This is a genomic window from Fictibacillus barbaricus, assembly GCF_031457135.1.
Classification (GTDB): domain Bacteria; phylum Bacillota; class Bacilli; order Bacillales; family Fictibacillaceae; genus Fictibacillus; species Fictibacillus barbaricus_A.
Window position 1 is genome coordinate 1 of record NZ_JAVDWA010000007.1, and the last position, 57,671, is coordinate 57,671.

The 57,671-nt window shown below is 41.9% G+C and carries 53 protein-coding genes, 1 rRNA gene and 1 riboswitch (1 of these 55 running past the window's edge); of the genes, 40 read left to right on the forward strand and 14 right to left on the reverse strand.

What is annotated here, in order from left to right:
• The first annotated feature begins 132 nt into the window (after positions 1–132).
• The 15 genes from rrf to purD all read left to right on the forward strand — a co-directional run bounded on the left by rrf (position 133) and on the right by purD (position 14,972).
• Positions 133–248 (forward strand): 5S ribosomal RNA (gene rrf, locus J2X07_RS16100).
• Between the two features lie 526 nt (positions 249–774).
• Positions 775–1,302: a DUF2179 domain-containing protein gene (locus tag J2X07_RS16105; RefSeq protein WP_310260986.1), complete on the forward strand. Its 528-nt coding sequence runs from the start codon at positions 775–777 to the stop codon at positions 1,300–1,302.
• A 3-nt stretch (positions 1,303–1,305) separates the two neighbouring features.
• Positions 1,306–1,515 carry an NETI motif-containing protein gene (locus tag J2X07_RS16110; RefSeq protein WP_310260989.1) on the forward strand — a complete coding sequence of 70 codons (210 nt, stop codon included), beginning with the start codon at positions 1,306–1,308 and terminating at the stop codon, positions 1,513–1,515.
• A 75-nt stretch (positions 1,516–1,590) separates the two neighbouring features.
• Positions 1,591–1,694, forward strand: a riboswitch (purine riboswitch).
• A gap of 105 nt (positions 1,695–1,799) precedes the next feature.
• Positions 1,800–2,285, forward strand: a complete 486-nt coding sequence (purE, locus tag J2X07_RS16115) for a 5-(carboxyamino)imidazole ribonucleotide mutase (protein WP_310260991.1) — start codon at positions 1,800–1,802, stop codon at positions 2,283–2,285.
• Positions 2,269–3,432: a 5-(carboxyamino)imidazole ribonucleotide synthase gene (purK, locus tag J2X07_RS16120; protein ID WP_310260994.1), complete on the forward strand. Its 1,164-nt coding sequence runs from the start codon at positions 2,269–2,271 to the stop codon at positions 3,430–3,432. Before purE ends, purK begins: the two co-directional genes overlap by 17 nt.
• Entirely contained in the window at positions 3,429–4,721 is a 1,293-nt protein-coding gene (gene purB, locus J2X07_RS16125) for an adenylosuccinate lyase (protein ID WP_310260997.1), read from the forward strand. Before purK ends, purB begins: the two co-directional genes overlap by 4 nt.
• A gap of 328 nt (positions 4,722–5,049) precedes the next feature.
• Positions 5,050–5,772, forward strand: a complete 723-nt coding sequence (gene purC / locus J2X07_RS16130) for a phosphoribosylaminoimidazolesuccinocarboxamide synthase (protein ID WP_310260999.1) — start codon at positions 5,050–5,052, stop codon at positions 5,770–5,772.
• Positions 5,760–6,014 (forward strand): phosphoribosylformylglycinamidine synthase subunit PurS, encoded by a 255-nt coding sequence (gene purS / locus J2X07_RS16135; RefSeq protein WP_310261002.1) that lies wholly within the window; start codon positions 5,760–5,762, stop codon positions 6,012–6,014. The genes purC and purS overlap by 13 nt, the downstream gene beginning before the upstream one ends.
• Positions 6,011–6,694, forward strand: coding sequence for a phosphoribosylformylglycinamidine synthase subunit PurQ (gene purQ / locus J2X07_RS16140; protein ID WP_310261004.1), 684 nt, complete (start codon positions 6,011–6,013; stop codon positions 6,692–6,694). Before purS ends, purQ begins: the two co-directional genes overlap by 4 nt.
• A complete protein-coding gene (gene purL, locus J2X07_RS16145; RefSeq protein WP_310261007.1) occupies positions 6,678–8,909 on the forward strand; it encodes a phosphoribosylformylglycinamidine synthase subunit PurL in 2,232 nt (743 codons plus the stop codon). Before purQ ends, purL begins: the two co-directional genes overlap by 17 nt.
• Positions 8,885–10,303, forward strand: a complete 1,419-nt coding sequence (gene purF / locus J2X07_RS16150) for an amidophosphoribosyltransferase (RefSeq protein ID WP_310261009.1) — start codon at positions 8,885–8,887, stop codon at positions 10,301–10,303. Before purL ends, purF begins: the two co-directional genes overlap by 25 nt.
• Before the next feature lie 13 nt (positions 10,304–10,316).
• Entirely contained in the window at positions 10,317–11,357 is a 1,041-nt protein-coding gene (purM, locus tag J2X07_RS16155) for a phosphoribosylformylglycinamidine cyclo-ligase (RefSeq protein WP_310261012.1), read from the forward strand.
• Positions 11,354–11,944 carry a phosphoribosylglycinamide formyltransferase gene (gene purN, locus J2X07_RS16160; RefSeq protein WP_310261016.1) on the forward strand — a complete coding sequence of 197 codons (591 nt, stop codon included), beginning with the start codon at positions 11,354–11,356 and terminating at the stop codon, positions 11,942–11,944. Before purM ends, purN begins: the two co-directional genes overlap by 4 nt.
• Positions 11,941–13,479 carry a bifunctional phosphoribosylaminoimidazolecarboxamide formyltransferase/IMP cyclohydrolase gene (gene purH, locus J2X07_RS16165; RefSeq protein ID WP_310261020.1) on the forward strand — a complete coding sequence of 513 codons (1,539 nt, stop codon included), beginning with the start codon at positions 11,941–11,943 and terminating at the stop codon, positions 13,477–13,479. The genes purN and purH overlap by 4 nt, the downstream gene beginning before the upstream one ends.
• Positions 13,480–13,703: 224 nt before the next feature.
• Positions 13,704–14,972 carry a phosphoribosylamine--glycine ligase gene (gene purD / locus J2X07_RS16170; protein ID WP_310261023.1) on the forward strand — a complete coding sequence of 423 codons (1,269 nt, stop codon included), beginning with the start codon at positions 13,704–13,706 and terminating at the stop codon, positions 14,970–14,972.
• A gap of 259 nt (positions 14,973–15,231) precedes the next feature.
• Here purD and J2X07_RS16175 read toward each other — a convergent pair whose 3' ends face one another.
• Both J2X07_RS16175 and J2X07_RS16180 read right to left on the reverse strand, forming a co-directional pair.
• Entirely contained in the window at positions 15,232–16,506 is a 1,275-nt protein-coding gene (locus J2X07_RS16175) for an MFS transporter (RefSeq protein WP_310261026.1), read from the reverse strand.
• A 15-nt stretch (positions 16,507–16,521) separates the two neighbouring features.
• On the reverse strand, positions 16,522–16,782 hold the full coding sequence (locus J2X07_RS16180; RefSeq protein ID WP_310261029.1) for a YgaP family membrane protein: 261 nt from the start codon (positions 16,780–16,782) through the stop codon (positions 16,522–16,524).
• Between the two features lie 90 nt (positions 16,783–16,872).
• Between J2X07_RS16180 and J2X07_RS16185 the strand changes: the two genes are divergently transcribed.
• From J2X07_RS16185 to J2X07_RS16195, 3 genes are read left to right on the forward strand one after another with little or no spacing between them, the layout of a single operon-like run.
• Entirely contained in the window at positions 16,873–18,621 is a 1,749-nt protein-coding gene (locus J2X07_RS16185; RefSeq protein ID WP_310261032.1) for an adenine deaminase C-terminal domain-containing protein, read from the forward strand.
• Between the two features lie 48 nt (positions 18,622–18,669).
• Positions 18,670–19,689, forward strand: a complete 1,020-nt coding sequence (locus J2X07_RS16190; RefSeq protein ID WP_310261036.1) for a DUF3048 domain-containing protein — start codon at positions 18,670–18,672, stop codon at positions 19,687–19,689.
• A 20-nt stretch (positions 19,690–19,709) separates the two neighbouring features.
• Positions 19,710–20,015, forward strand: coding sequence for a YerC/YecD family TrpR-related protein (locus J2X07_RS16195; RefSeq protein ID WP_310261038.1), 306 nt, complete (start codon positions 19,710–19,712; stop codon positions 20,013–20,015).
• Positions 20,016–20,214: 199 nt separating this feature from the next.
• On the opposite strand, the gene J2X07_RS16200 is transcribed toward J2X07_RS16195, so the two are convergent.
• On the reverse strand, positions 20,215–20,769 hold the full coding sequence (locus tag J2X07_RS16200; RefSeq protein WP_310261406.1) for a GNAT family N-acetyltransferase: 555 nt from the start codon (positions 20,767–20,769) through the stop codon (positions 20,215–20,217).
• A gap of 639 nt (positions 20,770–21,408) precedes the next feature.
• On the opposite strand from J2X07_RS16200, the gene J2X07_RS16205 reads away from it, so the two are divergent.
• From J2X07_RS16205 to J2X07_RS16235, 7 genes are all read left to right on the forward strand, one after another.
• Positions 21,409–22,095: a heptaprenylglyceryl phosphate synthase gene (locus J2X07_RS16205; protein WP_310261041.1), complete on the forward strand. Its 687-nt coding sequence runs from the start codon at positions 21,409–21,411 to the stop codon at positions 22,093–22,095.
• 332 nt (positions 22,096–22,427) lie between these two features.
• Positions 22,428–24,668, forward strand: a complete 2,241-nt coding sequence (gene pcrA / locus J2X07_RS16210; RefSeq protein WP_310261408.1) for a DNA helicase PcrA — start codon at positions 22,428–22,430, stop codon at positions 24,666–24,668.
• A gap of 18 nt (positions 24,669–24,686) precedes the next feature.
• Positions 24,687–26,693 (forward strand): NAD-dependent DNA ligase LigA, encoded by a 2,007-nt coding sequence (ligA, locus tag J2X07_RS16215; RefSeq protein WP_310261043.1) that lies wholly within the window; start codon positions 24,687–24,689, stop codon positions 26,691–26,693.
• A 39-nt stretch (positions 26,694–26,732) separates the two neighbouring features.
• A complete protein-coding gene (locus tag J2X07_RS16220; RefSeq protein ID WP_310261046.1) occupies positions 26,733–27,938 on the forward strand; it encodes a CamS family sex pheromone protein in 1,206 nt (401 codons plus the stop codon).
• A gap of 407 nt (positions 27,939–28,345) precedes the next feature.
• Positions 28,346–29,893, forward strand: coding sequence for an L-glutamate gamma-semialdehyde dehydrogenase (gene pruA, locus J2X07_RS16225; protein WP_310261050.1), 1,548 nt, complete (start codon positions 28,346–28,348; stop codon positions 29,891–29,893).
• A gap of 337 nt (positions 29,894–30,230) precedes the next feature.
• Complete coding sequence (locus J2X07_RS16230; protein ID WP_310261052.1) at positions 30,231–30,587, forward strand: DUF3905 domain-containing protein; 357 nt, start codon at positions 30,231–30,233, stop codon at positions 30,585–30,587.
• A gap of 90 nt (positions 30,588–30,677) precedes the next feature.
• Positions 30,678–30,932: a YciI family protein gene (locus J2X07_RS16235; RefSeq protein ID WP_310261054.1), complete on the forward strand. Its 255-nt coding sequence runs from the start codon at positions 30,678–30,680 to the stop codon at positions 30,930–30,932.
• 94 nt (positions 30,933–31,026) lie between these two features.
• On the opposite strand, the gene J2X07_RS16240 is transcribed toward J2X07_RS16235, so the two are convergent.
• Entirely contained in the window at positions 31,027–31,272 is a 246-nt protein-coding gene (locus tag J2X07_RS16240) for a hypothetical protein (protein WP_310261056.1), read from the reverse strand.
• Positions 31,273–31,430: 158 nt separating this feature from the next.
• On the opposite strand from J2X07_RS16240, the gene gatC reads away from it, so the two are divergent.
• From gatC to J2X07_RS16260, 4 genes are all read left to right on the forward strand, one after another.
• Positions 31,431–31,721, forward strand: coding sequence for an Asp-tRNA(Asn)/Glu-tRNA(Gln) amidotransferase subunit GatC (gene gatC, locus J2X07_RS16245; protein ID WP_310261059.1), 291 nt, complete (start codon positions 31,431–31,433; stop codon positions 31,719–31,721).
• Positions 31,722–31,736: 15 nt separating this feature from the next.
• Positions 31,737–33,194, forward strand: a complete 1,458-nt coding sequence (gene gatA, locus J2X07_RS16250) for an Asp-tRNA(Asn)/Glu-tRNA(Gln) amidotransferase subunit GatA (RefSeq protein ID WP_310261062.1) — start codon at positions 31,737–31,739, stop codon at positions 33,192–33,194.
• Positions 33,195–33,206: 12 nt separating this feature from the next.
• On the forward strand, positions 33,207–34,637 hold the full coding sequence (gatB, locus tag J2X07_RS16255; RefSeq protein ID WP_310261065.1) for an Asp-tRNA(Asn)/Glu-tRNA(Gln) amidotransferase subunit GatB: 1,431 nt from the start codon (positions 33,207–33,209) through the stop codon (positions 34,635–34,637).
• A gap of 97 nt (positions 34,638–34,734) precedes the next feature.
• Positions 34,735–35,232 (forward strand): hypothetical protein, encoded by a 498-nt coding sequence (locus J2X07_RS16260; protein ID WP_310261068.1) that lies wholly within the window; start codon positions 34,735–34,737, stop codon positions 35,230–35,232.
• 70 nt (positions 35,233–35,302) lie between these two features.
• On the opposite strand, the gene J2X07_RS16265 is transcribed toward J2X07_RS16260, so the two are convergent.
• The 9 genes from J2X07_RS16265 to J2X07_RS16305 form a co-directional block, all read right to left on the reverse strand.
• Positions 35,303–36,238, reverse strand: coding sequence for an ABC transporter ATP-binding protein (locus J2X07_RS16265; protein ID WP_310261071.1), 936 nt, complete (start codon positions 36,236–36,238; stop codon positions 35,303–35,305).
• Positions 36,231–37,211 (reverse strand): ABC transporter ATP-binding protein, encoded by a 981-nt coding sequence (locus J2X07_RS16270; protein ID WP_310261074.1) that lies wholly within the window; start codon positions 37,209–37,211, stop codon positions 36,231–36,233. The genes J2X07_RS16265 and J2X07_RS16270 overlap by 8 nt, the downstream gene beginning before the upstream one ends.
• Positions 37,212–37,226: 15 nt before the next feature.
• Complete coding sequence (locus tag J2X07_RS16275) at positions 37,227–38,162, reverse strand: hypothetical protein (protein WP_310261076.1); 936 nt, start codon at positions 38,160–38,162, stop codon at positions 37,227–37,229.
• Positions 38,159–39,112, reverse strand: a complete 954-nt coding sequence (locus J2X07_RS16280) for a hypothetical protein (protein ID WP_310261079.1) — start codon at positions 39,110–39,112, stop codon at positions 38,159–38,161. The genes J2X07_RS16275 and J2X07_RS16280 overlap by 4 nt, the downstream gene beginning before the upstream one ends.
• The gene (locus J2X07_RS16285; protein ID WP_310261082.1) at positions 39,109–39,930 is read right to left on the reverse strand and encodes an ABC transporter permease subunit; all 822 of its coding nucleotides are present in this window, start codon (positions 39,928–39,930) and stop codon (positions 39,109–39,111) included. Before J2X07_RS16285 ends, J2X07_RS16280 begins: the two co-directional genes overlap by 4 nt.
• Before the next feature lie 266 nt (positions 39,931–40,196).
• Entirely contained in the window at positions 40,197–40,994 is a 798-nt protein-coding gene (locus tag J2X07_RS16290; protein ID WP_310261084.1) for a CPBP family glutamic-type intramembrane protease, read from the reverse strand.
• Positions 40,995–41,024: 30 nt separating this feature from the next.
• Positions 41,025–41,849: a sugar phosphate isomerase/epimerase family protein gene (locus J2X07_RS16295; protein WP_310261088.1), complete on the reverse strand. Its 825-nt coding sequence runs from the start codon at positions 41,847–41,849 to the stop codon at positions 41,025–41,027.
• Between the two features lie 58 nt (positions 41,850–41,907).
• Positions 41,908–42,114 (reverse strand): hypothetical protein, encoded by a 207-nt coding sequence (locus tag J2X07_RS16300; protein ID WP_310261090.1) that lies wholly within the window; start codon positions 42,112–42,114, stop codon positions 41,908–41,910.
• Positions 42,115–42,168: 54 nt separating this feature from the next.
• A complete protein-coding gene (locus J2X07_RS16305; RefSeq protein WP_310261093.1) occupies positions 42,169–42,663 on the reverse strand; it encodes a GNAT family N-acetyltransferase in 495 nt (164 codons plus the stop codon).
• Between the two features lie 302 nt (positions 42,664–42,965).
• On the opposite strand from J2X07_RS16305, the gene J2X07_RS16310 reads away from it, so the two are divergent.
• The 4 genes from J2X07_RS16310 to J2X07_RS16325 all read left to right on the forward strand — a co-directional run bounded on the left by J2X07_RS16310 (position 42,966) and on the right by J2X07_RS16325 (position 48,460).
• Positions 42,966–43,871, forward strand: a complete 906-nt coding sequence (locus J2X07_RS16310) for a diacylglycerol kinase (protein ID WP_310261096.1) — start codon at positions 42,966–42,968, stop codon at positions 43,869–43,871.
• 401 nt (positions 43,872–44,272) lie between these two features.
• Positions 44,273–45,601, forward strand: a complete 1,329-nt coding sequence (locus tag J2X07_RS16315; RefSeq protein WP_310261099.1) for a S8 family serine peptidase — start codon at positions 44,273–44,275, stop codon at positions 45,599–45,601.
• Between the two features lie 324 nt (positions 45,602–45,925).
• Positions 45,926–47,302, forward strand: a complete 1,377-nt coding sequence (gene rlmD, locus J2X07_RS16320) for a 23S rRNA (uracil(1939)-C(5))-methyltransferase RlmD (protein ID WP_396194507.1) — start codon at positions 45,926–45,928, stop codon at positions 47,300–47,302.
• 201 nt (positions 47,303–47,503) lie between these two features.
• Positions 47,504–48,460 carry a tRNA dihydrouridine synthase gene (locus J2X07_RS16325; protein ID WP_310261110.1) on the forward strand — a complete coding sequence of 319 codons (957 nt, stop codon included), beginning with the start codon at positions 47,504–47,506 and terminating at the stop codon, positions 48,458–48,460.
• 166 nt (positions 48,461–48,626) lie between these two features.
• On the opposite strand, the gene J2X07_RS16330 is transcribed toward J2X07_RS16325, so the two are convergent.
• On the reverse strand, positions 48,627–49,577 hold the full coding sequence (locus J2X07_RS16330) for a helix-turn-helix transcriptional regulator (protein WP_310261113.1): 951 nt from the start codon (positions 49,575–49,577) through the stop codon (positions 48,627–48,629).
• A gap of 105 nt (positions 49,578–49,682) precedes the next feature.
• Between J2X07_RS16330 and J2X07_RS16335 the strand changes: the two genes are divergently transcribed.
• The 7 genes from J2X07_RS16335 to J2X07_RS16365 form a co-directional block, all read left to right on the forward strand.
• On the forward strand, positions 49,683–50,162 hold the full coding sequence (locus tag J2X07_RS16335) for a GyrI-like domain-containing protein (protein ID WP_310261116.1): 480 nt from the start codon (positions 49,683–49,685) through the stop codon (positions 50,160–50,162).
• Between the two features lie 22 nt (positions 50,163–50,184).
• Positions 50,185–50,646, forward strand: a complete 462-nt coding sequence (locus J2X07_RS16340) for a phage tail protein (protein ID WP_310261119.1) — start codon at positions 50,185–50,187, stop codon at positions 50,644–50,646.
• Between the two features lie 204 nt (positions 50,647–50,850).
• Positions 50,851–54,054 (forward strand): DEAD/DEAH box helicase, encoded by a 3,204-nt coding sequence (locus tag J2X07_RS16345; protein WP_310261123.1) that lies wholly within the window; start codon positions 50,851–50,853, stop codon positions 54,052–54,054.
• Between the two features lie 255 nt (positions 54,055–54,309).
• Positions 54,310–54,705, forward strand: coding sequence for a VOC family protein (locus tag J2X07_RS16350; protein ID WP_310261124.1), 396 nt, complete (start codon positions 54,310–54,312; stop codon positions 54,703–54,705).
• 24 nt (positions 54,706–54,729) lie between these two features.
• Entirely contained in the window at positions 54,730–55,101 is a 372-nt protein-coding gene (locus J2X07_RS16355) for an MmcQ/YjbR family DNA-binding protein (RefSeq protein WP_310261126.1), read from the forward strand.
• Positions 55,102–55,236: 135 nt separating this feature from the next.
• Positions 55,237–56,319 carry a PQQ-dependent sugar dehydrogenase gene (locus J2X07_RS16360; protein WP_310261129.1) on the forward strand — a complete coding sequence of 361 codons (1,083 nt, stop codon included), beginning with the start codon at positions 55,237–55,239 and terminating at the stop codon, positions 56,317–56,319.
• Between the two features lie 277 nt (positions 56,320–56,596).
• Positions 56,597–57,671, forward strand: partial view of an esterase-like activity of phytase family protein gene (locus J2X07_RS16365; protein WP_310261133.1) — the 5' portion only. Its footprint extends 236 nt past the window's final position; only the first 1,075 of its 1,311 coding nucleotides appear in the window; its start codon is at positions 56,597–56,599; its stop codon lies beyond the right edge, outside the window.

A 57,671-nucleotide genomic window follows, 5' to 3' on the forward strand; every position in this document is an offset into this window, starting at 1 on the left:
GACACGTGGAGCTGACAGATACTAATCGGTCGAGGGCTTATCCTTAAATCAGCATAACGTTTGGAAACGTCGTATCTAGTTTTGAGAGAACATACTCTCAATTTAATAAATCATGGTTTACGTCATGATAGGTTCAGTGATGATGGCGAAGAGGTCACACCCGTTCCCATACCGAACACGGAAGTTAAGCTCTTCAGCGCCGATGGTAGTTGGGGGTCTCCCCCTGTTAGAGTAGGACGTCGCTGAGCAAAGAAGGTGGAACGAACATTATGTTCGTTCCATCTTTTTTTATATCTAAATTTATATTCTATTAACAACAATGTAGAAGATGGCCGTAGCCATCTTCTTTTCATTTTTAAAAGTAGCTAATTTTATTAAAAAATTGGCTTTTATCTAAGGCTGTTTTCTAAAAGATTGTTGCTTCTCGGGTATTTTTTTAATTGACTCCAATGATAGGTTGATTGGAGTGGAAGGTGTGAGACTCCTGCGGGACAGGCGGGCAGGTGAGACACTTATACGTGAAACGTACGAATGTGGCTCGCCGCCTGCCCCGCGGAAAGCGAGCTCCTAGAACAGAGATCAACTACTTTTAAAAACATCCCAGAGTAGCAGATTGTCTGTCCGTTTTACGTGCACATATTCCCGATATGTCCACGCATGGGGTCAGACCCCATGCGGGTCGGTTCCAACATTTTTACATCATTTCTCCAGTTTCCAACTTGTCCAAATAGTGTTATTCTTAACGGAGTATTTTTCACCTAGGAGGCCTTCAGCATGTTGGATAATGCATTCGTTATGGTTGGTATTATTCTATTGATTAATGTAGTGTACGTTTCGTTTTTTACGATCCGAATGATTTTAACGCTTAAAGGACAGCGGTACCTGGCAGCTTTTATTAGTGTGTTCGAAGTGATTATCTATGTTGTAGGACTTGGTCTTGTACTGGATAACTTAAACCAGATTCAGAACTTGCTTGCTTATGCGATTGGATATGGCGTCGGTGTTATTGTCGGTATGAAAATTGAAGAAAAGCTGGCACTTGGTTATACTACCGTTAACGTGATTACGACAGATTTGCAAGGCGGACTGCCGAACGAACTGCGTAATAAAGGATATGGGGTTACAAATTGGCTGGCAGAAGGTCGTGAAGGTCAGCGTCTTATGATGGAAATTTTAACATCCCGAAAATCGGAAATGAACCTATATAATACAGTTAAAGATTTAGATCCAAAAGCGTTTATTATTTCGCATGAACCAAAGGCGTTCCATGGCGGATTTTGGGTCAAGGGTATCAGGAGGTAACAGATGGAGAAGAAACCATCTAAGAAAAAGTTTACGGTTGAAGCCGGTGAATCGATCTCTAATTGTTTAGACCGGATGGCGGCAGAAGGTTATACACCCGTCAGAAGAATGGAAGAGCCTGTTTTCCATGAAGTGAAGCGGAACGGCAGAATGGAACCGGAAGTGAAAGAACAGCGTATCGTTTTTGAAGGAAAACAAATCGATAAACAGTAAAACACGAACATTAAAACTTTATAAGAACTTAATGTTCGATTTTCGTTGACAAACGATACTATACATTTTACAATGAAGTCAGAAGAATAAAGCCCTCATATAATTTCGGGGATATGGCCCGTAAGTCTCTACCTGATGACCGTGTATTTCATCAGACTATGAGGGAAAGCATCTTTCTGTTATTTTTTATTGGATACGTATGTCCAGTTGGTTGCTTTCTCTCATAGATGGGAGAAGCATACAAACTGGACTTTTTTATTTTTTCTGACAATAAGGAGGCTGCCATGGCTAAAGTAGGCGTGATCATGGGAAGTGTTTCAGATTGGGAAACAATGAAAGAAGCGTGCGATATTTTAGAAGAACTAGATGTAGCATATGAGAAAAAAGTCGTTTCAGCACACCGTACACCAGATCTTATGTTTCAGTATGCGGAAGAGGCGGAACAAAAAGGTATAGAGGTTATTATTGCTGGAGCTGGCGGTGCTGCGCATCTGCCGGGAATGGTTGCAGCGAAGACACTTGTTCCTGTAATCGGCGTACCTGTACAATCAAAAGCACTTAATGGCATGGATTCTCTTTTATCCATCGTACAGATGCCAAAAGGGGTGCCGGTAGCGACAGTTGCCATCGGAAAAGCAGGTGCCGCAAACGCAGGACTCTTAGCGGCTCAAATGGTAGCCGTTCATGATGAAGGAGTTAAACTGCGATTAAAAAAACGCCGGGCAAACGCTCAAAAAATGGCGATTGAAAGTAGTGATCAGCTTGTATAAAACAATCCAACCACAACAGACAATCGGGATATTAGGCGGAGGGCAGCTTGGCCGCATGATGGCATTGAGTGCAAGAGAGATGGGACTCAGAGTAGTCGTATTGGAACCTGGTGAAGACTCACCATGCGGGCAGGTAGCAGATCAGCAAATCATCGCGGGTTATGAAGATAAAGAAGGAATCAGGAAGCTGGCTGAATTAAGTGATGTTGTCACGTATGAGTTTGAGAACATAGATGCAGAAAGCGCCGAGTGGCTGCAAGAGAAAGCAAACTTGCCGCAGGGAAGCCGCTTGCTTGCCGTCACACAGCATCGTCTTCGGGAAAAAGAAACACTCGTTAAAGCTGGCGTTCCGGTAGCACCTTTTCAGCCGGTTTCAGATATTGATTCATTAAATGATGCGATAACACAGCTTGGCTATCCTTCAGTACTGAAAACGTGCCGAGGAGGATATGACGGCAAAGGTCAGTTCGTCATCAGACAGGAAAGTGACCTGAAAATAGCTGCTGAGCTTTTAAATAAAGAGACAGATTGTGTATTAGAAGCATGGCTGGAGTTCGATAAAGAGATATCGGTCATTTTAACAAGAAGTGTGAGCGGAGAGGTTAAATCGTTCCCGATAGCAGAGAATATTCATAAAGACAACATTCTGCATCAGACAATCGCGCCAGCACGTATTTCTAATGAGACTGCCGAACAATCGAAGAAATTAGCGGGGTCAATCGCAACGGAACTGAAGCTTGTCGGTACGCTTGCTGTAGAGATGTTCGTCGCAAAAAACGGCGAGATTTTTGTAAACGAGTTGGCACCAAGACCGCATAACTCAGGTCATTATACGATTGAGGCGTGTGAAACATCTCAGTTCGATCAGCATGTACGCGCGGTATGCAACTGGCCGCTCGGCAATACAGAACTAATAAAACCGGCCGTGATGATCAACATTTTAGGTGAACATCATGAGACCGTGTTAAATGAGATAGGGAAATTAGGAGAAGCGAAACTGCACCTGTACGGAAAAAAGGAAGCAAAAGCGAAACGTAAAATGGGGCACATTACGGTTTTAGCTGAAACAGTGGAAGAAGCATTAATTAAAGCGGAGAAAGTGTCCAGCGTGTTTTTAAAGAAGAAACAGACGGAGGTACAACGATGATTGAACGGTATACACGCCCGGAGATGGGTGCGATTTGGACGGATGAAAACAAATACCAAGCATGGCTTGAAGTAGAGATTTTAGCTTGTGAAGCATGGGCTGAATTAGGTGATATTCCGAAAGAAGACGTGAAGAAGCTTCGCGAAAATGCATCGTTTGATATTAACCGGATTTTAGAGATCGAAGAAGAAACACGCCATGATGTGGTTGCTTTTACAAGAGCGGTTTCTGAAACACTTGGCGAAGAACGCAAGTGGGTGCACTACGGCCTGACTTCAACAGATGTAGTTGATACTGCACTTTCTTATCTTTTAAAACAAGCGAACGACATTTTGGCAAAAGACTTGGATCGTTTTGTTGCGATCTTGGGCGAGAAAGCGAAAGAACATAAATATACAGTTATGATGGGACGTACGCACGGTGTGCATGCTGAACCGACGACGTTTGGATTGAAGCTTGCTCTTTGGTACGAAGAGATGAAGCGCAACGTGGAACGCTTTAAAGCAGCGTCTGATACGGTTCGTTTCGGTAAGATTTCAGGAGCTGTTGGAACGTATGCCAACATCGATCCTTTCGTTGAAAAGTATGTGTGTGAAAAGTTAGGACTGGAAGCAGCACCTGTTTCTACACAAACTCTGCAGCGTGACCGTCACGCTCACTACATGTCAACACTGGCATTAATCGCAACAAGCATCGAAAAGTTTGCAACTGAAGTTCGCGGACTTCAAAAGAGTGAGACACGTGAAGTAGAAGAATTCTTTGCTAAAGGTCAAAAAGGGTCATCAGCAATGCCGCATAAACGCAACCCGATCGGATCTGAAAATATGACGGGTCTTGCACGGGTGATCCGCGGATACATGATGACAGCTTATGAGAACGTATCGCTTTGGCATGAACGCGATATATCGCATTCTTCTGCCGAGCGTGTGATCCTCCCGGATGCAACGATCGCATTGAACTACATGCTGAATCGTTTTGGCAACATTATTAAGTACTTAACCGTGTTCCCTGAGAACATGAAGCGCAACATGGAACGCACATATGGCTTGATCTATTCACAGCGTGTTCTTTTGAAACTCATCGACAAAGGCATGGCGCGTGAAGAAGCGTACGACACAGTACAGCCAAAAGCGATGCAGGCGTGGGAAGAAGCCGTTCAGTTCCGAACATTAGTAGAAGCTGAACCGAAAATTACAGACAAATTAACACCTGAAGAAATCTCTGAGTGCTTTGATTATAGTTACCACCTGTCACACGTGGATACCATTTTTGACAGACTAGGGCTTTAAAAGATTTTATAAGAAAGATCTTTAAAGATTGTTGTTTTTGGAACGCTTCATTGGCAAGTTGATTGGAGTGCAAGGTGCGAGACTCCTACGGGATCAGCGGGTCAGGCGAGACACTGGACGTGCAAAGCACGAGGTGGCTCACCGCACGCCCCGAGGAAAGCGAGCATCCTGGAACGGAAATCAACCTTTTGCAATAGCAGCAGTAATTGCGAAAAAAGCTTATTAGCAGGACTTCAACTAAAAAGAGAGTGATATTTTGAGCTCTCTTTCTCTTTGCCTTTTTTAGAAGATTGAATATTGGGAATGTTCATAAAATGGAGGGGTCAAAATGGAGAAATTAGAACAGCTGTATGAAGGAAAAGCGAAGAAAATCTACCGCACGACAGACGAGCAAGTCGTTTGGATCAGCTATAAAGATTCAGCAACAGCTTTTAATGGGGAAAAGAAAGCCGAGATTCAAGGCAAAGGACGACTGAACAACGAGATCTCGACCATTTTGTTTGAACTTTTAAAAGAAAAAGGCATTTCATCTCACTTTGTAAAACGCATTTCTGAAACAGAACAGCTTGTTAAAAAAGTGAAGATCTTACCCATAGAAGTCGTGATCCGCAATATTGCAGCCGGAACACTTGCGAAGCGATTAGGGATTCCAGAAGGACAGATCTTGCCGAGAACCATTTTAGAATACTACTACAAAAATGACGACCTTGGTGATCCGCTCATCAACGAAGATCATATCGATATTCTTGAGCTGGCAACGAAAGAACAGCTACAGCAGATATCAGAACAGGCATTTAAAATCAATGAACTGCTAACAAGTTATTTTGCAGACAAGCAAGTGAAGCTCGTTGATTTCAAACTCGAGTTTGGAGTGGATGAGAACGGACAGCTATTGCTTGCTGATGAAATCTCACCGGATACATGCAGACTTTGGGATGCAGAGACGAACGAGAAGCTGGATAAAGATGTGTTCCGCCGTGAGCTTGGAAGTTTAACAGATGCATACGAAAAAATTCTAAAACGTCTAGGAGGCCTATCATGTACAAAGTAAAAGTTTATGTAACGTTAAGAGAGAGTGTATTGGACCCGCAAGGAAAGGCAGTTATGGGATCTCTTCACAAAATGGGGCAGTCAGAAGTTGAAGATGTTCGTATCGGAAAGTATCTAGAGCTTACTTTGCAAAAAGGCGACTATGATTTAGATGCGAAAATTACAGCAATGTGTTCAAAGCTTTTATCCAATCCGGTCATTGAAGACTACCGGTATGAGGTGGAGGAGGTCGTTGCACAGTGAATTTCGCAGTGATTGTATTTCCGGGATCAAACTGTGATACGGACATGTATCATGCAATCAAAGACGAACTCGGAATGGATGTTGAGTATGTTTGGCATGACGAAACAGATTTAAGTCGATTTGATGGTATTTTATTGCCTGGCGGCTTTTCATATGGAGATTACCTTCGCACAGGTGCCATTGCAAACTTTTCTAACGTAATGAGCGAAGTCGTGAAGGCAGCAAATGCAGGCAAGCCAGTCCTTGGTGTTTGCAACGGATTTCAGATTTTACTTGAAGCAGGTTTATTGCCTGGTGCGATGCGCCGCAACGAATCTTTGAAATTCATATGCAAGCAGGAAGATCTTATTGTAGAGAACGATACAACGATGTTTTCGGGTCTTTATGAAAAAGGCGAACGAATTACAGTTCCTGTCGCACATGGTGAAGGAAACTATTACTGTGATCAAGAGACGCTTGAAGAATTGAAAGCAAACAACCAGATCGTGTTCACATATGCGAGCAACCCGAACGGATCCGTTGAAGATATTGCGGGGATCACGAATAAGAGCGGGAATGTCCTTGGGATGATGCCACACCCGGAACGTGCTGTTGATGAGCTGTTAGGAAGCAATGATGGTCTGAAACTATTTCAATCAATCGTGAAGAGCTGGAGGGAACGCTATGTCGCTGCAACATGAACCAACAAGTTCTCAAATTAAAGAGGAAAAATTGTACCGTGAAATGGGCTTAAATGATTCAGAGTTTGAACTGATCGAAAAAATTATCGGCCGATCGCCGAACTGGACGGAAACAGGCTTGTTCTCTGTTATGTGGAGCGAACATTGTTCTTATAAAAATTCAAAACCTGTGCTAAGCAAGTTCCCAACTAAGGGAGAGCGTGTGCTGCAAGGACCTGGAGAAGGGGCTGGAATCGTAGATATCGGTGACGGCCAGGCGGTTGTGTTTAAGATCGAATCGCATAACCATCCATCAGCCATTGAACCTTATCAAGGGGCGGCAACAGGTGTCGGCGGCATTATCCGTGACGTATTCTCGATGGGAGCACGTCCGATCGCGATGCTGAACTCTCTTCGTTTCGGCGAACTTGAATCACCGCGTGTGAAGTATTTGTTCGAGCAAGTGGTAGCAGGAATTGCAGGTTACGGTAACTGTATCGGAATCCCGACGGTCGGCGGTGAAGTTCAGTTTGATCCGTCATACGAAGGAAATCCGCTCGTTAACGCCATGTGCGTAGGTTTAATCGACCATAAAGATATTAAAAAAGGTCAAGCAAAAGGCGCAGGCAACTCTGTCATGTACGTTGGCGCGAAAACAGGCCGAGACGGCATCCATGGTGCAACCTTTGCATCTGAAGAGCTTTCTGAAGCATCCGAAGAAAAAAGACCAGCAGTTCAAGTCGGCGATCCATTCATGGAAAAACTTGTGATGGAAGCGTGCCTCGAACTCATCCAAAACTGTGATGCTCTTGTCGGGATCCAGGACATGGGAGCGGCTGGCTTAACAAGTTCGTCTGCAGAAATGGCGAGTAAAGCAGGAATGGGAATAGAGATGAATCTGAATTTGATTCCGCAGCGTGAAACGGGCATGACGGCATATGAGATGATGCTTTCTGAGTCACAGGAACGAATGCTTTTAGTTGTTGAAAAAGGCCGTGAGCATGAAGTGGAAGCGATTTTTGCAAAATGGGATCTCGACTGTGTAACGGTTGGAACTGTAATTGAAGAGCAAGTATTGAGACTTACTCATAACGAGGAAATCGTTGCGGAGCTGCCTGTTGATGCTCTTGCTGAAGATGCACCTGTTTATCATAAACCATCAAATGAGCCAGCTTATTATGGTGAGTTCCAATCGCAAGAAAACTACGTTCCTGAAATTCTTAGCTTTAAATCTACCTTGTTATCATTGCTGGCACAGCCGACGATCGCAAGCAAGGAATGGGTTTATAACCAATACGACTATATGGTGCGCACGAACACGGTTGTTGCGCCAGGATCTGATGCGGCAGTCGTCAGAATCAGAGGAACGAAAAAGGCACTTGCGATGACGACAGATTGTAATTCTCGCTATTTGTACTTGGATCCAGAAGTCGGCGGAAAAATTGCGGTAGCTGAGGCTGCTCGTAACCTTGTCTGTTCGGGAGCGAAGCCGCTGGCATTGACGGACTGCTTAAACTACGGAAACCCTGAGAAACCGGAAATCTTCTGGCAGCTGGAGAAATCAGCTGACGGCATCAGTGCAGCATGTACGAAATTGGCTACTCCGGTTATCGGTGGAAACGTATCACTATATAACGAAACGAACGGTGTTGCCGTTTATCCGACACCTGTTATCGGAATGGTAGGACTGATAGAGGACACGAAGCATATCGTGACGCAAAGCTTTAAGGAAGCAGGAGACATCATCTATTTAATTGGTGAGTCTAAAGAGGAATTTGGCGGAAGCGAATTGCAGAAGATGAAAGAAGGACGCATTTTCGGTAAAGCCCCTCACATTGATTTAGAAGTAGAAGAAGCAAGACAAAATGATCTTTTAGCAGCGATTCAAAAAGGTTTGATTGCATCTGCGCACGATGTGGCAGAAGGCGGATTATCTGTAGCCCTTGCCGAGTCTGTCATGGACGGTAAAGTCGGTGCGAGTGTAACGCTGACAGACGAACCGATCGGAAGTCTTTTCGGTGAATCACAATCACGATTCTTAGTAACCGTAAAACCTGAGCATCAAGACGAATTTGAACAGCTTGTTAATGATACGAAAATCATCGGGTTTGTGCGTTCTGAGAGCGGCCTTGCCATCGATAATGAGCAAGGAGAAGAACTTTTATCCTGTACGCTTGAGGAGCTGCACGAGGCCTGGAAGGGAGCTATTCCATGCTTGCTGACATCAAAGGTTTAAACGAAGAATGCGGTGTGTTTGGTATTTGGGGACATCCAGATGCCGCACAGCTTACGTATTATGGACTCCATAGTCTGCAGCATCGCGGACAAGAAGGTGCTGGAATCGTTGTAACAAATGGAGAACGATTAAGAACTCACAAAGGTAGCGGACTTGTTAACGAAGTTTTCGGAAAAGGCGAGCTAGAGAATTTGATTGGGCATGGTGCAATCGGCCATGTCCGCTATTCAACAGCAGGAGGAAACGAGCTTGCGAATGTGCAGCCTCTTTTATTCCGTTCCCAAACGAGTTCTTTAGCGCTTGCTCATAATGGCAACTTAGTCAATGCAAATGCGCTGAAGCATCAATTAGAATCACAAGGCAGTATTTTTCAAACGACTTCTGATACAGAAGTGCTGGCACATTTAATCAAACGCAGCAGCTACACAACACTCAAAGAAAAAGTGCAAAACGCCCTCACGATGCTTAAAGGGGCTTACGCGTTCCTTGTCATGACAGAGAAAGAGATGATGGTTGCGCTCGATCCGAACGGTTTACGTCCATTATCGCTTGGTATTTTAGGCGATGCGTATGTTGTCGCTTCAGAAACGTGTGCATTTGATGTTGTTGGAGCAACATACGTGCGTGACGTGCAGCCTGGTGAGCTTTTAATTATCAATGAAGACGGATTAAAGGTTGATAGTTTTTCAACTTCTGTTCAGCGATCGATGTGTTCGATGGAATACATTTATTTTTCAAGACCGGACAGCAACATTGAAGGTATTAACGTACATGCTGCGAGAAAAAGCCTCGGGAAAAAGATGTTTGAGGAAGCACCGGTTGAAGCAGATGTTGTAACAGGTGTACCTGATTCCAGTATTTCAGCGGCGATCGGGTATGCAGAAGCATCCGGCATCCCGTATGAGATCGGTCTGATTAAAAACCGCTACGTGGGCAGAACGTTCATCCAGCCATCACAGGAACTTCGTGAACTCGGTGTGAAAATGAAGCTTTCTCCTGTCCGCGGAATCGTGGAAGGAAAGCGTGTTGTGATGGTCGATGACTCGATTGTTCGCGGAACGACGAGCCGACGTATCGTGAAAATGCTGCGTGCCGCAGGTGCTACTGAAGTGCATGTGAGAATTACAGCACCACCGATCGCACATCCTTGTTATTACGGAATTGATACGTCTGAACGTGCTGAACTGATCGCTTCTAAGTATTCTGTTGAAGAGATCCGTGAAATCATCGGCGCAGACTCGTTATCTTTTATATCTGTAGAAGGATTAATGGAAGGCATCGGCCGATCAAATGCTGAGCCGAACTGCGGCCAATGCTTGGCTTGTTTTACAGGCCGTTATCCGACTGAGATTTATCCAGATACAGTTTTACCATACGAAAAAGAGCTAGTTTAAGGGGGAGAAAACGATGGCAGAAGCATATAAGCAAGCAGGAGTGAACATCGAGGCAGGGTATGAAGCGGTAGATCGCATAAAGAAACATGCTATGCGGACGAAAAGACCTGAAGTGTTAGCGGGCCTTGGAAGTTTTGGAGCGATGTTTGACCTGTCTGGTTTTTCACATAAAGAACCGGTTCTCGTTTCAGGTACGGACGGTGTTGGAACGAAGCTGATGCTCGCTTTTATGATGGATAAGCATGACACGATTGGTGTGGATGCGGTTGCCATGTGTGTGAACGACATTGTTGCTCAAGGAGCTGAACCGCTTTATTTTCTAGATTACATTGCTTGCGGCACGCTTCACCCAGAAAAGGTAGAACAGATTGTTAAAGGGATTGCTGACGGCTGTGAACAAGCAGGCTGTGCACTCATTGGCGGGGAAACGGCTGAAATGCCAGGCATGTACAATGGTGAAGAGTATGATCTTGCCGGATTTACGGTAGGAATCGCGGAAAAATCAAAGCTGATCAATGGAGTAAACGTGAGCGAGAACGATGTGCTGATCGGCATCGCTTCAAACGGTTTGCATTCAAATGGTTTCTCTCTTGTTCGTAAAGTATTACTTGAAGATGCAGGACTTGATTTAAAAGAACAATATGAAGGTCTTTCAAAACCGCTTGGCGAGGAGCTCTTAACTCCGACGCGCATTTATGTGAAGCCGTTATTGGAAGTACTTGATAAGTTTACTGTTAATGGTGTCGCACACATCACAGGCGGCGGTTTCATCGAAAATATACCCCGCATGCTGCCTGAAGGATTAGCGGCAGAGATCGACTATGGCTCATGGCCGGTACCAGCTATCTTTGATTTGGTCGAGGAAAAGGGAAATCTTACGCGTAAAGAAATGTTTACGACGTTTAATATGGGAATCGGAATGGTGCTTGCGGTTTCAGAAGAAAACATGCTGCCAATCATCCGTTCATTAGAAGAAACAGGCGAGAAACCTTATATTATCGGACGTGTTAAAAAAGGGGAAGGCGTTATCTTTGGCGGAGGTTCTATTGAATGAGAAAGATAGCAGTATTTGCATCAGGCAGCGGAAGCAACTTTCAAGCACTTGCAGACGCGGTAAGTAATGGGACGCTAGAAGCTGATATTGAGCTGTTAGTATGTGATAAACCAGGGGCACAAGTCATCGACCGTGCCCGAAAACTTAACATACCGATTTATACCTTTGTCCCGAACACCTTCCCATCAAAAGCTGCTTTTGAACAAGATATCGTGAATGAGCTGAAAAGCCATGGTGTGGAGTATATCGCTTTAGCTGGCTACATGAGGCTGATCGGAAAAGTGCTATTAAACGCATATGAAGGAAGAATCATTAACATACACCCTTCCTATCTTCCTGCTTTTCCGGGAAAGGATGCGGTTGGGCAGGCGCTTTCAGCAGGCGTTTCAGAAACAGGTGTAACCATTCATTTCGTGGATAGCGGGATGGATACAGGTCCGGTAATCGAGCAAGAGAAGATCCCCGTATTGCCAGGCGATACGCGCGATACGCTGCAGCAGAGAATTCAGCAAGCTGAACATAAATTGTACCCGGCTATATTGCACAAACTTTTGCAAAAAGACACCATAGGAGGCATCGTACAATGACCATCAAACGAGCATTGATTTCAGTATCAGACAAAAACGGATTAATTCCATTTGCAGAAAAGTTAGTGAACCTTGGTGTTGAGATCATTTCAACGGGCGGAACAAAGAAAGCACTGCAAGACGCAGGTATTTCTGTAATAGGAATTTCAGAAGTAACAGGTTTTCCTGAAATTATGGATGGACGCGTAAAGACCCTTCATCCAAAAATTCACGGAGGCCTTCTTGCAGTCCGTGATAACGAAACACATCAGCAAGCAATGCAAGAGAACGAAATCGCACCAATCGATCTCGTTGTCGTTAATCTGTATCCATTTAAAGAAACGGTTGCGAAGGAAGATACAACGTTTGCTGATGCAATCGAAAACATTGATATCGGTGGTCCGAGCATGCTTCGATCAGCAGCGAAAAACCACGCTTATGTAACAGTAGTCGTTGATCCAAAAGACTATGAAACAGTAGAGACTGAACTTGAAAAAGCGGGATCAGTAAGCGAAGAGACGCGCCGCAGACTTGCAGCGAAAACTTTCCGCCACACGGCAGCTTATGATGCATTGATCGCAGAATACTTAACAGCAGCTGTAGAAGAAGTGCTCCCAGAATCTTATACGGTTACGTTCGAGAAAAAACAAGATCTTCGTTATGGCGAAAATCCTCATCAAAAAGCAGCATTTTATTCAAAACCATTGAGCGGAACACTATCTCTAACAGATGCTGAACAGCTTCATGGAAAAGAGCTTTCATACAACAACATTAATGACGCGGATGCAGCTCTTGCAATCGTAAAGGAATTTACAGACCCAGCTGTTGTTGCGGTTAAACATATGAATCCATGTGGTGTAGGAACAGGGAAATCAATTACTGAAGCTTACACACGTGCATTTGAAGCAGATCCCGTATCTATTTTCGGAGGTATCGTTGCTTCAAACACAGAGGTCGATGCAGAGACAGCAGAGAAAATGGCTGAAATTTTCTTAGAAATCATTATTGCACCTTCTTTTTCAGAGGATGCTTTAGCGATTTTAACAAAAAAGAAAAACATCCGTTTATTGAAGCTCGATTTTACAGCAGGAAAAGGAATCGCGAAGAAAATTACTACAGTATCTGGCGGCATGCTTGTACAGGATGAAGACGTTTATGGGCTTGATGACGCAAACGTAACGATACCGACAAAACGCCAGCCGACTGAACAAGAATGGAAAGATATCCATCTTGCGTGGAAAGTCGTAAAGCATGTGAAATCAAACGCGATCGTTCTTGCGAAGGATGAAATGACTGTCGGAGTGGGTGCTGGACAAATGAACCGTGTTGGCGCAGCTAAGATTGCGATTGAGCAAGCAGGTGAACGCGCAAATGGTTCTGCATTAGGATCAGATGCTTTCTTCCCGATGGATGATACGGTTGAAGCAGCGGCACGCGCAGGTGTTACGGCTATTATTCAGCCAGGCGGATCGATTCGTGATGAAGACTCGATCAAGAAAGCAGATGAACATGGCATTACGATGGTATTCACAGGCGTAAGACACTTTAAGCATTAAATTTTTTCTATAGTGAAAGTTGCAAACGGGGAATTTTTTTGAAATTGCATCATCGACATGTTGATTGGAGCGGAAGTGGCGAGACTCCTGCAGGATGAGTGGGACAGGTGAGACCCTTAAAGGCGCGCAGCGACAAGGGGCTCACCGCACACCCTGCGGAAAGCGAGCCATTGCAGCGGAAATCAACCTCTTTCAAAAGTTTTTTACTTAAGGAGGCAAGATCAATGAACGTTCTTGTTATCGGAAAAGGGGGACGTGAACATGCGCTCGTCTGGAAGTTTGCGAACAGTCCGAGCGTGTCCCAAGTTTATGCTGCACCCGGCAATCCTGGAATTGCAGAAATCGCAACATGTGTACCGGTCAAAGAAAACGACATTGATGAGCTTGTTCAATTTGCACAATCAAAAGAAGTGGCTTTAACGTTTGTCGGACCTGAAGTGCCTTTGCTTGAAGGAATCGTTGATCAGTTTCAGAAGGCAGGACTCGCTATTTTCGGTCCAACGCAAGCAGCAGCACAAATCGAAGGCAGCAAGTCGTTTGCGAAAAACCTGATGAGCAAGTACGGCATACCTACTGCAGCCTCTGAAACGTTTACGGATTATGAAACAGCACTGGCTTATGTTAGAGAAAAAGGTGCACCGATCGTTTTAAAAGCGGATGGACTCGCTGCTGGCAAAGGCGTTATCGTCGCCATGACTTTAAAAGAAGCAGAAGATGGCCTTTATGAATTGATGGTTGATAAACGGTTTGGTGAAGCAAGCGAAAAAGTGGTTGTCGAGGAATTTTTAGAAGGTGAAGAGTTTTCACTTATGTCCTTCGTTCATGACGAAAACGTGTTGCCGATGGAAATCGCGCAAGATCATAAACGTGCTTATGATGGTGACGAAGGACCAAATACGGGTGGAATGGGTGCGTATTCTCCGGTGCCGCAAATCAGCAGTGCCGCTGTTCAGCGTGCTATTGAAGAGATTGTTCTTCCAACCGTTTCGGCTATGAAAAAAGAAGGCACTCCTTTTACAGGGATTTTGTATGCAGGATTGATTTTAACGAGTGAAGGGCCAAAAGTGATCGAATTCAATGCACGATTTGGAGATCCTGAAACGCAAGTCATCCTGCCGAGATTAAAAAATGATCTCGCTGAATTGCTTCTTTCTTTATTAAAGGGAGAAAAAGCAGAGCTGAACTGGTCGAACGAATCGGTCATAGGTGTCGTTCTGGCCTCAGAAGGCTATCCGGTTTCTTCTTCTGAACCTGTTGATATAAAGGGTCTAGAGAATATTTCTGAGAACGCTAATGTGTTTCATGCGGGGACGAAGATTTCAGAAGATGAGCTGCAAACGAATGGCGGAAGAGTGCTGTTAGTAGCATCATCTGGCGCAACGCTAAGTGAAGCACAGGAAAACGTATACGAAGAAATGAAGAACATTTCATGCGAAGGATCTTTTTACCGCAAAGATATTGGGCATAAAGCGATAACACATGTAACTTTCTAATAAGATGTTTTCAAAGTTTTGGTCTTTATGAAGGTACTGTGAAAACGCTTGTTGATAAAAAAAGGATGATTGGAGCGGAAGATGTGAGACTCCTGCGGGATCAGCGGGACAGGAGAGACCACTCAATGTCGCAAGGCGACGAGTGGGCTCACCGCACGCCCCGCGGAAAGCGAGCATCCTGAAGAGGAGATTATCCATTCCTTTGTCATAGAAACACTAAAAACAAGGCTGACTGATTTGGTGAACTTCACCTTATCGGTCAGCCTTCTTCTATTGGATTCGGATGTGACGCTGCGGAATCAGTTTTTGGAGATGAAGTATTTTGTGTAAGCTTAAGCGGCTGTATGATATTTAGCGGCTGCCACCTTTTTAAAAATTGCATCCCGATAAAAATAGCAAAACCAGCGGCAGCATAAATAATATATGGCGTTGCGGTTGTTCCGCCAGAAGTCAGCGAATACAGTCTGCCGCCTAAAAAGTTTCCTGTCGCTTCTCCGATCCCATTAAATACACTTGCTAAGCCAAAAAACATACCAAGAAAACGAGCGGCAGCGAGCTGAGAGATTGCTGTATCGAGTGTTGGCATCAGCAGCATCTCACCGAAAATAAAAACAAGCCCTGTAAACACAAAGAAAAATAAAGTGCTGGCAAAATATAAACTGCCCAGCGATAGCCCGATGCAGATTGTTCCTAATCCAACAGCAGTTAGTGGATGGAGATTGCGGATAATATTTTTCGTAATCAATGTCTGAACAAATATGACGGTAATACTATTGATCGTCCATATGATGCTTATGTCTTTTCCGTTTTTGAGCACGTCATCTGCACGCAGCGGCAGCACGAGTGCAAATTGAACATACAGAGCCCAAACAAATATAGTCGCGATCACAAATACAAGAAAAGGCACGTTTTTTAAAGCCTCTTTATACTCACCCCATTTTATTGGCTCACAATTCTCACCGCTGCATCCAGCAGGCAAGAAAAACCAGCTGATCAAGCTTGCGATTCCATAAATGACAGCAGCAGTAATAAAAATCATTCTCGAATTGTCTGTGAACAAAGCGAATACGGTTAATCCTGCAATTGCCATTCCGATGTTGGCGAATACGCCTCTTAAAGAAAAGGCAGTCGATCTCATTTCTTCTTTTACAAGCGAAGAGATAAACGCTTTCGTTGAGGGTGCGTTAAGACCAAGCCCAAAACCGCTGAAAACAGCGGTCAGCAAGATAAAGGGATACGTTGAAAAATAAGCAAAGCCAAGCAAGCCGAGAGCACGTATGATGGCTCCAAGCGCAATGATAAAACGTCTGCCTGTCCGGTCAGCGAGGATGCCGCCAGCTATACCGCCAGCCTGCATAAATACAGAAATGACAGCTAAGGTGAAGCCGATCTGTGCAGCGCTTAGACCAGTTTCTTTTTTTAGTAAAATAGGCAGTACGGGCAGAACAAGATAAGACCCGAGATGGGTTATAAATACAACCATCAATAAACCCAGAAGCGGTTTATTTCCTTTTAATAGGGAATGCGCGGGCATAATGGACCCCCTTCATCAAGAAGGATTGAATGGTGAACCTTCTTTTGTAATCGTTCCGAGATCCATGTCGTTCATCTCTTTCGTTTTATGAAAAAGATCAGTCATTGGACAATAGCGGACGATTCCTTCTGCTACTTTCATAGCTGCCATCATAATCATGAGGATATAAGACTCTTTATAAGGCTTTCGTGTAAGTTTTGCCGTGTAAACAGATAGCAAAGTTAAGCCTGCGATAATACGGATCATGCTGTTTAAAAGGCCGATATTTTGTTTCATGGTGAACTCCTTTCAAAATGTAAGTATTTTTTAGCTGAATATGGTATTCTTTAAAAAACGAAATTTTCAGAGAAGACAGGTGAATCCAACATGAACCAACACATCGCGTTTTGGACAAAAGCACAAATGCGCCAGCAAGTGGCCGTCATTCAAGGAGAAATGGCACCGTCACTTGTCTTGAAAAATGCTAACTATCTAAATACTGCACTTAAAAAATGGGTAACAGCTAACATCTGGATTTTAAATGACCGCATTGTATATGTCGGAGAAAAGCTTCCTTCAGCAAACGATGAAACAGAAGTCGTTGATGTTGAAGGTCAATTTGTTGTGCCGGGTTACATTGAACCACATTGTCATCCATTTCAACTTTATAATCCCCAGACGCTCTCCCGATATGCATTACAGCGTGGAACGTCTGTCTTTTTATGTGATAACTTCATGCTTCTTTTTGAAATGAAAGTTACGAAAGCGCTTTCTTTTATGGAGGACATGAATCATCTGCCTGCAAATTTCTTCTGGTGGTGTCGTTATGATGCTCAAACAGAGCTTGCGGAAGAAGAGAATTATTTTTCGGAAACATCAATCAAACAGCTGCTCGATAGTCCGTATGTTTTACAAGGCGGTGAACTGACGAGCTGGCCGCGTGTTCTGCATGGAGATGATACTCTTTTGCATTGGATGCTTCAGACGAAAAAAGCTGGCAAGAAAATCGAAGGCCACTTACCCGGCGCTTCGGAAAAAACGCTGACGGCAATGAGTTTGTTAGGAGTGGATTGTGATCATGAGGCGATGACTGGAACAGAAGTGCTGGACCGTTTGAATGCTGGTCTTCAAGTTTCACTCCGTTATTCTTCAATCCGTCCAGATCTGCCTAAGCTTTTGCGGCAAATGAAAGAAGAAGGCATTTCGAATTTTGAACGTATTTTCTTTACGACAGATGGCTCAACACCTGCTTTTTATGAAGAAGGAGTTACCGATAAAATGCTGTCGATCGCACTTGAAGCAGGAATCGATCCCGTTGATGCTTACATGATGGTTTCTTATAATGTGGCACGTTATTACGGACTGGATCATCTGTTTGGTATGGTCGCTCCTGGCCGTGTTGCGCATTTAAATATTTTAGAAACTCCAGAAAACCCTCTTCCGGTTTCTGTTCTCGCAAAAGGAAAATGGATGAAGCGGGACGGAGTCGATGTCAGCCAGGATGCTGATTTTGACTTTGATTGGGAAGGGCATGGAATCAAGAAACGCTCGATTAATTGGGATTTAAATGATGAAGATTTTCAGTTTTCCGGTCTTCTTGGAATAGAAATGTACAATAGTGTGATCACTCGGCCATATAATGTATCAGTCAATCCTTTTACAGAAGTCATTAACGAAGAGTCGGATGAGTGTTTTCTTATGCTGATCGACAAAGAAGGGAAATGGAGAACCAATACAGTCGTAAAGGGCTTTGCAAAAAATCTGTACGGATTCGCAAGTTCGTATTCAAACACGGGAGATTTCTTGATCATCGGAAAAAGCAAAAAAGATATGCATCTGGCATTTCAGCGGCTGAAAGAAATCGGCGGCGGGATCGTTCTTGCTGAAAAAGGAGAAATCATCCGTGAGATAAAACTCCCATTAGCGGGAGGAATGTCGAATATTGCTATCGAACAACTTATAGAGGAAGAAAAAGCCCTTACAAGTGCTTTGCGTGAACGAGGCTATGCGTATGAAGATCCGATCTATTCCTTGTTGTTCTTTTCTTCCACACACTTGCCGTATATCCGCATTACGCAAAGAGGCATTTACGATGTTAAAAAGAAAGGGTTACTCTTTCCTTCGATTATGCGTTAATATAGAAAAGGATTGGGCAAAATAATACGATACAAAGGTAGTGAGCCCATGAAAATGATGTACATGACTTTGATGTCTATCATCCTTTTATTAACGATGTCTGCCTGTAAGGACGGTAAGGATAAAGAAGCGGATATTGGGAAAGCGGTAAAAACAGAAACGCCTCATAAAAACGATGAAGAAACGTTTTCGTCTGTATTTCCGCTGACCGGCATTGCGACGAATGAAGAAACCGATAAACGTGCTGTTGCCGTTATGGTGAACAACCATTGGAAGGCACGCCCGCAATCAGGTCTTCATAAAGCCGATATCGTGTACGAAGTATTAGCTGAAGGGGAACTTACTCGTTTACTCGCTATTTTCCAAAGTGAGATGCCTGAGAAAATCGGTCCTGTGCGAAGTGCGAGAGATTACTATATTGAACTAAGCCAAGGATACAACGCTATGTTTGTGGCTCATGGCTATAGCCCGGAAGCGAAACAAATTTTGAAAAGCGGTACGGTCGACAACATCAATGGTATGGATTATGATGGAACACTGTTTAAACGGGCTGATTTTAGAAAGCCTCCTCACAATTCCTACATCACCTTTGAAAATATTAAAAAGGGGATGGAGAAGGTTGGAGCAAAGCAAACCGATAAACTGGATATGCTGCCTTTTTTAACAAAAAGCAGTACAGCCAATATTGTCGGAAAAGATGCCAGTGAAGTGACAATCACATACCCAGGCGGAGAAACTGTAGGCTATACGTATAACGAGAATAAGAAAACGTACGCTCGTTCGAGTGATAATGAACCAACTATAGATAGGGAGACCGAAACTCCTATCACGCTAAGCAATGTATTTATTGTAGAGGCTGTACACCGTGTTATCGATGATGCCGGAAGACGTGAGATTAATTTAACGTCTGGCGGAGATGCTATTCTGCTGCAGAACGGTGTCGCTCAAGAGATTAAGTGGAAAAACGAGAATGGAAGAATCGTTCCTGATGGAGGGGCCTTCATTCCGGGGAAAACATGGATTAACATTGTGCCGAGTGGTATGGCAAATTCGGTAAAGATGCAATAGAAAAAAGGAGTGCATGTTTCATGCAAATTGATAAACTACGTGGAAAAGCGCTGGATCAGCTTTTTGAATCTGTTCTTTCGCTGAAGGATATGGAAGAATGCTATCGATTCTTTGACGACCTTTGTACGATGAACGAGATTCAATCACTGGCACAAAGATTAGAAGTAGCCCGCATGCTTCGTGAAGGAAAGACGTATCACAAGATCGAAACAGAAACGGGAGCGAGCACAGCGACGATCTCTAGAGTGAAGCGCTGCCTGAACTTCGGCAATGACGCTTACGCGATGGTACTCGACCGCGTGCATACCGAAGAAGAAGCGAAATAATTGAAATGGGAAAAACCTGCCTGGGGGCAGGTTTTTTTTGAGTTGACTCCCGATTCAGAATGCACGCATTCTACTGGGCGTTTAGGACGATTGGCTGTGTCGGAAGGTGTCGTCTCGTCGATATTTGAGTAAAAAGTGGCGATATATGATTAATTTTTTTCGATATATTGATCAAAAGTCTCGATATATTGATGTATATTCACCATGAATAATTTAATCTCTGCTCAAATTCGTCCTTCATCATACTCATTTGCACTTGATCGCGGCATTGTCCGCGTATCCACTCAGCTTGACGGACAATCCCTTCTTGTACAAATCCGAGTCGCTGTGCAAGATTTACACTTCTTTCGTTGTTCACAGCGGCTCTAAGTTCAATCCGGTTTAATCCGAGCGTGTAAAAAGCGTACATAAGCATACTCCGAACAGATCGGTGTGCGATTCCCCGGCCTTCAAATCCAGCGCCTACCCAATAGCCAAGCATCCCTGACTGATTGTGCCATTTCAGATCATACAAAGCTACGGATCCTGCGACTTGTCCTCTGCACCAAATAAAAAGAACAACGTCGGTTTGTTCTTTCATTTTTTTGTTAACGGTTTTGATGAACTGCTTCATTTCATTATTCGTCTGTGTATAGTCCACCCAGCCGATCCATGGACCAAGGTGATGACGCGACTGATCCAACAACATTAAAATAGATTCAGATTCTTTCACATCTGGCTGTTTTAACATGACTTCTTCGTCAATTTGCCACATTAGCACGGCTGAACCTCCCCATTTCGAGTATGAACTTCACAATCTTTCCACATGATGAATCATAGAGTGAGAACTTTATTTTTGTTATAATGCAGAAGTACAGAAAAAGGTCTGATAAAAGGCAGCGAGAGCAGTATGACAAATAGCTCTAGCACCTAAAAATAAATTGAAGAATTTTTGTCCAGGCACTCTTGGTAAATGATTGGTGTTTTTCATTTATTTTCGAAAAGAGTCTCCATTGACAAGTTGATTGGAGTGCAAGGTGCGAGACTCCTCGAAAATGAAAATCACATTTTCTTCGTGCGATATAGTGCTGCCGAAGCCTTCCTTGTCCTGCGGGATTAGTGTGACAGTCCGAAATGCGGAAGTGGATTGTTCAGCCACGACCAGCAAAAGGGAGATGGGCTAGGAAGGCGCTTTTTGCCTTCTGGGCTATTTCACTTTTGACCTCGAGGGGCTATCCGCTGCAGCTAGACAGGTGAGACCACTCAATGTACGCAGTACGAAGGGGGCTCACCGCACACCCCGCGGAAAGCAAGCAACCTGAAACGGAAATCAACTACTTCTGAAAGTCTGACTATGGCTGAACAGGATACATCTGCATAAGCTAAGTCTTCTTAATATGAAAGGAAGAACACGATGTTTGATTATAGAAAATGGAAGCATGTGTTTAAGCTTGACCCAGATAAAGAGATTAGTGACAGTGACCTTGAGATCGTTTGCGAGAGTGGAACGGACGCTGTCATTGTGGGCGGTTCTGAAGGGGTTACGCTTGATAACACGCTCGATCTTTTATCACGGATCCGCAGGTTTGCTGTTCCTTGTGTGCTCGAAGTTTCAAACATAGAATCACTCACACCAGGGTTTGATTTTTACTATATTCCTACCGTTCTAAACGCGAAGGATGCAAATTTCATAACAGGTCTTCATCACCAAGCGTTAAAAGAGTTTGGCGACATCATGAACTGGGATGAAATTATCACAGAAGGGTATTGCATCGTTAACCCTGACTGCAAAGCAGCCGAACGTTCAAGAGCAGACGCAGATCTAACAGCAGATGATGTTGTAGCATATGCCCGCATGGCTGAAAAAATGTTTCAGCTTCCTATCTTTTATTTGGAATACAGCGGCATGTACGGAGACCCTGATATTGCAAAAAAAGTGAGAAACGTGCTCGAGAAAGCCATTTTTTATTATGGCGGGGGGATCACAACACCTGAACAGGCGGCAGAAATGGCCGAGTATGCGGATACAGTAGTTGTCGGGAACATCATTTATGACGATCTAAACGCGGCAGTTCAAACAGTAAAGGCAGTAAAAGGGTAATTCACTTCTTTATGGAGAGCTGCAGCATCATAAATCTATATTATTAATTGCATTTTTTTAATTGAGGTTTGTTGGTTTTTGTATTTAACATCCCTGACAAGTTGATTGGAGAGCAAGGTGCGAGACTCCAGCGGGATCAGTGTGACAGGTGAGACCACTCGATGTACGCAGTACGGAGGGGGCTCACCGCACACCCCGCGGAAAGCGAGCAGCCTGGAACGGAAATCAACCCCTTTCAAAAACAACGAAGCTTAACAGAGAGTTGATAAATTAACAAAAATAAGAGAAAATAAAATAAGAATATACGTTCGGGCGGTGAATGGAAAATGAGTATGCATCAATTAATCGAAAAACTATTAACAGGATTAAATCCAGAACAAAAAGAGGCAGTTAAACATACAGACGGGCCGCTGCTCTTAATGGCTGGAGCGGGAAGCGGAAAGACGCGCGTTCTGACACACAGAATCGCGTATTTAATGATGGAAAAAGAAGTAGCACCATGGAACATTCTGGCGATCACGTTTACAAACAAAGCGGCAAGAGAAATGAAGGAACGTGTTGCGAAGATTACAGGGCCAGTTGCAGAAGAAATCTGGATTTCGACGTTCCACTCCATGTGTGTAAGAATTTTGCGCCGTGATATCGACAGAATCGGATTTAACCGTAACTTTACGATTTTAGATGCGACGGATCAATTGTCTGTTGTAAAAGCGATATTGAAAGACTTGAATTATGACCCTAAGAAATATGAGCCAAGAGGAATATTAAGCGCCATTTCATCATTGAAAAATGAACTGAAGACTGCCGCTGATTTTGCAAAGATTGCAAACGGCCATTTTGAAGAAGTGATTAAAGAAGTATATGAAAACTATGAAAAGCGCTTAAGAAAAAATCAGGCGCTTGATTTTGATGATCTCATCATGACGACGATTCAATTGTTTGCCAAAGTACCCGAAGTGCTCGAGTTTTATCAGCGCAAGTTTCAATATATCCACGTGGATGAGTATCAAGATACGAACCGCGCGCAATACATGCTCGTTAAAATGCTCGCAGACCGTTTCCGCAACCTTTGTGTAGTAGGGGATTCTGATCAGTCTATTTACGGCTGGCGCGGTGCGGACATTGCCAATATTTTATCCTTTGAAAAAGATTACGATGACGCAAAAGTAATCTTGCTCGAGCAAAACTATCGTTCAACGAAAAAGATTCTGCAAGCAGCGAACAAGGTCATTGAAAACAACATGAACCGTAAGCCGAAGAATCTTTGGACAGATAATATGGATGGGGCGCAAATAACCTATTATCAAGGCGATGACGAGCAAGGAGAAAGCTTTTATGTTACGGGCAAAATCCGTGAAGCTGTTAATTCTGGAAAACGTTCATACAACGATGTCGCAATTCTTTATCGTACGAATGCCCAGTCTCGTGTAATCGAGGAAGTTTTAATGAAATCGAACATTCCTTATAACATCGTCGGCGGCACAAAGTTCTATGACAGAAAAGAGATTAAAGATATCCTTGCGTATCTTCGTCTCATCTCCAATCCGGACGACGATATCAGCTTGCAGCGAATCATCAATGTGCCAAAGCGCGGAATCGGTGCATCTTCAGTCGATAAAGTGGCTCAATACGCTGCGATGAATGATTTGTCCATGTATCAAGCACTTCAAGAAGTGGAACAGATCGGCTTAACGGCTCGTGCTGCCAATACGTTAAAAGAATTTGCAGAGCAGATCACGAACTGGACGCGCCAGCAAGAATATTTATCGGTAACAGAGCTTGTTGAACAAGTGCTTGAAAAAACAGGCTATAGAGAAGCGCTTAAAGCAGAAAAAACGATCGAAGCGCAAAGCCGTTTAGAGAATATTGATGAATTCATTTCTGTTACGAATGATTTCGAAAAGAAACAAGAAGATAAGTCACTGATTGCTTTCTTAACGGATTTAGCGCTTGTAGCAGATATTGATAAACTCGACGAAGACGCTGATGACAATAAGCCGAAAGAAGCGGTAGTGCTTATGACGCTTCACTCAGCAAAAGGTCTTGAGTTTCCAATGGTCTTTTTAATGGGGCTGGAAGAGGGGGTATTCCCTCATAGCCGTGCATTGTTTGAAGAAAACGAGATGGAAGAGGAACGACGCCTTGCTTACGTTGGAATTACACGTGCAGAAGAAGAACTTTTCCTGACTAATGCAAGAATGCGTACGTTATATGGACGTACGAACACGAATCCAGAATCTCGTTTTATCGCGGAAATACCAAGTGAACTACTAGAATCAGAAGTGAAGGACAAGCCTTCTGTACCTTGGGGTTCAGCGGCTCGTTCCGGTGGAGGATCAACTCCTTCCTTCATGAATCCGAAAAAGAAAACTGTAACACCTGTCTACCAATCTTCCGGCGGGGAAAAGCTGGAGTGGAGAGTGGGAGATAAAGTAAAACACCGCAAGTGGGAAACAGGAACGGTCGTGAGCATGCGTGGTGAAGGGGATTCACTCGAGCTTGATATCGCGTTCCCGCAGCCTGTTGGTGTTAAGAGATTGCTTGCTAAGTTTGCACCAATCGAAAAAGCGTAATTGAAGGAGTGAAACGGGTTGAACGAAGAACATGCAAAGGAACGAATCCTGGAACTTCGGGAGCTTTTAGAAAAATATAATTACGAATATCATGTATTGGACAAACCGTCCGTACCTGATTCAGAATATGATCAGCTTTTGAAAGAACTGATTGAACTTGAAAATAACCACCCAGAACTTCACGATGAGCATTCACCTACTGTCCGTGTAGGTGGTGCTGTCTTGGATTTCTTTGAAAAAGTAGAACACACAGTTCCGATGCTGAGCCTTGGAAATGCGTTCAACGATCAAGACCTGCGTGATTTTGACCGCCGTGTGCGGGAGGGCGTTGGCGACAATGTAACCTATGTCGCTGAGCTGAAAATCGATGGTCTGGCGGTTTCGCTTACTTATGAAGATGGAAGATTCATTAGAGGAGCAACACGCGGGGACGGCACAATCGGGGAAGACATTACGAACAATTTAAAGACAATTCGTTCCATTCCTTTTAAGCTGAAAGAAAATGTAATGCTTGAAGTGCGCGGTGAAGCGTTTATGCCGAAGAAGTCCTTTCAGAAGCTAAACGAAAAGCGTGAAGAAGAAGGCCAGGAACTCTTTGCGAATCCAAGAAATGCAGCAGCAGGATCGCTGCGCCAGCTGGATCCGAAAATTGCAGCAAGCCGTAATCTCGATATCTTCTTGTATGGAGTAGGGGAGCTCGAAGGCCATTCGGTAGATTCTCATGATGAGAGTTTGAATTATTTAAGTAACCTTGGATTTAAAACAAACCCAGAGTGGAAAAAGTGCGGAAACATCGATGAAGTCATCGACTTTGTGAACGGATGGCAGGAAAAACGGCCAGACCTTCCGTATGAAATTGATGGCATTGTTATTAAAGTGAACTCCCTTTATCAGCAAGAAGAATTAGGTTTTACAGCGAAAAATCCCCGCTGGGCGATCGCTTACAAGTTTCCTGCTGAAGAAGTAGTCACAAAGCTTGAAGGCATCGAACTGAATGTTGGACGTACAGGTGTTGTTACACCAACTGCATTGCTTCAGCCCGTATTAGTAGCGGGAACGACAGTGAAGCGCGCTTCGCTACATAATGAAGACTTGATTCGCGAAAAAGATATTAAAATCGGCGATTATGTGGTCGTGAAAAAAGCGGGCGACATCATCCCGGAAGTCGTAAATGTCATTACAGAGCGCCGGACAGGTGACGAAACCGATTTTCATATGCCGACAGAGTGTCCAGAATGCGAAAGTCAGCTTGAACGTCTGGATGGGGAAGTAGCACTGCGCTGTTTAAACCCGCAATGTCCTGCCCAGATACGTGAAGGGTTCATTCACTTTGTATCGCGTAATGCCATGAATATTGACGGACTTGGTGAAAAGGTAGTCGCACAGCTTTTTAAAGAAAAGCTCATTAATAATGTTGCAGATTTGTACAAATTAGACCGTGATAAACTGTTAGAATTAGAACGCATGGGTGAAAAGTCTGCAGATAACCTGCTGGCTGCCATCGAAAAATCAAAAGATAACTCATTAGAGCGCCTGCTTTTTGGACTTGGGATCCGCCACGTAGGAGCGAAAGCAGCTAAGACGGTCGCACAGCGCTTTGAAACGATGGAAGCTCTTATGAATGCTGAAAAAGAAGAACTGCTCGCAGTTGAAGAAATCGGTGAAAAGATGGCCGAGTCAATTGTTCTTTATTTTTCAAAGCCAGAAGTAAAAGAACTGATGGACGAGCTGCGTAAACTTGGTGTCAACATGACGTACAAAGGGCCCAAGCTGGTTAAAGCAGAAGACTTAGACACGCCATTTGCAGGGAAAACAGTCGTGTTAACAGGCAAATTATCGATTTTAACGAGAAATGACGCAAAAGAAAAGCTGGAGCGCTTAGGAGCGAAAGTGACAGGAAGCGTTAGTAAAAATACAGATATGCTGATTGCCGGAGAAGATGCTGGATCGAAGCTGGATAAAGCAAAATCTCTTGGAATCGAAGTGTGGGATGAGCAGCAGCTGATTGATGAACTTAATAAATAAGATGAGCATGAGCTTAGCATAACTAGAGGAGTGTCCGTAATGATTAAACGGGTTAGCCTTCTATCCTTAAGTCTATTACTGCTTTTAACCGGCTGTTTTGGTAAAGACGAGCTGGAAAAAGAAGAAAAGGTTGTACAGGAGAAGGGGAAGAAAGACGAAAAAGCGATAATCACTGGAGAAATCAATACAGGGGAAAAGTATTACCGAAGCATTTTTCCTTTTGAACCAGGCGGTGCGCGTGGTGTTATTCGTTATGGTGTCGATAATCGGCTGGATATAAACGAATTTGAAATGGGCTTGATGCGTGTTGCTCAAGAAACGTTCAGTACAGATAAATACTTTTTTCAAGAAGGACAGTTTCTGAATGAATCAACCGTTACGAATTGGCTGAAAAGATCGAATGAAAAACCGAATAAAAGCAAAAGTGACTTTAACCAAAAAGGTCTAAACCCTGCATTAGATTCAAAAATTGATGAAAATAATATCAAAGGTATACTTGAAGCAAACAAGAAAGACCCGAAATATCTTTCTTATGTTTTGGAACATAACTATCTTGTGCAAAGCGGGGATGGAAAAGTTAAACTTGGCGGTGTAGTTGTAGGATTATCATTTAACTCCACTTACTACTATGAGGCAAGAGACAAACAAGGATTGATCTATCCTGGCCAGGTGAAGCTGGATCGCAGCAAGGTCAAGGATGAAGCGAAGAAAATAGCTGGTGAGGTCGCAAGCCGTCTGCGCTCAGACCCAAAACTGCAGGATGTTCCGATCGTGATTGCTTTTTATCAAGAGGAAGAACGTGATTCTGTAACACCAGGAAACTTTTTTGGAGCAGGTCTTGTAAAAAAGGGAAGCAGCAGTATCAGCTCATGGGAAGATGTTAATGAAGACTATGTACTGTTCCCATCAAGTGCTGCCTCTAAAAATAAACGAGATGATTATGAGAAGTTTAATACGTTCAAAGCGAAAGTGCAGGAATACTTCCCGAACTTTATCGGTGTCATTGGAAGAGGTTTCTACAAAGACGGTAAATTAGAACGGATGACTGTGGAGATTCCGGTTCAGTTCCGCGGTAAAGCAGAAATTATCTCCTTTACTCAATTTGTGGCTACCTCTGCTCTAGGAGAGCTGCCGAACGTTCCGATTGAGGTTTATATTAACTCAGCAATGGATGAGCCAGAAGCGTTAATCGTAAAAGACGACACGACACAGGACGAGCCGTTCGTGCATATTTATCGTAAATAATGATTTGTATAAGACCCGCTGAAGCGTTCAGCGGGTTTTTACATGCGGATGCTCGCTTTCCGCGAGGCGTGCGGTGAGCCACATTGGCGCTGCGCACCCTTAAGTGTCTCACCTGTCCCGCTGACCCCCAGGAGTCTCGCACCTTACTCTTCAATCAACTTGTCAATGAAGACTTTATACGAAAATGACCTATAAGCAATCAGAAAAGAGACTTTGGAAAATCAACTTCTGTTTCTGAAAATCTTAATAATCATTCATGAAGAAGAAAGAAGATGCACGGCGCTGGCTTTGTTTGAAAAACAAAGAATTCTGACTATTTCTGATTGTTTGAACAAAAGTAATGGATAATGTAGAATATACGTGGGTTAACCAATTTTGAAACCGCTTTAATAGGAGGGGGATATATTATGACACGTGAATACCGTCATGAACCATTTATGGATTTTTCAGTTCCTGCAAACAAGGAAGCTTATGAAAAAGGTTTAAAGCTAGTAAATTCTAACTTAGGTAAAGAATATCCGCTTGTTATCGGAAGTGAAAAAGTAACTACTGATGAAAAGATCGTTTCTATAAATCCAGCGAATAAAGAAGAAGTGATTGGATCCGTTTCCAAAGCTTCTCAAGATCATGCTGAACAAGCCATGCAAGCTGCTTTAACGGCATTCGAATCTTGGAAGAAGTGGGATCCTGAGCACCGTGCGAACATCTTGTTCCGTGCTGCAGCAATTATTCGCCGCCGTAAGTATGAGTTCTCTGCAATGCTTACAAAAGAAGCAGGTAAGCCATGGAGAGAAGCTGATGCTGATACAGCTGAAGCAATCGACTTCCTTGAATACTATGCTCGCCAAGCAATCAAGCTTAAGGCTGGTCAGCCAGTTGTAAGCCGTGATGGTGAAATCAACAAATTCAACTATATTCCATTAGGAGTAGGTATCGTTATCTCTCCATTTAACTTCCCGTTCGCGATCATGGCAGGTACAACTGTTGCAGCGATCGTTGGCGGTAACTCTGTACTTCTTAAGCCGGCTAACTCTACACCAGTAATTGCTGCAAAATTTGTAGAAGTTATGGAAGAAGCAGGTCTTCCTGCAGGCGTACTTAACTTTGTTCCAGGAAGCGGAGCAGAAATCGGTGACTACTTAGTAGACCACCCGAAAACTCGTTTCGTATCCTTCACAGGTTCTCGTGAAGTAGGCTGCCGCATTTATGAGCGTGCAGCGAAAGTACAGCCTGGTCAAATATGGCTGAAGCGTGTAATTGCTGAAATGGGCGGAAAAGACACAGTTGTTGTTGACCGTGATGCTGACCTTGAATTAGCAGCAAGCTCAATCGTTTACTCTGCATTCGGATTCTCTGGACAAAAATGTTCTGCTGGATCTCGTGCTGTTATCCATCAAGACGTATACGATGAAGTTTTAGAAAAAGCAGTAGCTTTAACAAAAACATTAACAATGGGAAGCCCGGAAGAAGTTGGCACATACATGGGGCCAGTAATCGACCAAGCTTCTTACAATAAAATCATGAAGTACATTGAAATCGGAAAAGAAGAAGGCCGTCTGATGACTGGTGGAGAAGGTGACGACTCTAAAGGTTACTTCATCCAGCCTACAATCTTTGCCGATGTAGATGAAAAAGCTCGTTTGATGCAAGAAGAAATCTTCGGACCAGTTGTAGCAGTATGTAAAGCACGTGACTTCGATCACATGATGGAAATCGCAAACAACACAGACTACGGTCTGACAGGAGCACTTCTTTCAAACAACCGTGAGAACATCGAGCGCGCGCGCGAAGAGTTCCATGTGGGTAACTTCTACATCAACCGTGGATGTACAGGTGCAATCGTTGGATATCAGCCATTCGGCGGATTCAACATGTCTGGAACTGACTCAAAAGCAGGCGGACCAGATTACCTAATCCTTCACATGCAAGCAAAAACAACTTCAGAAACACTTTAATTAGTTGATCGAAGCCTTTCCTCCAAATATGGAGGGAGGGCTTTTTTATGTGTTGATCATGATCAACGTACGTCTGCGGTGTCGAGTTTTGTGTGCTCGTGGTTATGTTACTCATTTTTGTGGGATTCACAGTAAAAAGTCTGGGATGAAGGTAAAAAAGTCTGGATTTATGAGAATAAAGTGTGGAAATATGAACGATACGTCGCCAAGTATGCCATTTAAGCAGAACAAGTGTCTGTCCTAAGCTTCTAAATCAGCTATTTTGTTCGATTATGGATGATTATTCGGCTTTCAGGAAACGTTAATCGTATAAATAGTGTGGAAAGCAGGTGTTTTAATGTCTGAAAAAAATAAGGAACCGAAAAAGAGCCAAGAAGTCGTTTTAGACGAAACAATGCCTCACCAGATTAGTTCGCCAGACTTTAAAGGAACTGGGATGAAGATGGAGGCGCCATTTGTTAACAAGCATGGCGTTGTGATAGGAGACAGTTTTTATGATTCACCAAATTCCCCTTTGAACAACTGGAGTACGGACATCGATCCTGAAATCATGTCAGGCGAGAATTGGGTTCATCCGACGAACGACATCGGCTGGAACACGAATCAAAACCGGGACCTCATCGAAAAAAAGATTCCGCCAAAAGAGGGCATGCTCAAGCACCCAATAAAAGACTCCAGCTATGGAAAAGACTAAACATCAGCAGCTTCGGATGTTTTTCTTTTTTATTTTTAAAACTGTGTAGTAAGATAAGCGTAAGAAAACACTTTATATCTGGAGGTTTACATGGCATACTACGCAGCAATTTTATATATGGAAAAACCGGAATTGAATCAAGAATATCGTCAGGCTCATCTGGATTACCTGGCAGTATTAGTTGAACAAGAAAAGGTTCACTTAAAAGGACCTTTTACTGACGGAACAGGCGGCATGGTCGTTTACAAAGCAGAATCATTGGCAGAAGCTCAAAAGCTTGCAGAAGAAGATCCATATGTTAAAGAAGGCGTTCGCCGATTAGAGCTTCATGAGTGGGGAATCTAAATGAAATGATAGAAAAGTTGGTTCTAGTGCTGAAATTAGCATGAAGTGAGCCAGCTTTTTTCTTTTTTTAGTACTCAAGAAAATAACTGCTTAACTAACGAGTTATATCCTCATTTTTGTTTACCTTTTTCTTATAATAAACCCATTTATAAATTCCAATAACAATCAAAATCACAAAAATCGGCCAAGTCACTTCTGGTATTAAAAACAAAAAATATACGACATCCGAATAGATCATGAGATCCAGAAAGCCAAGCAAAAATATCGTTAAAAAGATAAGTTGAATTTTATTATATACGAGGAATCCTTTAATATAAGATTTCCGCAGCCACTGCCACATAGGACCACTCCTTTTTTCTCTATCATACGATTACTATATAAAGAAAGTTTCTCCAATAAAAAAGTAAATCCTTTTATCCCCTAAGTTGCTTATACTGCGCGGTTTTTGTTATCATCAGAATAATACTTTGCAACAAGAAGTTTTGGAGGTGGCTTAGCTTGTCTCGAATATCGAAAGAACAAGTGAAACATGTGGCTCATTTAGCCAGGTTAGCGGTAACAGAAGAAGAGACCGAAATGCTGACCGAACAATTGGATAAAATCATTGGTTTTGCCGAAGAATTGAACGAACTCGACACTGAAAACGTGGAGCCGACTACACACGTTTTGGAGCTCAAGAATGTCCTTCGTGAAGATGAAGTTAGAAATTCAGTATCTGTTGATGAGGCGATGAAAAATGCGCCAGCACAAAGAGATGGACAATTTAAAGTTCCAAACATTTTAGAGTAGGAGGAACCACCGCGCATGTCGATTTTAGATAAAAAAATATCAGAACTTAATGAACTATTACATAAAAAAGAGCTTAGCGTATCAGATCTTGTAGATGCATCATTTGATCGCATTCATCAAGTTGACGATAAAGTAAAAGCCTTTTTGACACTTAACGAAGAATATAGCCGAATTAAAGCAAAGCAACTGGATGAAAAGCTTGTCTCTGGCGCAGACAGAGGACTGCTGTTCGGAATGCCGATTGGAATCAAGGACAACATCGTTACAAAAGGAATCCGCACCACTTGTGCATCCCGCATTTTAGAAAACTTTGAACCGATTTATGACGCGACTGTTGTAGAACGTTTATCAGCAGCTGACACAGTAACCATCGGAAAATTGAACATGGACGAATTTGCCATGGGTTCATCGAACGAAAACTCAGGATTCCATCCGACGTTTAACCCGTGGGATTTGTCATGTGTGCCAGGAGGATCATCAGGCGCGTCCGCAGCGTCCGTTTCTGCTGGAGAAGTTCTTTTTTCATTAGGATCTGATACAGGTGGTTCGATTCGTCAGCCGGCTGCATTTTGTGGTGTTGTCGGATTGAAACCGACTTACGGACTTGTTTCACGTTACGGATTAGTGGCGTTCGCATCTTCACTTGATCAGATCGGACCGATTACGAAAACCGTTGAAGACAATGCATACTTGCTTCAAGCGATTGCAGGGAACGATCCAATGGATTCAACGTCTGCAAAAGTGGATGTACCGGATTATCTCGCTTCTTTTACAGGTGATGTGAAAGGATTGAAGATTGCAGTTCCAAAAGAATACTTTGGTGAAGGTGTCGAAGCTGGCGTTAAGGAAAACGTGATGGCTGCATTAAAAGTTCTTGAAGGATTAGGGGCAACTTGGGAAGAAGTTTCCCTGCCGCATTCCAAATATGCCCTAGCGACGTATTACTTGCTTTCTTCATCAGAGGCTTCTGCCAACCTTTCCCGTTTTGACGGAGTTCGTTACGGACTGCGTTCAGACAACAGCAACAATCTGATCGATATGTACAAGCAATCGCGCAGTGAAGGTTTTGGGGAAGAGGTTAAGCGCCGTATTATGCTTGGAACTTTCGCTTTAAGCTCCGGCTACTATGACGCTTATTACAAAAAAGCGCAAAAAGTACGTACACTTATTAAAGAAGATTTTACAAACATCTTTGAAAAATATGATGTCATCATAGGGCCGACAACGCCGTCTGCATCATTTAAATGCGGTTCAATGGTAAAAGACCCTGTAACGATGTACATGAACGATATTTTAACGATTCCAGTGAACTTAGCGGGTGTACCGGCGATTTCCGTACCTTGCGGATTCTCTGACGGGCTTCCGACTGGACTTCAAATCATCGGTAAACACTTTGATGAGAAAACGATCTATCAAGTAGCACATGCGTTTGAACAAGCAACAGAACATCATAAGGCAAAGCCGAAGCTGTAGGGGGTGCAGAAAATGAGCGAATTTGAAACGATTATCGGTTTAGAAGTACATGTCGAGTTAAAAACAAACACAAAAATTTTCTGCGGCTGTTCTACAAACTTTGGTGCACCGCCTAACACGAATGTTTGTCCGATCTGTCTAGGACATCCTGGCGTTCTGCCGGTTGTGAACCATCAAGCCGTTGATTTTGCGATGCGTGCAGCATTGGCGCTTAACTGCGAAATCAATCGGGAAACGAAATTTGACCGCAAGAACTATTTTTATCCTGACAATCCGAAAGCCTATCAAGTATCACAGTTTGATAAGCCGATCGGGGAGCACGGATGGATTGAAATCGAAGTTGGCGGCAATAAGAAAAAAATCGGAATCACACGCATTCATATGGAAGAGGATGCAGGGAAACTGACACACACTGCAGACGGTTCACTCGTAGACCTTAACCGTCAGGGTACACCTCTTGTAGAGATTGTTTCCGAACCAGATATCAGAACGCCTGAAGAAGCGTATGCTTATTTAGAAAAATTAAAAGCGATCATCCAGTACACCGAAGTTTCTGATTGTAAGATGGAAGAAGGATCGTTGCGCTGTGATGCCAACATTTCCATTCGTCCAGTCGGACAAGAAGAGTTCGGAACGAAGGCAGAACTAAAGAACTTGAACTCGTTTGCGTTCGTTCAAAAAGGATTGGAGCACGAAGAAAAGCGTCAGCGCGAAGTCGTTTCAGCTGGAGGAGTAATTCTGCAAGAAACTCGCCGTTATGATGAAGCTACAAAAACAACAATCCTCATGCGTGTAAAAGAAGGCTCTGACGACTATCGCTATTTCCCTGAGCCTGACCTTGTATCCATTTTTATTGATGAAGAGTGGATGGATCGCGTAAAATCAGACATTCCGGAACTTCCGGATGCTCGCCAAAAGAGATATGTTGGGGAATTTGGACTTCCAGAATACGATGCAAAAGTACTGACAATTACAAAAGAGATGGCCGATTTCTTTGAAACAGCAATCGATGCCGGTGCCGATGCAAAACAAGCGTCAAACTGGATCATGGGTGAAGTAAGTGCATACTTGAACAACGAAGGCAAAGAGCTGAAGCAAACAGCATTAACAGCTGAAGGACTTGCCGGCATGATCAAGCTGATCGAAAACGGAACAATTTCGAATAAAATTGCGAAAACCGTATTTAAGGAACTGATCGAGAACGGTGGAGACGCAGAAAAAATCGTTAAGGAAAAAGGACTTGTCCAAATTTCTGACGAAGGCGCAATCCGCGAGATCGTCGTAAAAATTCTTGATGCGAACGAGCAATCTGTCGCTGATTATAAAGACGGAAAAGAAAAAGCAATCGGATTCCTAGTCGGCCAAGTCATGAAAGAAACAAAAGGAAAAGCAAACCCGCCGCTAGTAAACAAACTGATTGTGGAAGAATTGAAGAAAAGATAAAGAAAAATCCTCCCGAGTCTGGGAGGATTTTTTTTCACATGCTATACATTAATGGTAATATAAAGGGGATTATTTGTAAAAATATGGGGTGTATGAGATGACAATGATGTTATTACTGGGAATGATCGTAACGGTTTTTCTTTTGTTCGGAATAAATGCATGGACACCATCTGGAGTTGTGACAAAAATAGGAGATAGATTTAAAGGAAGCAAGGTTTCTACAAATGTATGGGTGTCAGGGGCGGTTATGTTTGTAATGAATGGGCTTTTATTTGCTATAGCGTTTCTGATTTTTTTTACTATCCCATTCGGCATGATGCTGGGGCTGCTAATTTGTATTCCGCTTAGTATTTTTGTTTGGCTTGTTTTTTCAGTAACCTGGCAAGGTACATATAAGGATAAAGTTAAGATGTCTTTTATCGGTAATTCCTTTTTTATCTTTTTCATTGGCTGGGTCATTTGGCAGTTTATGAGGATAGAGCAGATGTATCCGGATGAAGATAATTTCATGGCCTGGATCGGTACACTAGTTGCGATAATCGGTAGTCTAGGTGCGTTGAGCGTTAGTACATTTGTTATTTTAAATAAAAGATAACCATAAGAACTAAGGCTGACGGTAAGTTTTTTAAAGACTATTAAAAGCTGCGGGGTTACTCCGGCAGCTTTTAATAGTTGTAGCTCGCTTGTTTTTGATAGTTTTCAATTTCATATTCTTTGATGTTGACCACATTGGCGGAGACGAAGTGATTGTTTCCGATGTTTACGAGCTGTGGTGGATATAGAGGTTTTTCGGGCAGTATGATTGGTTCTCTGAATGGATTTCTGCGCTCAGGATCTGCAACTGGAATGGAAGCTAACAGTGATTTTGTGTACGGATGAATTGGATTTCGGAACAGTTCATCTTTAGGTGCTAATTCAATTAAATGGCCAAGATACATAACGGCTACACGGTCACTCATATAGTGCACAACTCCTAAGTCATGCGAGATGAATAGATACGTAAGATTCAATTCCTTCTGCAGATCTTTCAATAAATTGAGTACTTGAGCTTGAACAGACACATCCAATGCAGAAACTGGCTCATCCGCAATAATGAATTTCGGTTCCAGCATGAGAGCGCGGGCGATTCCGACCCTTTGACGCTGCCCCCCTGAAAATTCATGAATCGTTTTGTGATAGGATGTTTTTGGAAGTCCTACTTTTTCAAGCATGCTGTAAGCTTTTTCGGTCCGCTCTTGTTTCGTTCCTATTTTTTGAATAGATAAGGGTTCTTCTAGAATTTCTCCAACCTTTAAGCGGGGGCTCAATGATTCGTATGGATCTTGGAAAATCATTTGAATTTCTTTTCGTAAAGGTCTTAATTTGTTTTCATTTAATTTTGTGATGTCGCGGTTATCAAACCAAATGTTACCGTGCACAGGTCTATATAGACGCATAAGGGTTCGGCCTAATGTTGTTTTCCCTGAACCGGATTCCCCGACTACTCCGAGTGTTTCACCTGAAAAAATATCGAGAGAAACACCGTCCACTGCCTTAAGGATACCCGTTGAGTCTTCAAAATACTTTGCTAAATTCTGTACACTCAATAATGGATTAGCCAATGGCGACTACCTCGCTTTCTGTAAACACACGTACATAATGATCAGGTTCCACTTCAACAAGTGCTGAAGGAGCATGGAATACTTTGCTCTCAGATGAAAACATCTCAGGTGCGAACGGTCTGCCTTCGAATCCAGCATTGTCAAACGCGTAATCCTGAATCGTTTTGAGGCGTTTATCTCCCTCTTCCGGGTTCGGTATACTCCCAATTAATGCTTTTGTATAGGGATGAACCGGATTTTTAAAAATCGTAAAAACATCTGCAGACTCCACAATATGCCCGCCGAACATGACATACACCCAGTCCGCATATTCAGCAACGACACCGAAATCGTGTGTAATCATTAAAACGGATGCATCATGGTTATCTTTATAAGAATTGATTAAATCCAGCACTTGCCTCTGAATAGTTACATCGAGTGAAGTGGTAGGCTCATCTGCAATAATGAGCTGAGGTTTGCAGGAAATCGCCATTGCAATTTGAATCCGTTGTTTCATCCCGCCAGACAGTTGGTCCGGATATTGGTTATAGACAAAAGCGGGGTTGTTAAAGCCAACGTTTTTCAAGAGATTAAGAGCTTCAGATTTTAAATCTGATTTAGGCATCAGCTTATGATATTTTAGCCCTTCTGTAATTTGAACACCAACCTTCATGCCGGGATTAAGCAAAGCGATCGCATCCTGAAAAATCATGGAGACTTCATTGCCTCTCAGTTTTTTCATTTCTTTTTCGGTTAATTTTACAATGTCCTGGTTTTTAAAATAAATTTCTCCATTTTCAATTCTTCCATTTGAAGGAAGGAGCTGCAGAACAGAGAGGGAGGAGATGCTTTTTCCTGATCCGGATTCACCGATTAAGGCAACGGTTTGATTTTTTTTAACATCAAGGCTGACATCTGATACAGCAGTAAATTTATTTTTTTTATCGCCAAATGAAATTTTCAGGTTCTTAATTTTCAGCACATTATCATCCAATATTCTTCACCTCTTTTACAATTTTTTAATGTCAACTGAATTTTGTATACCTCGAATCATGAGATTAATAGCGAAAATAGTTACGGCAAAGAAAGCGAGCGGATATAAGATAACCCAAGGCGTCAATCGCATTTTACTATAGGACATTCCAATGATTCCCGCCCATTCTCCTTCTAATGGTATTGTAAAAGGAGTGGGTGAAAGAGGATCTCCTACCATAAGTGTCATTGATCCCCCTATGAATATGGCAAGTACACCTAAGTGTGCAAGAAGAATAAGAGATTGAATCATTTGCTGGGCAAAGACAAGAACTAATCTAGTTGTAAGCTCTGGCAGGACATGTTTGTAATATACATAGGTTTTTTTAGAACCTAGCGCGATGGTGCTTACAATATAATCTTTCTTTAATAGTGTGCTGATTTCTTTAGAAAAAGTGGAGATCAGCGGCAGTACACCAATTAATATGAGAATGAGGCACTGCAATATAATTAATTTTATAGAACTCATCGGTTGTATGGATTGCCTTGCGATCAACGAAGTCATCAGCATGTAAGCCAAGATTGTTCCTGGAATGTACAGGGTAGCCTGGACGAGATCATCTAAGTATGTAAATTTCGGTTTCGGGTTTAACAAGGCAATGATTACCGAGAGAAGAACTCTGAAAAAGGCAATTCCAAGAGCAATAAGGATGGTGTATTTTGCCCCGTCTATGATTTGATAGAACAAATTTTTTCCTGTTGAATCAGTACCGAATGGCGGTTCATCCGATGGCTTAAACGGAGGAACACCAATCATAATACCTTTATCATTGTATTTATAAGGCATCAGTTCAAGCGACTTTTCTTTGTTAACATCTAATAGAGCCGGCCAATTATAGCTGAAAAAGAGCAGACCTGTAATAAATAATAATCCGATTAAAAACTGCGGCTGTTTAAATGCCTTTAAAATCATTTTATTACTCCTGAATTCCGACTTTTTACTTCAAAAGAATTTTGAATACCTCGGATCATAAGATTCATAGCAAAAATGGTTACTGCAAAGAAAGCTAGCGGAAAAAGAACAGCCCAAGGAGTAACTTGTAATTTGGCAAAAGACATACCAATAATTCCCGCCCATTCTCCTTCAATTGGAATTGGAAATGGAATCGGCTCAAGAGGCTCTCCCATAAAAAGCGTGACAGAGCCGCCTATAAATACAGCAAGTACCCCCAGGTGGGCGAGCAGAATAAGAGATTGAATCATTTGCTGCGCAAAAACCAACACCAATTTTTCCGTAAGCTCCGGAAGGACATGTTTGTAATAGACATAAGTCTTTTTCGATCCCAATGCGATCGTGCTGACGATGTAATCTTTATTTAAGAGAGAGTTAATCTCATTAGAAAAAGTGGAGATCAAAGGAAGTACACCAATCATAATTAAAATAAAGAATTGCATAATGATTAATTTTGTAGAGCTCATCGGCTCCATTGCTTGTTTTGAAAATAATGCAGTCATCAGCATGTACGCCAAAATGGTGCCCGGAATATAAAGTGTAGCTTGAACGAGATCATCCAAATAGCTAATCTTAGATTTCGGGCTGTACAAGGCGATGACTACGGAAACAAAAACCCTGAAGAAGGCAATTCCAAATGCAATAAGTATCGTGTATTTTGCGCCGTCTATGATTTGATAAAACAGATTTTTCCCTGCAACATCTGTACCAAAGGGAGGTACATCTGAAGGCTTAAACGGGGGAACGGCTATTACAGTTCCTTCATCATTGTATTTATTAGTTAAGAGCTCAAGCGACTTTTCTTTATTTACATCGAATATTGCTGGCCAATGATAACTGAAAATAAGGAGAACCAATATGAAAAGGAATCCGAACAAAAATGACGGCTGCATGAATGTTTTTAAGATCATGCGGCTTCTTCTCTTTCTTGCCTATTGGCTGAACCCGCATAGCTTTCTACAAGTTCAAATACTAATGAAAAAGGCAATGCAAGTATAAGAGCCGTCACGACGAATGCAACACCCCGCGAATAAAGAAAAGCGATCATGAAGCCATTTAAGTTGAAAACATATTCCACAATAAAAAGATTGGAGAGCATGAATACGAAAATGGATTTGTAATACTGGAACAAGCTTGTGATGATATTTCTGAACACATGTCTCAATGTAATGTACAAACGGCCAAGCCCCATTGCTTTAGCAACTGTAACATATGGCTTATCCTGTTCTTCTTTCATCAATAAGAGCGTCATCTTGAATAATTGGATCGTCGGTAAAATGGAAAGTGTAATGATCGGAAGCAAATAAATCGGTTTATTAAAGAACATCGTTACATCAGCAACCAGCCAGCCTGTTCTCTTGAAGATATAAATAACAGAGACTTGAAGAGCAACAGCGATAAATAAATCGGGTAAAGACTCAAATAAAGTTAAAAACCCAAATATCAAACGCTGAATGAACTTTGGCAGCAGGGTTGTGACAAATGTTAGAATCATTGCAATGATTAATCCAATAAATAATGATGCAAAGAAAATGGTCATGGAGTATTTATACTTATCAAAGATATCAGGGAACAGACTGAACTCAATATTATCAATAGAAAAAGCCCAAGCCTTTGCCGTCAGCATGGAATTGTAACCAATCAAAAGAGGAGGCAAAATGCTGATGATTAAAATACCGAATACAATCGATCTGATCCTGAGTAAATAACGTTTTAGAGAAAACTTCATTGGACACCTCATCTCAAAAATTATTAGAAAATTCGGATTGTAATAATTGTAAAATATTTGTAATAAAAATGGAAGTGAAAAGGATGTCTTATTTTGGGAATTTTATTTATCGATGTTATTATTTTGTGCATCAGGTGTCGGAATTTGTAGAAGAGCCTATATTGGGAGAATTAGATTTCATTGAGGCTATTTAACTGAAGCGAGAGTCGAGAACAAAAAAAGACCCTTAAAATGATGATTCAAATCACTTTAAGGGCATATTTCATTTAAAATATATTTAAAAGTGGAAGCAAGATAACTTGATTTACGATGTGCAACGCCATGTGGGACAGCATTGCGTATTCCAGTCCTTTTTTCCAATAAAGATAGCCAAAAAGGCAGCCGAGTACCCCATTTAAAACAAATGCACGGGTGATCAGTATAGGTGTAAGTTCTCCGTATAGCTTCTCAGTTGCTGGCAAGTGGCCTGCTGAAAATAGAAGGGCTGCCACAATTAATCCTACCCAAAAAAATGCGTTAGGAAGATCACCATTTTTCTTTTTAAACAGAACAGCAAGAATCCAAACAATCAATGTCATGAGGAACAATCGAAGCAACACTTCTTCCACAATCCCACCGTAAAGAACGCCGCCAAACAATGCTTTCCACCAGATAACGTTTTCTCCGTTCCCGAGCTTTGGAATATGAGGCTGAAAAATAAGAAAATCTGCTAAAATCATAAATACGGCTCCAATCACACCGCCGAGGACTGCTAATTTTACACCCGAACGGTCGATTACGGGTTTCTTTTTTTCCGTGAGCCACGTTTTAATGATTGGAAGAGTAAGGCCCGTGCGACTTGTTAATGTAAGTCCGATCCAGCTAAGAACGGTTGTCAGGATACCTATTTGAATCGTGGCCGCGATACCAGCAACTGTTATTGAAACGGGGATACTGTTAATCATTTTCGTGTATTCGGCTTCACCTAACGAAATCCTAAGAGCTTCGAGCTGGTACGGGAAAACGAACGCACCTGCAATCAAGCCAAGTAAACCAAGAAATAGTGCAATTTTTAGATGTTTCATAGAGTGAACCTCCATTTTTCTGTTCATTAATTAGTCTTCTATTTTTAAAATATTATTTCTAAGCCAGTTTATGCCGTCCGTAACAAATTCCTTTGTTGGGTTAGAATGCGGTGTATGTTCAAGCACCCAAAAAAGGTCAGGGCACGTTTCAAGAAAAGTAAGGAGTTCTTGAATGGGAAAATGCACGCCATCGGTTTCATGAGAAGGATGGATCGGAACCCATATGTATTTGTCTTCCGTAAACTCGATGTTATGTAAATGAACCACCTTAATATGGTCTTTCCACTTTTGGATCATGGATAAAGCTGATTCGCAATCTGCTAAAAGATAATCACCAATGTCGATGCAAAGTTTTAAACCATACTTTTCCCACACTTCTAAAGGAAATTGATCTAAATACTGAATGCCTTTAGGGGATTTCCATAATCCTAACTTAGGTTCACAAACGATTTGTATTCCATATTCAGATTGAAGCTTTAATAAACGCTGTAAGCCTTCTTCAATTTGTTTTGCGGGATTGAGAGTTTCATCCTGAAAATACGGAAAATGAACAAGGATGTACTGAGCACCATAATCAGCCATACGTTTCACTTCATTTTCAAACTGAATCCAAGCTTCTTCCGGTTTGTGTTGAAATTCTTCGAGCAAATCATACTTACTCCCCGTCCGCAAAAGGGGTGAATGCAGTCCAAATGTTTTGTTGTGCTGTTGGACTAGCTGTAAAAAAGTTTGAAAAGCTTGTTCGTTTTCAAATTCACCGATTTCGATGTGTTCGATGTTTTTTGTGAAAAGTTCATTGAGTCGGGAAGTATCAGACATTATAGTGCTGCCAGAAATGGCTAGCGTATGTGACATGTAATCACTCCTTTTATGAAAATAATTGCACAAAAAAAGACAGGAATGGAATCCCGCCTTAGAATCCGCCACCGCTTCCATTATGGTTGTTGCGCATGGCATTTACTCTTGCAGCTGCATTGTTGATCTGATTTTGTTCACTAACGTATTGTTCAGGAGTGTGGTCCAGGTTAAATGGCTTGTTGCGTCTTTTTGCTCTCCAATTTAGAAAAGCCGCCAGAAGAATAACTAAAACGAGCGGGGAAAAGAGAATCAGCCAAAGCATATCAGCACCTCCAAAAATGGTTTCAATACTCTAGTAAACCTATGAAATTATGTTTTAAATATGCTTAAAAAGAAGTAAGTCATCGACAAAACGGCCTTCTAAATAAAATTCTTCTACAAGCCTGCCTTGCTCTTGATAGCCGCATTTCTTATAAAAGCGAATGGCTTTTTCATTACACGACAACACGCGTAAAGAAAGCTTTCGTTTACCGTTGTCACGAGCTACCTCTTCAACAACACGCATGAGCTCGAAGCCAATATTCTGTCCTTGAAAATCAGGGTGCACTGCCATGGCTAAATCGGCAACATGCTGGTTCGTTGGGAGCGGTGTAGCATCTTGAAAAAAGATGTAGCCGCAAACTTTACCGTTGCATCGTGCAACAAGCTGTGAGCCAGCAGGGTGGCGCTTGCCGTAATCCTCAGGTGAGTCCCAACGTATGTCAGGGCTAGGTGTTGTCGTTAAATTCCATACAAGGTGGTCAATCTCTATAAGACCTGCGTAGTCTGCAGGGGTAGATAATGAAATTTCAATCGTCGTTTTTTCCATCATACACTCTCCTTACCTAGAAAATTCCATATATAGACACGAAAATCCTTTATTCGATCCAAAGTGAAGGGTTTTTAGAATGGACTGGGGTCTGTCCCGGGTCTGACCCGGGACAGACCCCAGTCAATTTAGACACAATTTAAACACATTTGGAAGTTAGATACAGCTTTGCTTTTTATGGGACGAATCCTTATAATATAAGAAGAATTGACACAAGCAGTCCATCAGGGGCTGTTTTTTGCGGTTATACAGGGAAAGATTTAGGTTAAAACTTTTATTAGAAGTCAAATGACGAAGGTGAACATATGAAACGAGCAAGACTGATTTACAATCCGAGTTCCGGACGAGAAACAGTAAAAAAACAACTTCCATATATATTAAATAGACTTGAAAATGCAGGTTATGAAACTTCTTGCCATGCGACTACACCAGAAGAAGGCTGTGCAACTCGTGCAGCAAAATCAGCCGGTGAGCGTGGTTTTGATCTAGTAATTGCAGCTGGTGGAGATGGAACAATCTATGAAGTCATAAATGGTTTAGCAGGTCTAGAGAATCGACCGATGCTAGGAATCATCCCAGCAGGGACTACAAATGACTTCGCACGAGCAGTTGGTGTACCGCGTACGATTGAAGGAGCGTGTGACGTACTATGCGGCGGTGTGGATATGCCAGTCGACATTGGGAAAGTAAACGACAGATATTTCATTAACATTGCCGGCGGGGGACGCATTACAGAGCTTACTTATGAAGTGCCGAGCAGACTGAAAACCATGATTGGACAGCTAGCATATTTCCTTAAAGGGATTGAAATGCTTCCATCGATCCGACCAACATATGTTGAGATTGAATTTGATGGACAAGATAAATACGAAGGCGAAATCATGCTCTTTTTAGTAGCGAATACGAACTCTGTCGGCGGTTTTGAAAAGCTGGCACCGGCATCTGAATTCCACGATGGTCTTTTCGATGTAGTGATTTTAAAGAAAACGAACCTCGCTGAATTTGTTCGTATTGCATCGCTTGCGATCCGAGGAGAGCACATTCACGATGCTCACGTGATTTACAAAAAAGCGAAGCGTGTAAAAGTTACGCCACGTGAAAAAATGCAGATCAACCTGGATGGAGAGCTGGGCGGCATATTGCCAGGCGAATTTGAAAACCTGCACCACCATTTCCAGCTTCTCGTACCAAAGGAAAGAATCAAATCCTAATACAAATATAGAAGAACGAACACCTTGGCAATTAAGCTTAAGGTGTTTTTTGTAGCAAAAATGAGAAGGACGCTTATCGCAAAAGTGTTTTTCTATCTGGATGACAGACCGTCAAAGAAATAGATTAGGTCGAATGGACTGTTTAAAATCATGTAAATGCTTTTAGTAGTTTACTACAAAGAGATTACAAAAATATCATCAAAGTATAGAATATTCTATTAATTTTAAAGTTGTAACGAAAAGCAGTAAGAAATACATAGCTATTTTTTGATGGTTATGTCAAATGGAGTACCAGGCCTAGACCATTTCCCATAATGTTTTTTATCCCTTTGTACGATTGTTACCTTCTAAAATATGTTAGAAAATTAAAACAATCATAATAGAAATTGGAGGGATAAAATATGAAGAAAATGCTTTTCATATGTTTAGCAGCAGTTTTAGCCGTTGCCTTTTTCTTACCACAGCAAAACGTGAACGCAGCATCTGGGCTGGAAGTGGACAAAGCACTAACAAAAGTATTAGGGGATGTTACGTCGAATGCAATGGTTGAAGCTGTTGTTACGTATGATTCAATGCCTAATACTTCTGATGTTACGGCATTAAAAAATCTTGGATTAGAAACGAAAACGTTCAGCAAGCTTCCAATGGTTGCCGTAAAAGGGACGAAGCTGGAGCTGACTTCACTGCTTACAAGCAACTTGAACGCCGTATCAATCTACTATAATAAAGATCTGCATTATTTAATGAAAGACAGCCGGAAGCTAATCGGTGCTGAACGTGTATGGAACGAATTAGGCTACACTGGAAAAGGAACGACTGTAGCTGTTATCGATAGCGGTATTGACGGGACACATCCGGATCTTCCGTTTGGCAAAGAAAAAGTCGTACAAAACGTGAAATTTTTAGTAGGACAAGATATCTTTTCTGAGGATGCAACTTATCTTGAAAACGTACCAAACACAGATACATCATCAGGCCACGGTACTCATGTTGCGGGCACAATAGCGGGGCTAGGGTCTGCAAGTGAAGGTCTCTATTCCGGTATTGCACCAGACGCAAAACTAGTCGGTCTTGGAACAGGGGAAGGTATCAACATTTTTTGGGCACTTGAAGCTTTTGATTACGTATTGAAAAATCAAGATAAGTACGGAATAAACGTTATTTCAAACAGCTGGGGTTCTACAGGAGAATATTCGCCGAATGACCCGATCAACGTAGCAAGTAAACAAGCTCATGATGCAGGAATGGTCGTATCATTCGCAGCAGGAAATGAAGGACCAGATGACAACACATTAAACCCATATTCTGCAGCGCCATGGGTCATTTCAGTTGCTGCTGGAACGAAGGACAAGCAGCTCGCTGATTTCTCATCCCGCGGAGTTGAAGGGGATGAACTTTTACACCCAGACATTACAGCACCAGGGGTTGATATCGTTTCAACGAAATCAAAAACCGGTGTTGTTATGAACACGCTCGGAACAGTAAAAGATAAAGATTACATCGCACCAGAATATCTGCCTTATTACACAACTGCAAGCGGAACGAGTATGGCAACACCTCATATCTCTGGTGTCGCAGCATTACTATTTGAAGCCAATCCTAATTTGACACCTGACCAAGTTCTGCAGTTGTTGGAATCAACAGCCGATCCGATGCCAGGATATAAGTTGCATGAAGTTGGAGCAGGATACGTAAATGCGTATGAAGCGGTAAAGGCTGCAAGTAATTAATAATAAATAGCAGAAAAGACTCAAAAGGGCTTAAGTCAGCAGCCCTTTTGAGTCTTTTTATTTTCTTGTAGTAAACTTCATGGGAAATACCCCTAAATATACTAGGAAGAAAAAGAAAGTAAAATGAAAATAAGATGAAAACATATATGGGATCGAGTAAATAACTCTATATAAATCCAAAGGAACAGAAAGGGAAATAAATTGTTCAGGGACAGTCCCCTTTTCTCTAATATTTTCAGATGTTTTTTTGCGCACAGACATTTGGTGTACCCCTTTAGTTGTGCTACAATCAGAAAAGCATAAAGGACGAAAAGGACGATGAAAATGACGAAGGCTGATCTGCCTGTTCATAAAAATGAAAGCTATGAAGTAGATATATTGGATTTAACCCACGAAGGAGCGGGAGTTGCCCGGATAAATGGGTTTACTTTGTTTGTACCGAACACTTTGCCTGGAGAGCGTGCAAAGATAAAGGTAGTAGGCATTAAAAAAGGATTTGGCTTTGGGAGATTAGAAGAATTGATCGAGCCGAGCCCAGAGCGTGTAGAGCCGCCATGTCCGATTTATAAATGGTGCGGAGGATGCCAGCTGCAGCACTTATCGTACGCCGGACAATTAGAGTACAAACGCAAGCAAGTGGAAGACGTATTAACACGAATCGGAAAATTAGAAAACGTACCTGTTTTGCCGACACTCGGCATGGGTGACGAACCATGGCGCTACAGAAACAAAGCCCAAGTGCCAGTGGGTGAGCGGGAAGGACGAATCATCACAGGATTTTACCAAAAACGCAGCCATGAAATTGTAGAGATGGATAGCTGTATCATTACTGGTAAGACGGATGACGATGCGGTACAAGCCGTAAAAGAAATCGTGAATAAGTACAACATTAGTGCGTATAACGAAGAAAAACATAAAGGTATGCTTCGTCATATCATCGCGCGATATGGAAAAACAACAGGCGACTTAATGATTGTACTCGTAACGAACGGGAAAGACTTGCCGAAGCGAAAAAAGATTGTTGAAGATATAACAGCAACACTGCCAGAAGTGAAATCCATCGTGCAAAACGTGAACACGAAGCGCACGAATGTCATCTTTGGAGACGAAACCCGCGTGTTGTGGGGTGCTGAATATATTTACGACTTTATCGGAGACATTAAGTTTGCGATCTCAGCACGATCTTTCTATCAAATCAACCCGGATCAAACGAAAGTACTTTACGATCAAGCATTAAAATATGCCGAGCTAAACGGTAATGAAACCGTAATCGACGCATACTGCGGAATCGGGACGATCTCACTCTTCCTCGCACAAAAAGCAAAGAAAGTGTACGGAGTCGAAATTGTACCTGAAGCGATTGAGGATGCAAGGCGCAACGCAGAACTGAATAATATCACGAACGCAGAGTTTGCAGTCGGAAAATCAGAAGAAGTCATCCCAGCGTGGAAAAAACAAGGTATTACACCTGACGTAATCGTCGTCGATCCACCGCGAAAAGGATGCGATGAAGAGCTTTTAAAGACAATTATTGAAATGAAGCCAAAACGAGTAGTGTATGTGAGCTGCAACCCGGCAACATTGGCTCGAGATCTTCGTGTACTAGAAGACGGCGGTTTCAAGACAATGGAAGTCCAGCCGGTTGATATGTTTCCGCAAACGACACACTGCGAAGCGGTTGCGAGGTTGGAGATAGTATAATCGAAAAAGTAGCTGATATAGAAATATCTATACCATCTGCTTTTTTGTTTGGGATAATAACATTTGCTTTGATACTTATTTTCCATAAATTATCAACGTTCAGTGTTTGATAAATAGTTAGTAATCATGATATAAGTGAAAAAGAATATTTTTTACCGGGATTTTGAAGTTGCAAACGTAGTGAGAGGAATTGAGTTAGAAATGATAGATAATTTTTGGAATGATTTACCTCGTCCATTTTTTGTACTTGCACCAATGGAAGATGTGACAGATGTTGTTTTTCGTCACGTCGTAAGTGCAGCCGGCCGGCCGGATGTATTTTTCACAGAGTTTACAAATTCGGATAGCTATTGTCATCCAGAGGGCTTGAAAAGTGTCCGCGGCCGTTTGACGTTTACAGAAGATGAGCAGCCAATGGTGGCGCATATTTGGGGCGATAATCCCGATTACTTCCGTCAAATGAGTATGGGTATGGCCGAGTTGGGCTTCAAAGGCATCGATATTAATATGGGCTGCCCTGTACCGAATGTGGCACAGAGAGGGAAGGGGAGCGGACTTATTCTCCGGCCGGACGTTGCGGCAGAACTTATTCAAGCTGCAAAAGCGGGCGGACTGCCTGTAAGCGTGAAAACACGGCTTGGCTTCAAGGAGGTAAATGAGTGGGAAGAGTGGCTAACGCATATTTTAAAACAGGATATTGCGAATCTTTCTATTCATTTACGCACAAGAGAGGAAATGAGTCTAGTACCTGCACATTGGGAGCTGATTCCGGAAATTAAAGAACTGCGTGACCGTATCGCACCGAATACGCTGCTTACCATCAATGGAGACATTCCTGACCGTCAAACCGGACTGGAGCTTGCTGAAAAATATGGTATTGATGGAGTGATGATCGGGCGCGGGATTTTTAAAAATCCTTTTGCTTTTGAAAAAGAGCCAAAAGAGCACAGCAGTAAAGAATATCTTGATCTTTTAAGACTGCAGCTTGACCTTCAGGATCAATATGCGGAAGAAGTGCCGCGTTCAATCACAGGGCTTCACCGCTTTTTCAAAATCTATGTCAAAGGATTCCCTGGAGCTGCTGAATTACGAAATCAGTTGATGAACACAAAATCAACAGATGAAGTGCGAGCATTGCTTGATAACTTTGGAAAGTGATGTGATGAGACTAGTCAGTGAAATGATGAAATTCTCAAGGATGTGTACGTATTTTATTTAGCATCCAGGAAACCTGTTTCTATTCAACTATTTGGGGCGGCACATCGGTAATAAAAACCGGTTTGCCGTCCTTTTTGCTCCGGTACAATGATTATCACTGCACGGCTCAGGCAAAGTAATTCTGTAATCTCTCCCGCAACCCTTTCAAAACCTCTTCCGGAATCTCTCTGACTTTAATATCTTCACCAAGAAACAGAAGCCAATTGGTGATTTCGTTCAATTCCTCGAGCTGATTCACGTTGATAAAAGTTTTTAGAATAGCTGTAGTTTGGTACGGATTCGTATAGGAAATCGAAACTTTTAAAGGGTGGTATTTTTTGAACTGGGCAATCGCTTTTGGTCCGAGCTCTATGACAAGGTTGATGGCTGCTTCCTGCTTGCGTAGTTTTTCCAGGATTTTTTTCTTGCTGGTTCTTTTTTTGGGCGTGTAGGTTTTGACATCGGTGAGGTGGTCGACAGGGATGATTTTCTTTTTTTCTTCCTGCAAGTCAAAGCCTTCAATCAGCCAGGCGCCTTTCTCTCGATACAGATGCAGGAGATAAATCAGATATGACTCATCATTAATCGTAATCTGCAGATAGGCGTCCACAAGAAGGGTTTGTATAAGTGTTTCAAGCATGGGGTGGGGGAGGTCTGACAGATCAAGCAGGTCAGGATTATGAGGATTGGTCCCTTCAAAAAGAAGGATTTGATTTAAAAGTACAAGCTCCTCCTGCTGGTTTTCTGAGAGGAGGCCCAATAATTTTTCAGCTAAAGACTGTCGGCTCTTCAAATAGGGAAGCTGCTGGTTTCTTGTGGCCATAAAGGCAATAAAAAGAGCTTTTACTTCATTATTTGTAAAACGTACATCTGGCAGGACAGAGTTGTGCATAACAAAATAACCCCCATCCCTTCCAACCTCAGCGACAAGCGGCATCCCTATAGACTGAATTTCCCTAATATCTCTAATGGCCGTCGAACGGGAGATGTTAAATTCCCGCATGATTTCAGAAATGGTAAAGTAGGCGCGGTTGTTGATATACCGCATGATGATATTAATCCGTTCAACTTTTTTCATATGAGCTCCTAAACAGTATCATTTTTTGACACGATTTAAGGATATGATAAACCTATCAAGCTAAGAATACAAATCATTAAAAAATGTAGAAAAGAGGTTATGGAAATGGCAAATTATACGCTGGAAGAAAAAGAAGGCTTTACCGTGATCGGTCTTGGAACAGAGCTTAAGAGCGATTACACAGACTATGCAGGTATTCATAAGGAAAAGTCCGACTTTTGGCAGGCGGTCAGCGAAGACGGAAGACTGGACACTTTAAAGGGTATGGCATCAAATGACTTCATTTTTGCTGTAAACGAAGCGGTGAATAACAAGATGATGCATTATGCGGGCGTCATGACAGAGGAATCGGCACCAGAAGAAGCGAGAGTGATTCAATTTCCTAAAGGAGAATACATCGTTGTTAAAGGAGATGGTAAGAGTGCGGATGATCTGAACAACAAGCTTGCTGGAATTGCCTTTGGCCAGGTATTGCCAGAAGCAACGAATGTTGCCTATGTTGGCGGGCCCAATGCAAGTGTTGAAATGGAGCAGCGAAACGGCTTGATCTATGGTGAAATGTGGATCCCTGTTGTAAGGAAATAAGAAATAAAAAGGAGAGATGGAAATGTCCTATATCGTTGATTTTAAAAATGTGTCCGCAGCTGGGTTGGAGTCTTCACCCGTAGTAGATGCGCTTTCGGGGCTGCGTGCGAATGAAGCCCGTTACTTTATGAACAAATACAAGCACGAATTTACGGTTGTACCGGCTAGCGAAAGCCAGGAAACACTTGATTATGTGAATGAGATTTTAAAAGAACGTGATATCGAGTTTGCGGCCAAACCTTTAGAAACATCGAGGTTTCAAGTGGAAAATATCAAATTTGCCTACGTCTTCTATGAGGATGGTCTTTCGGTCAACGTCATGTATACGGTCGATAACCCCAAGAAGAGGGCAGTTGGGTTTAAGCTTTCAGAGGGGATGGAAGTACCAAAGGAGTTAGAATCGAAGTTTAAGTTTGCAAGACAGAAATCTAAACTAGCTGGAACCATTCGGGGCTCATTTTTTGTTATTAAAGGAGAATATTAAAGTAAGCCCAGTACTTGATTGAGTGGTACACGTTGCTTATTAGATGATAAATTTTATTATAAGAACCTAAACAGCTTTGTTTAGGTTTTTTCTTATTCGAGGAATGCTGCTTGAATCATTAATTGATTAAATGTAAGTTAAATCTAGAAAGTTAATCAAGGAATCAATCCGGATTTTAAAATAGATAGGAAGGAGCGGGAGTACATGGATATAAAAATAAGTCATCATAAAATAAAAGAAATGTGCGGTACCGTCTCCTATAAAAAAGGAAACTATTTTTATCAAGCAAATAAAGTTATATTCACCAAATATACGCATGATTTTTGTGAAGCAACCGTTAGTGGAACAGAAGACTTTCATGTGACAATAAAAATAGATACGAAGGGGAACATTCAAACGAAATGCAGTTGTCCTTCACTAGTCAATTTTCAAAAGGATTGCCAGCACGTTGCGGCTGTTTTATTGTCCGTTCATGAGCACCAGCAAAAAGGAACTGTTCCTGAAAACATAGAAGATCATCCTTCTAATGTTAATGAGCTGACGAAAGGATTCCTATCGATCTTCAACGATAAACCAGCTCGAACAAGCGCACATCAGCTCCATTTTGAAAAAAGAGAATTACTGGGTGTCAGGTTCACTTGCAGACCAGTCCAAATAGAGAATGGATATTTTTTATTCGGGATAGAACTTGAACTCGGTCACACGAAACTCAAAAATATTCGTACCTTTCTCCATGATGTAAAACACGGAAAGCCTAGCGTATTGTCTTCTGTTTTTACGTATGATCCAAACTTGCATTGCATCTCAAGGGAAGCAGATGTGATGGTGCAGGAACTTATTGCGGTTATTCATGATGAAAAGGCATTTCTAGAAGCATTTTCTTCTTCTTTTTCGCCTAAAGATCAAACGTTACTTATTCCACCTTCATCTTGGGCGCGGCTGGTTCCAATGCTGACTAAAACATCATTAGTTAGTCTTGAAGAGAGTGGTCAAACTTTTGAACACTTAAAAATCGTAGATGGACCGCCACCTATACAGTTTGCTATTGAAGTTAAGGGTGCTGATTACCAGTTAGGGATTAATGGCTTTGATCGAATGATTGTATTGAATCTCTATCGTTCAGTTTTATTTGAAGGGAAAATCTTTAGATTAAAAGAACAAGACTGTGAAAGACTATATGACTTAAAGCAAATGCTATCCTCTCCAGGTACAAATCATATACCGATTTCACAAGGACAAATTCATTATTTTCTCGAAAAAATTGTGCCAAGTTTGAAGAAGATTGGCGATGTTAAACTGGATCAAGCATTATCACAAAAGTTATTGAAACAACCACTCGTTGCCAAGCTGTATTTGGATCGTGTAAAGAATCGTCTTCTTGCAGGTTTGGAGTTTCATTATGAAAAAGTTGTTATTCAACCATTGGAATCGAGAGAACCTTCTACAGGACCGATGATAGTAAGGGATCAGGAAAAGGAAGACGAGATTCTTGAATTGATGGATGAGAGCGGCTTTTTCAAAACAGATGGCGGTTACACCATGCAAAATGAAGATTTGGAATATACATTTTTATTTCATACTCTTCCTAAGCTACAGCAACTCGTTCAGATTTATGCCACAACAGCTGTTCGAAACCGTATCGTCCGGAAGAATGCTTATCCTAAAATTAGAGTTAAGGTTAAAAAAGAACGAAATGATTGGTTAGAATTCAAATTTGAGATGGATGGTATACCTGAGAAACAGATTCGGGATATTTTAGAGGCACTTGAAGAAAAGCGTAAATACTACCGTTTACGTAATGGCTCATTGCTCTCTCTTGAGACGAAGGAAATGGAAGAAATCCAACGTTTTCTAAAAGAAGTTCCGGCTCAGGATATAGATATAGAAGCCAGCCTGAACATGCCTATTATTCAAAGTCTTGAACACCTTGATTTGTTTGAAGATAGCCAGGTATTCACAATAGAAAAATCGTTCAATGGGTTCCTTGAAAAACTAAAGAATCCGAGCAGTTTGAATTTCGAGGTGCCTCAAAGTTTAGACAACATATTGAGGGAATATCAAAAACGCGGATATAACTGGATGAAGACACTTGCCAGCTACAAATTCGGCGGTGTTTTAGCAGATGATATGGGGCTTGGAAAAACAGTACAAAGTATCGCATTTATTGTATCTGAGCTTTCGAATATTCGAGACAAGGGAAAACCGGTTCTCATCGTTTGTCCCTCATCTTTAACATACAATTGGCTGCATGAAATCATGAAGTTTTCTCCAGAAGTTCAATCCATTATTTTAGATGGCGATAAAGCAGAACGAGAAAATTTACAAAAGGATATGAAGGATATAGATGTTGTCATTACATCCTATTCCTTAATGCGCCGTGATATTAATTGGTATGCAAATCAGAAGTTTCATACGGTATTTTTCGATGAGGCGCAGGCTTTTAAAAATCCCCTGACCCAAACGGCTAAAGCTGTGAAAAGAATACAGGCTGATCATCGCTTTGGACTTACAGGAACACCTATCGAAAATGCAATTGAAGAACTCTGGGCCATTTATTATGTCGTTTTCCCACAGTTATTTAAAGGACTAAAGGAGTTCAGCCACCTTTCCAGGAAGACGATCGCTCGAAGGGTTCGTCCCTTTTTGCTTCGCAGGAAAAAAGAAGGGGTACTTGCTGAGCTGCCTAAAAAAATAGAAACGTCAGAATCAACAGAACTGCTGCCTGAACAAAAAAGGCTTTATGCGGCGTATTTAGCTAAGCTGCGGCATGATACGTTAAAACATCTGGATAGGAATACCATTCGGAAAAATCGTATTCGTATTTTAGCGGGGCTGACCCGTTTACGGCAAATTTGCTGTCATCCTTCCCTTTTTGTAGACGGTTACGAGGGGAGTTCAGCGAAATACGAGCAGCTGCTGCAACTAATAGAGGAAGCCAGACTTTCACAAAGAAGAGTGTTGATTTTCTCTCAATTTACGAAAATGCTTCGAATGATTGGGAGAGATCTCACATTGCGTGGCCAATCGTACTTTTATCTGGATGGAAATACGCCTTCAGAAGAACGATTGGAAATTTGCAATCGATTCAATAGCGGGGAGCGGGATTTGTTCTTGATTTCCTTAAAAGCAGGAGGTACCGGTCTGAACCTGACAGGAGCGGATACCGTCATCTTATATGACCTTTGGTGGAATCCGGCAGTTGAGCAGCAAGCAGCAGACAGAGCTCATCGAATGGGTCAGAAAAATGTTGTACAGGTGATTAAGCTTATAGCCCGTGGAACCATTGAAGAGAAGATGTACGAGCTTCAGGAAAAAAAGAAAGATCTAATAACAGCGATGGTGGATTCTGAAGACACAGCGAATGCTTCTTTAACAGAAGAAGATATTCGTGAAATATTTATGATTTAAATTTATTAACTTACAAAAAAGTAATGAGCAGTTATCGTTAATGGCTAATTGGATATGTACTCTTAAATAAGAATAGCTGTTAAAGGGGCAGAGCGGTTTACTAACCACTGCCCCTATTTTTATAAGAACAAATATAAAAAACGTACGTATGTTCGGAAAAATATTGAACACTTTGGCGAGATTGGTTATTATAAAAAGGTAAGATAAAAATTGTTAGAATGATGAAACTATTCAAAATAATGGAGGAGAATGATTATGGGACGTTTAGTGCATTTTGAAGTTCATGTGGATGACATGGATCGCGCAAAGAAGTTTTATGGTGAGGTATTTGGATGGTCATTTGAAGATTGGAGTGAATACGCTGGAATGCCTTATTTTGGGGCTGTTACGGGTGATGCGAATGAACCTGGCGTCAATGGAGCTTTGATGAAGCGTCAAGGTCCTCCGCCACAGCCAAACCAAGCGTTAAACGGCTATGCATGTACAATGGGTGTAGGGAATTACGATGAAACAGAGGCGAAAATTCTTGAAAATGGCGGCAAGGTAGCAATGCCGAAATACGCCCTTCCAGGAATGGCGTGGCAAGGTTACTACATGGATACAGAAGGCAATATTTTCGGAATCCATCAACCGGATGAGAACGCAAAATAACATTCATTATAGGTGAATAAAAATATGAAATCACAAGATACAGAAGGTATGCTTGGAAATGTTCGAAGTATATGTCTCTCGCTGCCTGAAGCTGAAGAAATTATCGATGGTTTCGGTCACAATACGTTTAAAGTAAACGGAAAATCATTCGTCATATCAGGTGAAAGTGAGCAAGGATTCAGCTTGTCTTTCAAGTCAGATCGCGAAATGCAAGAAATATTGCTGCAGAAAGAGCGTTTTTATAAAACGCCATATATAGGACGTCACGGCTGGGTATCCATTCAAAATCCAGGTGAAGAGGACTGGGATGAACTGGCCGATCTCATTCAAGAGGCCTATTTACGTGCGGCACCGAAGCGTTTAGTTAAGAATTGGATAGAATCACATAAGAAGTGAGGAAAGGCGGACTGGATCTGCCTTTTTTTATTTTTCACAGATTTATAGACTAAAAGCTAAATTTACTAAAATCCAGTTAATTCCACTCTTGAAAGGGTTAAACTATTTTTAAGCAGTAAAATAGTGAAAATTGGGGTGTTAGCATTGAAAAGGTTCATTCTCACTTTAATTTCGATCCTCTTTCTTTCAGGTTGTTTTCATGAAGAGAAAAATACATCTGAAAAAAATGAAAAGGATGCAGCAGAAGTGCTTGCCAGACAAGCTGAAGTTGTCGCAACAGATTTAGTAATCCCTTGGAATATCAACAAACAAGATAATACCTTTTATTCGAGTCAACGACCAGGCTATATCATTAAAGTCGATAGTACTAAAGGTTCGAAAACTGTTCAGAATGTTGAAGTTTTAAAGAAAGTCCTTCATGAAGGTGAGGGCGGATTGCTAGGTTTCATACTTGCTCCTGACTTTGAAAATTCTCGTGAAGCATTTGCGTACCATACTTATAAACAGGATGGTAACGTTTATAATCGCATTATTGTGCTTAAGCTTGATCAAAACAAGTGGACGGAAAAAAACATGATCCTGGAAAAGATCCCGGGAGGAAGGATTCATAACGGAGGTAGAATTAAAATTGGACCGGATGGCAAATTATATGCTACCGCCGGTGATGCGGGAAACCCGGAAAATGCTCAAAATGTTAACAGTCTGGCAGGAAAAATTTTGCGAATGGAACTAGATGGTTCTGTACCAAACGATAACCCATATGAAAAATCTTATGTTTATTCCTACGGACATCGAAATCCACAGGGGTTAGCCTGGGATCAGGACGAAAGGCTCTATAGCTCTGAACATGGACAAATGGCACATGATGAAATTAACTTGATTGAGCCCAGAAAAAACTATGGTTGGCCGATTATTGAAGGTAATGAGCAAGCCCCTGCTATGGTTTCTCCTTTGTTTCAATCTGGTGATAACACTTGGGCTCCATCAGGAATGGCTATTAAAAATAAACAAATATATGTTGCCAGCTTACGAGGCGAAAGAATTCTCGTAATTGATCTGGCTGATAAAGAGGTTATTACTTTTTTTGAAGATGCGGGTAGAATGCGGGATATGCTGATTGAAGATAATGCATTGTATACAATTACGAATAATCGTGATGGTAGAGGAACTCCACGAGAAGGTGATGATAAATTATTAAAACTCCCTTTAGGTGAGTAGACAAGTGTTAGGATTCTAATATCATTAAGATTATGTATTATTAAATTAAGTACCTAGCTAACTACCAAGGTCAACATTTAGTGTTGGCTTCTTATTATTTTTTATGGAATCACATCCCCTTTTCTCAGTTTAAAAACTCCCCTTTTTAGTTGGTTTGTTTGGTACAAGCTCTTCTTCATATTTATTTTACATTCTCTTTTTATTTTCTTCATATAAGAATGGTAAACTCCCGTTATGATTAAACTTTATTCAAATGATGGGGGAATCATAAGAAGACATGAACAAAAAAATACTCTTAACAGGCGTCTTGTCTATTAGCTTTCTTTCAGCTTTATTCGCATATACTCACGATACAGTGACCGAGGCAGCAGCTTCTTCCACTGAGCAAATTACCAAAGAACGGTTTTTATTAAAAAATCCTCCTGATGTAGGAAATGGAATAAAAGCAGGTATGGGCTCTTCGCTCAATCATCTTCCTGGGGATCCCGAAAATATTTTTTATACGACAGCTGACCGAGGGCCAAATGGCGAAGTGATGGTAGATGGTGAAAAAAGACGTACTTTTCCTGTGCCAACGTATACACCTAGAATTTATAAGATTAAAGCATCACACGGTGAAGTGGAAATCCTTAAAACCATCCCTCTTAAATTGCCAAATGGTACGGACAAGATTACGGGTACTAACTACATTTCCGGTGTATCTAATCTACCAGGACTTGATGAAACGCCTTATGATGAAAAAGGAGAAAAACAATTGCCTTATGATCCATATGGGATAGACACAGAAGGACTCGCATACAATCCGAAAGATGACACATTTTGGATCAGCGACGAATATCGTCCAAGTCTTGTACAAGTAACGCGAGACGGTACTATTTTGCAGCGTCTTATTCCATCAGGGATGAAAAAGCAATTTGATAATGCTCCGAACATTCCGGTAAAGGATTGTTTACCGGCTGTATTTTCTAAACGAATTTCTAATAAAGGTTTTGAGGGAGTTACCATCTCCCCTGATGGCAAATGGATGTTCACTCTTACCCAAAGACCCCTCGGAAATCCTAATGAAGAGACTAGTAATAATTCGCGGGCAATCAGGATTCTGAAAATCAACATAAATACATTAAAAGTTGCGGGAGAATATGTTTTTTTAACAGATGACGAAAAACAATATAAGGATTTGAAACAATCGAAAATATACGTTTCTGATTTATACGCTAAGGATGACCATACCCTCCTAGTTGATGAAAGGGACAGCTATGGAGGAAGTGAATCTCAAGTCAAAAAAGTTTTTAAAATAGATATTTCGAACGCTTCAAATATTCATGGTAAATATGATAGCCCGAAAGAAAATA

Coding starts and splice junctions, on each gene's coding strand:
- purE (WP_310260991.1), top strand. CDS start 1,800: ATGGCTAAAGTAGGCGTGATCATGGGAAGTGTTTCAGATTGGGAAACA.
- J2X07_RS16260 (WP_310261068.1), top strand. CDS start 34,735: ATGACAATGATGTTATTACTGGGAATGATCGTAACGGTTTTTCTTTTG.
- purL (WP_310261007.1), top strand. CDS start 6,678: ATGTCGCTGCAACATGAACCAACAAGTTCTCAAATTAAAGAGGAAAAA.
- J2X07_RS16205 (WP_310261041.1), top strand. CDS start 21,409: ATGTTTGATTATAGAAAATGGAAGCATGTGTTTAAGCTTGACCCAGAT.
- J2X07_RS16315 (WP_310261099.1), top strand. CDS start 44,273: ATGAAGAAAATGCTTTTCATATGTTTAGCAGCAGTTTTAGCCGTTGCC.
- purN (WP_310261016.1), top strand. CDS start 11,354: ATGAGAAAGATAGCAGTATTTGCATCAGGCAGCGGAAGCAACTTTCAA.
- J2X07_RS16355 (WP_310261126.1), top strand. CDS start 54,730: ATGAAATCACAAGATACAGAAGGTATGCTTGGAAATGTTCGAAGTATA.
- J2X07_RS16220 (WP_310261046.1), top strand. CDS start 26,733: ATGATTAAACGGGTTAGCCTTCTATCCTTAAGTCTATTACTGCTTTTA.
- J2X07_RS16305 (WP_310261093.1), bottom strand. CDS start 42,663: ATGATGGAAAAAACGACGATTGAAATTTCATTATCTACCCCTGCAGAC.
- rlmD (WP_396194507.1), top strand. CDS start 45,926: ATGACGAAGGCTGATCTGCCTGTTCATAAAAATGAAAGCTATGAAGTA.
- J2X07_RS16185 (WP_310261032.1), top strand. CDS start 16,873: ATGAACCAACACATCGCGTTTTGGACAAAAGCACAAATGCGCCAGCAA.
- J2X07_RS16285 (WP_310261082.1), bottom strand. CDS start 39,930: ATGAAGTTTTCTCTAAAACGTTATTTACTCAGGATCAGATCGATTGTA.
- J2X07_RS16110 (WP_310260989.1), top strand. CDS start 1,306: ATGGAGAAGAAACCATCTAAGAAAAAGTTTACGGTTGAAGCCGGTGAA.
- J2X07_RS16290 (WP_310261084.1), bottom strand. CDS start 40,994: ATGAAACATCTAAAAATTGCACTATTTCTTGGTTTACTTGGCTTGATT.
- purH (WP_310261020.1), top strand. CDS start 11,941: ATGACCATCAAACGAGCATTGATTTCAGTATCAGACAAAAACGGATTA.
- purM (WP_310261012.1), top strand. CDS start 10,317: ATGGCAGAAGCATATAAGCAAGCAGGAGTGAACATCGAGGCAGGGTAT.
- J2X07_RS16200 (WP_310261406.1), bottom strand. CDS start 20,769: ATGTGGCAAATTGACGAAGAAGTCATGTTAAAACAGCCAGATGTGAAA.
- pruA (WP_310261050.1), top strand. CDS start 28,346: ATGACACGTGAATACCGTCATGAACCATTTATGGATTTTTCAGTTCCT.
- J2X07_RS16280 (WP_310261079.1), bottom strand. CDS start 39,112: ATGATCTTAAAAACATTCATGCAGCCGTCATTTTTGTTCGGATTCCTT.
- J2X07_RS16105 (WP_310260986.1), top strand. CDS start 775: ATGTTGGATAATGCATTCGTTATGGTTGGTATTATTCTATTGATTAAT.
- purF (WP_310261009.1), top strand. CDS start 8,885: ATGCTTGCTGACATCAAAGGTTTAAACGAAGAATGCGGTGTGTTTGGT.
- J2X07_RS16345 (WP_310261123.1), top strand. CDS start 50,851: ATGGATATAAAAATAAGTCATCATAAAATAAAAGAAATGTGCGGTACC.
- J2X07_RS16340 (WP_310261119.1), top strand. CDS start 50,185: ATGTCCTATATCGTTGATTTTAAAAATGTGTCCGCAGCTGGGTTGGAG.
- gatB (WP_310261065.1), top strand. CDS start 33,207: ATGAGCGAATTTGAAACGATTATCGGTTTAGAAGTACATGTCGAGTTA.
- J2X07_RS16195 (WP_310261038.1), top strand. CDS start 19,710: ATGCAAATTGATAAACTACGTGGAAAAGCGCTGGATCAGCTTTTTGAA.
- pcrA (WP_310261408.1), top strand. CDS start 22,428: ATGCATCAATTAATCGAAAAACTATTAACAGGATTAAATCCAGAACAA.
- purD (WP_310261023.1), top strand. CDS start 13,704: ATGAACGTTCTTGTTATCGGAAAAGGGGGACGTGAACATGCGCTCGTC.
- J2X07_RS16335 (WP_310261116.1), top strand. CDS start 49,683: ATGGCAAATTATACGCTGGAAGAAAAAGAAGGCTTTACCGTGATCGGT.
- J2X07_RS16230 (WP_310261052.1), top strand. CDS start 30,231: ATGTCTGAAAAAAATAAGGAACCGAAAAAGAGCCAAGAAGTCGTTTTA.
- J2X07_RS16175 (WP_310261026.1), bottom strand. CDS start 16,506: ATGCCCGCGCATTCCCTATTAAAAGGAAATAAACCGCTTCTGGGTTTA.
- J2X07_RS16310 (WP_310261096.1), top strand. CDS start 42,966: ATGAAACGAGCAAGACTGATTTACAATCCGAGTTCCGGACGAGAAACA.
- J2X07_RS16190 (WP_310261036.1), top strand. CDS start 18,670: ATGAAAATGATGTACATGACTTTGATGTCTATCATCCTTTTATTAACG.
- J2X07_RS16275 (WP_310261076.1), bottom strand. CDS start 38,162: ATGATTTTAAAGGCATTTAAACAGCCGCAGTTTTTAATCGGATTATTA.
- J2X07_RS16235 (WP_310261054.1), top strand. CDS start 30,678: ATGGCATACTACGCAGCAATTTTATATATGGAAAAACCGGAATTGAAT.
- J2X07_RS16300 (WP_310261090.1), bottom strand. CDS start 42,114: ATGCTTTGGCTGATTCTCTTTTCCCCGCTCGTTTTAGTTATTCTTCTG.
- purB (WP_310260997.1), top strand. CDS start 3,429: ATGATTGAACGGTATACACGCCCGGAGATGGGTGCGATTTGGACGGAT.
- J2X07_RS16180 (WP_310261029.1), bottom strand. CDS start 16,782: ATGAAACAAAATATCGGCCTTTTAAACAGCATGATCCGTATTATCGCA.
- gatA (WP_310261062.1), top strand. CDS start 31,737: ATGTCGATTTTAGATAAAAAAATATCAGAACTTAATGAACTATTACAT.
- J2X07_RS16295 (WP_310261088.1), bottom strand. CDS start 41,849: ATGTCACATACGCTAGCCATTTCTGGCAGCACTATAATGTCTGATACT.
- J2X07_RS16240 (WP_310261056.1), bottom strand. CDS start 31,272: ATGTGGCAGTGGCTGCGGAAATCTTATATTAAAGGATTCCTCGTATAT.
- J2X07_RS16350 (WP_310261124.1), top strand. CDS start 54,310: ATGGGACGTTTAGTGCATTTTGAAGTTCATGTGGATGACATGGATCGC.
- purS (WP_310261002.1), top strand. CDS start 5,760: ATGTACAAAGTAAAAGTTTATGTAACGTTAAGAGAGAGTGTATTGGAC.
- purC (WP_310260999.1), top strand. CDS start 5,050: ATGGAGAAATTAGAACAGCTGTATGAAGGAAAAGCGAAGAAAATCTAC.
- J2X07_RS16325 (WP_310261110.1), top strand. CDS start 47,504: ATGATAGATAATTTTTGGAATGATTTACCTCGTCCATTTTTTGTACTT.
- J2X07_RS16330 (WP_310261113.1), bottom strand. CDS start 49,577: ATGAAAAAAGTTGAACGGATTAATATCATCATGCGGTATATCAACAAC.